The organism is Variovorax sp. P1_H2 (assembly GCF_056405295.1).
Genome location: NZ_JBFUCJ010000053.1, coordinates 1 through 43,554, shown reverse-complemented (window position 1 = coordinate 43,554; position 43,554 = coordinate 1). Strand labels below are relative to the sequence as shown.

General features: G+C 68.5%; 35 protein-coding genes and 1 pseudogene. 17 read left to right on the top strand and 19 right to left on the bottom strand.

Annotated features, from left to right (window positions below; translation table 11 throughout):
- Nucleotides 1-625 precede the first annotated feature (625 nt).
- Together AC1D2E_RS18860 and AC1D2E_RS18855 are read left to right on the top strand one after the other, a co-directional pair.
- Nucleotides 626-1,255, top strand: coding sequence for a response regulator (locus tag AC1D2E_RS18860; protein ID WP_478198803.1), 630 nt, complete (start codon nt 626-628; stop codon nt 1,253-1,255).
- A 9-nt stretch (nt 1,256-1,264) separates the two neighbouring features.
- Nucleotides 1,265-3,403 carry a PAS domain-containing hybrid sensor histidine kinase/response regulator gene (locus tag AC1D2E_RS18855; protein WP_478198802.1) on the top strand — a complete coding sequence of 713 codons (2,139 nt, stop codon included), beginning with the start codon at nt 1,265-1,267 and terminating at the stop codon, nt 3,401-3,403.
- Between the two features lie 3 nt (nt 3,404-3,406).
- Here AC1D2E_RS18855 and AC1D2E_RS18850 read toward each other — a convergent pair whose 3' ends face one another.
- The 5 genes from AC1D2E_RS18850 to AC1D2E_RS18830 all read right to left on the bottom strand — a co-directional run bounded on the left by AC1D2E_RS18850 (nt 3,407) and on the right by AC1D2E_RS18830 (nt 9,246).
- Nucleotides 3,407-3,808, bottom strand: a complete 402-nt coding sequence (locus tag AC1D2E_RS18850; RefSeq protein WP_478198801.1) for a GreA/GreB family elongation factor — start codon at nt 3,806-3,808, stop codon at nt 3,407-3,409.
- Nucleotides 3,809-4,272: 464 nt separating this feature from the next.
- Nucleotides 4,273-5,499 carry a M20 family metallopeptidase gene (locus AC1D2E_RS18845; protein ID WP_478198800.1) on the bottom strand — a complete coding sequence of 409 codons (1,227 nt, stop codon included), beginning with the start codon at nt 5,497-5,499 and terminating at the stop codon, nt 4,273-4,275.
- Between the two features lies 1 nt (nt 5,500).
- Entirely contained in the window at nt 5,501-7,279 is a 1,779-nt protein-coding gene (uraD, locus tag AC1D2E_RS18840; RefSeq protein ID WP_478198799.1) for a 2-oxo-4-hydroxy-4-carboxy-5-ureidoimidazoline decarboxylase, read from the bottom strand.
- Nucleotide 7,280: 1 nt separating this feature from the next.
- A complete protein-coding gene (gene puuE / locus AC1D2E_RS18835; RefSeq protein WP_478198798.1) occupies nt 7,281-8,228 on the bottom strand; it encodes an allantoinase PuuE in 948 nt (315 codons plus the stop codon).
- Nucleotides 8,229-8,571: 343 nt separating this feature from the next.
- Complete coding sequence (locus AC1D2E_RS18830; RefSeq protein ID WP_478174906.1) at nt 8,572-9,246, bottom strand: GntR family transcriptional regulator; 675 nt, start codon at nt 9,244-9,246, stop codon at nt 8,572-8,574.
- A gap of 74 nt (nt 9,247-9,320) precedes the next feature.
- Between AC1D2E_RS18830 and uraH the strand changes: the two genes are divergently transcribed.
- Nucleotides 9,321-9,683 carry a hydroxyisourate hydrolase gene (gene uraH, locus AC1D2E_RS18825; protein ID WP_478174907.1) on the top strand — a complete coding sequence of 121 codons (363 nt, stop codon included), beginning with the start codon at nt 9,321-9,323 and terminating at the stop codon, nt 9,681-9,683.
- A 263-nt stretch (nt 9,684-9,946) separates the two neighbouring features.
- Here the strand turns inward: uraH and AC1D2E_RS18820 are convergent, their stop codons facing one another.
- A complete protein-coding gene (locus tag AC1D2E_RS18820; RefSeq protein ID WP_478198797.1) occupies nt 9,947-10,447 on the bottom strand; it encodes a hypothetical protein in 501 nt (166 codons plus the stop codon).
- A gap of 53 nt (nt 10,448-10,500) precedes the next feature.
- On the opposite strand from AC1D2E_RS18820, the gene xdhC reads away from it, so the two are divergent.
- The 6 genes from xdhC (at nt 10,501) to AC1D2E_RS18790 (ending at nt 16,524) form a co-directional block, all read left to right on the top strand.
- Nucleotides 10,501-11,313: a xanthine dehydrogenase accessory protein XdhC gene (gene xdhC / locus AC1D2E_RS18815; protein WP_478198796.1), complete on the top strand. Its 813-nt coding sequence runs from the start codon at nt 10,501-10,503 to the stop codon at nt 11,311-11,313.
- A 272-nt stretch (nt 11,314-11,585) separates the two neighbouring features.
- Nucleotides 11,586-12,791: a urate hydroxylase PuuD gene (locus AC1D2E_RS18810; protein WP_478198795.1), complete on the top strand. Its 1,206-nt coding sequence runs from the start codon at nt 11,586-11,588 to the stop codon at nt 12,789-12,791.
- 66 nt (nt 12,792-12,857) lie between these two features.
- Complete coding sequence (locus AC1D2E_RS18805; protein ID WP_478198794.1) at nt 12,858-14,192, top strand: glycerate kinase type-2 family protein; 1,335 nt, start codon at nt 12,858-12,860, stop codon at nt 14,190-14,192.
- 56 nt (nt 14,193-14,248) lie between these two features.
- On the top strand, nt 14,249-15,010 hold the full coding sequence (locus AC1D2E_RS18800) for a phosphatase PAP2 family protein (protein WP_478198793.1): 762 nt from the start codon (nt 14,249-14,251) through the stop codon (nt 15,008-15,010).
- 72 nt (nt 15,011-15,082) lie between these two features.
- Nucleotides 15,083-15,325 (top strand): acyl carrier protein, encoded by a 243-nt coding sequence (locus AC1D2E_RS18795; RefSeq protein WP_478198792.1) that lies wholly within the window; start codon nt 15,083-15,085, stop codon nt 15,323-15,325.
- Nucleotides 15,322-16,524, top strand: coding sequence for a beta-ketoacyl-[acyl-carrier-protein] synthase family protein (locus AC1D2E_RS18790; protein ID WP_478198791.1), 1,203 nt, complete (start codon nt 15,322-15,324; stop codon nt 16,522-16,524). The genes AC1D2E_RS18795 and AC1D2E_RS18790 overlap by 4 nt, the downstream gene beginning before the upstream one ends.
- A gap of 321 nt (nt 16,525-16,845) precedes the next feature.
- Here AC1D2E_RS18790 and AC1D2E_RS18785 read toward each other — a convergent pair whose 3' ends face one another.
- Genes AC1D2E_RS18785 through AC1D2E_RS18775 form a run of 3 tightly spaced genes read right to left on the bottom strand, consistent with a single transcriptional unit; the run spans nt 16,846 to nt 20,503 of the window.
- A complete protein-coding gene (locus AC1D2E_RS18785; protein ID WP_478198790.1) occupies nt 16,846-18,675 on the bottom strand; it encodes an IlvD/Edd family dehydratase in 1,830 nt (609 codons plus the stop codon).
- A complete protein-coding gene (denD, locus tag AC1D2E_RS18780; RefSeq protein WP_478198789.1) occupies nt 18,675-19,691 on the bottom strand; it encodes a D-erythronate dehydrogenase in 1,017 nt (338 codons plus the stop codon). Before denD ends, AC1D2E_RS18785 begins: the two co-directional genes overlap by 1 nt.
- Before the next feature lie 11 nt (nt 19,692-19,702).
- Nucleotides 19,703-20,503, bottom strand: a complete 801-nt coding sequence (locus AC1D2E_RS18775; protein WP_478174917.1) for a FadR/GntR family transcriptional regulator — start codon at nt 20,501-20,503, stop codon at nt 19,703-19,705.
- 171 nt (nt 20,504-20,674) lie between these two features.
- On the opposite strand from AC1D2E_RS18775, the gene AC1D2E_RS18770 reads away from it, so the two are divergent.
- From AC1D2E_RS18770 to AC1D2E_RS18745, 6 genes are all read left to right on the top strand, one after another.
- Nucleotides 20,675-21,748, top strand: a complete 1,074-nt coding sequence (locus tag AC1D2E_RS18770; protein WP_478198788.1) for an ABC transporter ATP-binding protein — start codon at nt 20,675-20,677, stop codon at nt 21,746-21,748.
- Nucleotides 21,749-21,845: 97 nt separating this feature from the next.
- A complete protein-coding gene (locus AC1D2E_RS18765) occupies nt 21,846-23,174 on the top strand; it encodes an ABC transporter substrate-binding protein (protein WP_478198787.1) in 1,329 nt (442 codons plus the stop codon).
- An 11-nt stretch (nt 23,175-23,185) separates the two neighbouring features.
- Nucleotides 23,186-24,082 carry a carbohydrate ABC transporter permease gene (locus AC1D2E_RS18760; RefSeq protein WP_478198786.1) on the top strand — a complete coding sequence of 299 codons (897 nt, stop codon included), beginning with the start codon at nt 23,186-23,188 and terminating at the stop codon, nt 24,080-24,082.
- Nucleotides 24,079-24,954, top strand: coding sequence for a carbohydrate ABC transporter permease (locus AC1D2E_RS18755; RefSeq protein ID WP_478198785.1), 876 nt, complete (start codon nt 24,079-24,081; stop codon nt 24,952-24,954). The genes AC1D2E_RS18760 and AC1D2E_RS18755 overlap by 4 nt, the downstream gene beginning before the upstream one ends.
- A gap of 512 nt (nt 24,955-25,466) precedes the next feature.
- A complete protein-coding gene (locus AC1D2E_RS18750) occupies nt 25,467-25,982 on the top strand; it encodes a nucleoside deaminase (protein ID WP_478198784.1) in 516 nt (171 codons plus the stop codon).
- A 218-nt stretch (nt 25,983-26,200) separates the two neighbouring features.
- Nucleotides 26,201-26,563 carry an SPW repeat protein gene (locus AC1D2E_RS18745; RefSeq protein WP_478198783.1) on the top strand — a complete coding sequence of 121 codons (363 nt, stop codon included), beginning with the start codon at nt 26,201-26,203 and terminating at the stop codon, nt 26,561-26,563.
- Nucleotides 26,564-26,674: 111 nt separating this feature from the next.
- On the opposite strand, the gene AC1D2E_RS18740 is transcribed toward AC1D2E_RS18745, so the two are convergent.
- The 9 genes from AC1D2E_RS18740 to AC1D2E_RS18700 form a co-directional block, all read right to left on the bottom strand.
- Nucleotides 26,675-32,623: a CHAT domain-containing protein gene (locus tag AC1D2E_RS18740; protein WP_478198782.1), complete on the bottom strand. Its 5,949-nt coding sequence runs from the start codon at nt 32,621-32,623 to the stop codon at nt 26,675-26,677.
- A 9-nt stretch (nt 32,624-32,632) separates the two neighbouring features.
- Nucleotides 32,633-33,475, bottom strand: a complete 843-nt coding sequence (locus tag AC1D2E_RS18735) for a caspase family protein (RefSeq protein ID WP_478198781.1) — start codon at nt 33,473-33,475, stop codon at nt 32,633-32,635.
- 106 nt (nt 33,476-33,581) lie between these two features.
- Entirely contained in the window at nt 33,582-33,995 is a 414-nt protein-coding gene (locus AC1D2E_RS18730; RefSeq protein WP_478198780.1) for an acyl-CoA thioesterase, read from the bottom strand.
- A 32-nt stretch (nt 33,996-34,027) separates the two neighbouring features.
- Complete coding sequence (locus AC1D2E_RS18725) at nt 34,028-35,329, bottom strand: TRAP transporter large permease (protein ID WP_478198779.1); 1,302 nt, start codon at nt 35,327-35,329, stop codon at nt 34,028-34,030.
- A gap of 79 nt (nt 35,330-35,408) precedes the next feature.
- Nucleotides 35,409-35,912, bottom strand: a complete 504-nt coding sequence (locus AC1D2E_RS18720) for a TRAP transporter small permease (RefSeq protein ID WP_478198778.1) — start codon at nt 35,910-35,912, stop codon at nt 35,409-35,411.
- A gap of 148 nt (nt 35,913-36,060) precedes the next feature.
- Nucleotides 36,061-37,089: a TRAP transporter substrate-binding protein gene (locus AC1D2E_RS18715; RefSeq protein ID WP_478198777.1), complete on the bottom strand. Its 1,029-nt coding sequence runs from the start codon at nt 37,087-37,089 to the stop codon at nt 36,061-36,063.
- A gap of 103 nt (nt 37,090-37,192) precedes the next feature.
- Nucleotides 37,193-38,185, bottom strand: a complete 993-nt coding sequence (locus AC1D2E_RS18710) for a Bug family tripartite tricarboxylate transporter substrate binding protein (RefSeq protein ID WP_478198776.1) — start codon at nt 38,183-38,185, stop codon at nt 37,193-37,195.
- Between the two features lie 61 nt (nt 38,186-38,246).
- A complete protein-coding gene (locus AC1D2E_RS18705; protein WP_478198775.1) occupies nt 38,247-39,866 on the bottom strand; it encodes an indolepyruvate oxidoreductase subunit beta family protein in 1,620 nt (539 codons plus the stop codon).
- A gap of 7 nt (nt 39,867-39,873) precedes the next feature.
- On the bottom strand, nt 39,874-42,027 hold the full coding sequence (locus tag AC1D2E_RS18700) for a thiamine pyrophosphate-dependent enzyme (protein WP_478198774.1): 2,154 nt from the start codon (nt 42,025-42,027) through the stop codon (nt 39,874-39,876).
- Nucleotides 42,028-42,200: 173 nt separating this feature from the next.
- On the opposite strand from AC1D2E_RS18700, the gene AC1D2E_RS18695 reads away from it, so the two are divergent.
- Nucleotides 42,201-43,112, top strand: coding sequence for a LysR substrate-binding domain-containing protein (locus AC1D2E_RS18695; RefSeq protein ID WP_478174930.1), 912 nt, complete (start codon nt 42,201-42,203; stop codon nt 43,110-43,112).
- A gap of 83 nt (nt 43,113-43,195) precedes the next feature.
- Nucleotides 43,196-43,366 (top strand): annotated as a pseudogene (locus AC1D2E_RS18690) (ABC transporter ATP-binding protein); the annotation flags it as partial.
- A gap of 1 nt (nt 43,367) precedes the next feature.
- Here the strand turns inward: AC1D2E_RS18690 and AC1D2E_RS18685 are convergent.
- A partial coding sequence (locus AC1D2E_RS18685) for a hypothetical protein (protein WP_478198804.1) occupies nt 43,368-43,554 on the bottom strand: 187 nt, incomplete at its 5' end.

The window sequence follows — 43,554 nt, the reverse complement described above, 5'->3', positions numbered from 1 at the left end:
GTCAATGGTTTGGTGATCGGCATCTACCAGAACGGCTACCAGATCCAGAGCGGCCAGCGCGCCGCCTGATATCCCGGCGGGGCGCTGCGATCCGGGGCCCGCCGCCCGGCCGATTTGCCGCGTTGGCCGAGGGCTGCACGCGTGCCAGGCGGCCCGGCCCCAACTCCCGACCCCCCGGACGCGCGCGAGCGTTGCTCCGGCAATCCCTGCCGCCCGCGCGGGTGCGCCCGCGGCATTTTCCCGTTCTCGCCCGCCACAGAGTGACGGTCCCGCCATGACCGCGGTTTGGGCGCGGTCGCCACCTGCCTGTGCCAGAGTTTTCAATTGGAGACAATTGCAATTGATACGTTGGAATTATTGATTGAGAAATTTCTTATCGAATATCAGGAAATGGATAAAAATCAATAAGAAAATTCTGAAAATGAAATATAGCTTGATGACCTGATTGTGTGGAATTAGTCTCGAATTGGTTGAATGTGACAATATATCAATCCGGATTTATCCTCTATTGAGTTCGGAAGCGACTTAAAATCGATTCGAAATCGAGAGTTTGATGGCATTCGATCAAAAATGCCGCTTCTCATGCATGGCCTGCGCGTGGCCGAACTCAAAGTAAGGGAATTTCATGCACACCGTCATCGTCGTCGACGATCACCCGGCCATTCGACTGGCAGTCCGCGCGGCGCTCGAAGCAGCGGGCGGTTTCAAGGTCGTCGGAGAGGCGGGCGACGGGCCGACGGCGCTCGCCGCCTTCAGGGAGCACACCCCGGATCTGATCGTTCTCGACCTCGATCTGCCCCGGCTCAGCGGCCTCGACCTGATCGAGCGCGTACGCAGATCGCAGCCTTCGGCCAAATTGCTGGTGCTTTCTGCCCAGCAGGCATCCATTTTCGCCGCGCGCACGGTACAGGCGGGCGCCAATGGCTTCATGAGCAAAAGCGAAAACATGGCGGCGGTCGTTCAAGCGGCGCAAACGGTGCTGGCCGGCTACAGCCTGTTTCCCTCGTCGGCACTTTCCTCCCCGCATCCCAATTCGGTAGCGCCCGCGGACGCGCGCATCAAAACCTTGTCGGACCGGGAACTGACCGTGCTGCAATACCTTGCGCGCGGCATGAGCAACAAGGAAATTGCCGAGACGCTTCTGATCAGCAACAAGACGATCAGCAGCTACAAGACGCGCATCCTCGAAAAGCTCGGGATTTCCACGCTGGTCGAATTGGTCGACTTCACGCGCGCCCACCATCTCATCTCCTGAAGGGCCGCGATGTTCTTCGGTCTTTCCAGTCCCGACGCGATCCATTCCGCGTGGGACCAGGTGCTGGGGGGCGCGCTGGTCGCATCGCTGGCGTTGCTCGTGGTCTGGAACCGTCGTCTGTCCAGGAAATTGCAGCGCCGCAGGGCCGTGAAGGCCGAACTGCGCGACGAGCTCGCGTTCCAGCGCGCCCTGATCGACGGCATCCCGCACGCCATCTGCGTGCGCGATACCCAGGGACGCCTGATCTTCTGCAACCCGGCCTTCGAGAAACTCTTCGGCACCACCCGCGAGGCGGTGAAAGACAAGACGGTGGTGGAGAGCGGGCTGGACTACGTCGATGCGCGCCTCATGCGGCTGCTGCAGCAGCGCTACCTCGGCCTGCTGGCCCATGGCGGTTCGATCAGCGAGGACGTCGACATCTCCCTGCGCGGCGAGTCGCGCCGCATCTTCCATTGGGCGACGCCCATCACGCTGGCGGATGGCGCAGCGCCCCGCGGCCTGGTTGCCGGGGCGATCGACATCACCGAGCGTCACCACCTGATCGGCCAGATCGAGGCGGCGCTCGGCAAGGCCGAAGCGGCGAACCGCGCCAAGTCCAACTTCCTGGCCACCATGAGCCACGAGATCCGCACGCCCATGAACGCCGTGATGGGCATGCTCGAACTGCTGGCGCGCGAAGGGCGGCTGACCGCCCGCGACCGTGAATCGGTCGACCTGGCGCGGAATTCGGCCGTTTCCCTGCTCGGGCTGATCGACGACATCCTCGACATCTCGAAGATCGAGGCCGGCGGCCTCGAGATCGTGCTGGCGCCGGCGCGGCTGCGGCCGATCCTGGACGAGACCGCCCGGATGTTCGGGAGCCTGGCGCGCCAGCGCGGCCTGACGCTCGGACTGGAGATCGATCCAGCGGTCGGTGAATGGCACGTGGTCGACGCCGCGCGCTTCAAGCAGATCGCCAACAACCTGGTCAGCAACGCCATCAAGTACACGGATGCCGGGCGTGTCACCGTCCGGTTGCGCCACGTGCGCCGCGCTGGCGATATCGAGTCGATCGTGCTCGAGGTCGAGGACACGGGCATCGGCATCGCGCCGAAAGACGTCGCCAACCTCTTCCAGCCCTTCTTCCAGGCCGAAGCTGCCGGGCCGCGTGCGGTGGGCGGCACGGGCCTGGGCCTGCCGATCGTGCAGCGGCTGTGCAGCAGGATGGGCGGCACGATCGACGTCGGCAGCCAGCCCGGCGAGGGGACCTGCGTGCGGGTCGCGTTCGATCTCGGGGCGTCACCCGCGCCGGCCAGCGCGACGATCTCGGCATCTCGGGCCGACCATGGGCAGGCGCGGCATTGGCAGGGCAGCGGCAAGGTTCTGGTGGTCGACGATCATCCCGCCAACCGGTTGCTGCTGCAGCGGCAACTCGAATACATGGGGCTGGCGAGCGAACTGGCGGAAGACGGCGAAGCGGCGCTGGAACTCTGGCGCGACGGCAATTTCGACCTGGTCATCACCGACTGCTCGATGCCGGGCATGGACGGCTATGCGCTGGTCACGGCCATCCGCGAACTGGAGCGCGAGCGGCACTTGCCGCGCCGCCCGGTGCTTGGCTGCACGGCGCATGTCCAGGAGGAAGAGCGGCGCCATGCCATCGATGCCGGCATGGACGAGTGCCTGATGAAGCCATTCAGCCTCGATGCGCTGTCGGAGGCCCTCCACCGGCACCTGGGCCCAGCGACGGCGGCGTCCCTTGCGCTGCCGAAGCCGGCGCAGCCGCCCTTGAAGTACGCCTTCGATCCGCAGGCGTTGCGCGGGCTGTCCGACGGCGATGCGGATATCGAAAAGCGCTTCCTCGAGGCGCTGCTGCGAACCAATCTGAGCGATGCGCAGGAGATCACCGAGCGCATCGGCTCCGGCGCCTTCGCCGAGGCGGCGTCCATCGCGCACAAGATCAAGGGCGCGGCCCGGATGGTCGATGCGCGGCGCGTGGTCCAGGCGTGCGAGGCCCTCGAATTCGCGTGCGGCCACGGCCGTCCGGGCGCGCCGGATGCCGGCCTGGCCATGCTCGCGGAAGCCCTGGACGAATTCAATCGTGCCATCCGGGCCCAGTTGGCCGACCTGGCCTCGGCGGCCGGTGATTTTCGGGGCAGTCCTTCATAGCATCTAGAGCGCGTAGTCGCCGTGGGCTTCGGGCTGGAACAGGATGGCGACGATCTCGGCGCCGCCTTCCTTGCCGCCCGGCGTCTGCCAGCGCGCCACCGAGCCGCGCTGGAGGCCAAGCAAGCCGCTGCCGACCGGCGACAGCACCGAGATGAAGCCCGCGCTGGGTTCCGAATCGCCGGGATAGCAGACCGTCAGCGTCTGCCGGTGCCTCGTATGGATGTCGATCAGCGCCACCTGCGAGTACATCGTGACGATGTCCGCGGGCACCTCGCGCGAGCGAATCACTTCGGCCGAGGCGAGGATGTCGGCCAGCGCGGGCGGCAGGAGACCATTCAGCAGCTTGCTGAGTCGGGTGAAGTCGTGTTCGGTGAGCGTCCGCTCGCCGAGGATGGTTGCATGCATGGAACGCACTCCAGTCGAATGCGGCCTGCCCGAACCCACGGGCTGCGGCCGCTACTGCGCGAGGCTGGTGCCCGGCGGTCGATGGTTGCGCTACAAGGGGGAGAAGCGGATCGCCGGGCCTAGGAGTGTGCGGGCGTCAACTGCAAGCCCGCCGTGCGGGCCGAAAACAACGCCTGCGCCTGGTCCGCCACAGCGAACAGAACCGCGAGCAGGACCGCAGGCAGGACCGCGAGGGCAGCGTGGTTCTGGAGGCGGGCCGGGGCGTGCATGGGCCGAGTCTAGTGGCGAAGGGCCGCGGGCTCAATCAATGGCCTCACGGTCCTTGCCGATATGGAGCGCGTCTGATCAGTTGAGGACAGAGCAAAAACGGCTGCGCAGTTTGTGGGTCTGTCCCGCAAGGTTTCTGATTGGTTGAGGACAGAGCAAAAACTGCTACGCAGTTTCTTGATCTGTCCCGCAAGGTCTCAGGAGAGCAAATCGCTCAGCGTGCGCGCGATGACCTTCGTGGCGCGCCTCAGGTCTTCGAGCACCACGCGCTCGTCGTTGCGCTTGGCATGCGACTCGAGCACCGTGCGCGGGCCGGCGCCGTAGATCACGCCCGGGATGCCGGCCTCGCCGTACAGCCGCACGTCGGTGTAGAGGGGCGTGCCCATGGCCTTGATCGGCTCGCCGAAGATCGCCTGGCCGTGGGTCTGGATCGCATCGACCAGCGGCTTGTTGCCGGGCAGCGGCTTCATCGAATTGGCCAGCAGCATGCGCTTGATGTCGATCGTGATGCCGGGCATTTGCGCAGCGGCATCGGCGATGACCTTGCGGATGGTGGCCTCGACCTCGACCGGATTCTCTTCGGGGATCATGCGGCGGTCGAGCTTGAAGACCACCTTGCCAGGCACGACGTTGGTGTTGGTGCCGCCTTCGATGCGACCCACATTGAGATACGGATGCGTGATGCCCTCGACCTTCGAGCTGACCTGCTGATAGAGCGTGTTCTGCGCATAGAGCGCGTTCAGGATGCGGACCGCGCCCTGCAGCGCATCGACGCCGGTGGTCGGGATGGCCGCATGCGCCATCTTGCCGTGCACCGTGACTTCCATCTGCAGGCAGCCGTTGTGCGCCGTGACGACCTCGTAGCTGAAGCCGGCGGCGATCATCAGGTCGGGCTTGGTCAGGCCTTTCTTGAGCAGCCAGCCCGGGCCCAGGATGCCGCCGAATTCCTCGTCGTAGGTGAAGTGCAGCTCGATGCTGCCCTGCGCGGGTTTGGCGACGGCTTCGAGCGCGCGCACCGCGAAAGTGAAGCTCGCGAAGTCGCTCTTGCTGACCGCCGCGGCGCGGCCGTAGAGGCTGCCGCCGTCGATCTCGCCGCCGTAGGGGTCGTGGGTCCAGCCCTCGCCGGGCGGGACCACGTCGCCGTGCGCATTGAGCGCCACCGTGCGTCCGCCATGGCCGTACTTGCGGCGCACGATCAGGTTGGTGATCGATTCGAGGCCGTATTCCTTCACTTCCTGCGCGGACACGGCGTGCTTCTCGGCTTCGAAGCCGAAGGCCTGGATCAGCTCGGCCGTGCGTTCGGCGTGCGGCGCGTTGTTGCCGGGCGGGGTGTCGGTGGGCACGCGCACCAGTTCCTGCAGGAAGCGCACTTCCTCGTCGAAGTGGGCGTCGATCCAGGCGTCGAGTTGGGTGTAGTCGGTCATGTCAGTGGGCCGCTTCGGCGGCAAGGTTGTCGAGCAGCAGCTGGAAGGCCTGGACCGCCAGCTGCATGTCGTCGTTGGTGCTCGATTCGAGCGGGTTGTGGCTGATGCCGGAGTTGACGCCGCGCACGAAAAGCATGGCCTGCGGCATCACTTCGTGCAGTTTCATCGCGTCGTGGCCGGCGCCGCTGGGCATGCGGAACAGCGGCACGCCGAGCGTGTCGACCGCCTTCTCCCAGCGCTGCTGCCATTCGGGCGCGCTCGGCGCGGCGGCGGCGCGCATGGCTTCCTCGAGGGTGTAGCGCACACCGCGGCGTTCGGTGATTTCCTCCAGCGCGGCCAGCACGTCGCGCACCACGGCATCGCGCTGCGGGTCGTTGGGCGCACGGATGTCGAGGCTGAACTTGCAGCGCCCCGGGACCACGTTGATCGAGCCGGCGGGCACTTCCAGCATGCCGACGGTGGCGACCGAATCACCGTCCTTCGCGGCGCGCTGCTCGGCGAACAGGATCAGCTCGGCCACCGCGGCCGCGGCGTCGCGGCGCCGGTTCATCGGCGTGGTGCCGGCGTGGCTGGCCATGCCGATCACTTCGCCCACGTAGCGTACGCCGCCGTTGATGGAGGTGACGATGCCCAGGGGAAGGTCCAGCTCGTTGAGCACCGGTCCTTGCTCGATGTGGACTTCGACGAAGCCGAGGTAGCGCGCCGGATCGCGCTGGATCTTGGGGATGTCCTCGTCCTTCAGGCCGGCGTTCGCACGCGCCTCGCGCATGGTGATGCCGTGTGCGTCCTTCTGGTCGAGCCAGTTGCGGTCGAAATGGCCGATGAGCGCGCCCGAACCGAGGAAGGTCGCCTTGTAGCGCTGGCCTTCTTCTTCGGCGAAGCCGACGACTTCGAACGCGAAGGGCAGGCGGCGGTTCTGCCGCTTGAGTTCCTTCACGCAGGCCATGGGCACGAAGATGCCGAGCCGGCCGTCGTACTTTCCGCCGTTGCGGACCGTGTCGTAGTGCGAGCCCGTGAGCAGGGCCTTGGCGTCGGGCGTGGCGCCTTCGTAGCGGCCGACCACATTGCCGACGGCATCGATCTGCACGCTGTCGAAGCCGGCCTCGCGCATGTCGGCCGCGATCTGCGCAGCGCAGGCGCGGTGCGCATCGGTGAGGTAGGTGACCGTGAGCTGGCCCTTCTCGGCATAGCCCGGGTCGGTGTGGACCGACAGTTTTTCCTGCCAGTCCCAGACCCCGTTGCCGAGCGCCGGCGTGGCGTCGAACTTGTCGTCCAGCCGGATTTCGGCGATGCGATGGATGTTGCGCAGGGCCTCGCCGAGTTCGAAGTCCGGGTGGTGGTGCAGGCGGCGTTCGAAGGTGTCGATGATCTCGCGCTTGGCGAGGCCGGTGCCGCGCGGGCCACGCACCGCGAGGATGAACGGAAAGCCGAACTTGGCGTTGTAGTCGGCGTTGAGCTGCTGGATCTTCGCGAATTCCTCCGGCGTGCAGTCGGTCAGGCCGGCCTTGTTCTGCTCGTGGGTCGACTCGGCCGTGAGGCTCTTGCTGAGCATCGCCTTTCCCGCGAGCTCCGGGTGGGCGCGGATCAGGCCGAGCTGCTCTTCGCGCGAGGCATGGGTCACGGCCTGCACCAGCGCATGCTTGAGATGCGGCAGCGAGCGGAAAGGCCGCGACACGAGCGATCGCACCGCGATCCATGGCGAATGCTCGTAGACGCCGTCGAGCAGGGCGACGGCTTCGTCGGCCGATGCCGCGTTGAGTTGGTCGATGGTGAGCGCCATGTCAGTCTCCTTGCGAGGCGGCGTAGGGATGCGTCGCCTTCCAGTGCCGTGCGATGTCGAGCCGGGTGCAGACCCAGACCCGGTCGTGGCCGGCGATGTGGTCGAGAAAGCGTTGCAGGGCCACGATGCGGCCCGGACGTCCGAGCAGCCGGCAGTGCATGCCGATGCTCATCATCTTCGGCGCCTCGTCGCCTTCGGCATAGAGCGCGTCGAAGCTGTCCTTCATGTACTGGAAGAAGGGGTCGGCATGCGAATAGCCCTGCGGCAGCGCGAAGCGCATGTCGTTGCAGTCGAGGGTGTAGGGCACGATCAGCTGCGGCACGACCTGGCCGTCGGTCTTCTGCACCTTCATCCAGAAGGGCAGGTCGTCGCCGTAGTAGTCGCTGTCGTATTCGAAGCCGCCGTAGTCGGCCACCAGGCGCCGGGTGCGCGGGCTGTCGCGTCCGGTGTACCAGCCGAGCGCCCGCTCGCCCGTGAGCTTTTGGATGGCATCCATGCCGAGCCGCATGTGCTCGCGCTCGGTGGCCTCGTCGATGCCCTGGTAGTGGATCCAGCGCCAGCCGTGGCAGGCGATCTCGTGGCCCAGTTCCTTGAAGGCCGCGGTGAGCTCCGGGTAGCGCTCCAGCGCCATGCCGACGCCGAATACGGTCAGCGGCAGGCCGCGCTTCTCGAACTCGCGCAGGATGCGCCAGACACCGGCGCGCGAGCCGTACTCGTAGATCCCTTCCATGCTGATGTGGCGCTCGGGGAAGCTCGCGGGATTGAACATCTCGGAGAGGAACTGCTCGGAGCCGGCGTCGCCGTGCAGCACGCAGTTCTCGCCGCCTTCCTCGTAGTTGAGGACGAACTGGACCGCGATGCGGGCGCGGCCGGGCCATTGCGCATGCGGCGGATTGCGGCCGTAGCCGACCAGGTCGCGCGGGTAGGGCAGGGTCGTGTCGTAGATCATTGCTCGCCCCCAGGTTGCCCGCACTTCGTGTCGGGCGCCCACCCCCTACCGGGGGCGCAGCCAGCGGCCCGGCGAAGCCGGTTCCGCGGCTGCCCACGAACAGGCGCGCTACGCGCAGCCGTATTACAGATCAGCCTGGTTCTCGAATCGGCCGGCGCAGTCAGGCCCGTTGGTGAAACACCGCGGAACCGGCTTCGCCGGGCCGCTGGTGTTGCCCCTTTGAGGGGGCTGAGGGCCGCGGCTCCAAGCCTGCCTGTGCAGGCTTGGACGGACTCGAAGAGCCGCTGCCTCGGGCAGCGACTCCGGGCGGCTACACGAAGTGAGCAAGCAACGGGGGTGGGTGTCATGCCAGTGCGAGGGAGATGTCGTGGGTGGGGACCTTGCGGTCGAAGGTGAGGTTGGCCTCGACGTGGTCCAGGTGCTCGGTCATGAGGCGCACGGCGCGTTCCTCGTCCTTGGCGGCGAGGGCCTTGACGATGTCGGCATGCTCGTCGTTCGAATGCTCCGCCGCGGTGGCGCTCTGGTACATCAGCGTGATGAGGGCGCAGCGCGAGATCAGTTCGCCGAGGATCTGCGCCAGCACCGTGTTGCCCATGAGTTCGGCCATGCGCACGTGGAAATCGCCCAGCAGCTCGGTGCGGCCCGAGATGTCCTCGCCCGACACCGCGGCCTTTTCGAGCGCCACATGCTCCCTGAGCGCCTTGATCTTGGCCGGCGTGACGCTGCGCACGAAGGCGCGCGTCATCTCGGCCTCGAGCATGCGGCGCACGGCGAACACCTGCCGGGCCTCGTCGACCGCGGGTGCCGCGACGAAGGCGCCGCGCGCGGGCTCGAGCCGGATCAGCTTGTTCTGCGACAGCTGGAACAGCGCCTGCCGCACCAGGGTGCGGGAGACGCCGAAGTGGTCGGCGAGCTTCTGCTCGGCCAGCTTGCTGCCGGGCTGCAGCCGGTGTTCCACAATGGCCTTGGTGAGTGCGTCGACGATGGAGCGGGTGGTGGTCGAGTCCATGCTTTTCATGATAGACCCAAAGCCGATAACTGTATACACTTTTGTCGACCGTAATTTCCCGAATGCACCGAAGGAGAACATTCATGGGCCTGAGCACTCACGTACTGGACACGATGCACGGCTGTCCGGCCGCCGGCATGGAGGTCGCGCTGTTCACCACCGACGGCACGGCCGAGGACGCGCGCGCCACGCTGGTGCGGCGCTTCACGCTGAACGCCGACGGCCGCAGCGACGGCCCGCTGTACGACAACAGCACGCTGAAGGCCGGCACCTACCGGCTGGTGTTCGATGTGGCGGGCTACTTCAAGGCCCGCGGCGTGACGCTGCCCGAGCCGAATTTCCTCAATCGCGTGGCGCTGGACTTCGGTGTCGCGCACACCGACCAGCACTACCACGTGCCGCTGCTGGTGAGCCCATGGAGCTACTCGACCTACCGCGGGTCATGATGCTCGCCCCCAGGTCGGGCTCACTTCGTGTAGCCCTCCCACCCCCTACCGGGGGCGCAGTCAGCGGCCCGGCGAAGCCGGTTCCGCGACTGCCCACGAACAGGCGCGCTGCGCGCAGCCGTAGAACTACCACAGCCCGATTGCTCTGGCCGGCGCAGCCAGGCCCGTTGGTGAAACACCGCGGAACCGGCTTCGCCGGGCCGCTGGTGTTGCCCCCGGTAGGGGGTGGGCGGCTACACGCAGTGAGCCAACCTGGGGGCGAGCTACATCTGCCCTTCGCTGAGCGTGTCGAGCTGGAAATGACCGCCTTCGTCCCACAGCCAGGTGTCGGTCCAGGTGACCTTGCCGAGGCGCGTGGCGGCCGGGTAGGGCGCGGCCACGAGCACGGTGCGCTCGATCTCGGCGATCACCTCGGGCGCGTGCGTCGGCGCCCGCATCCAGTGCATCGACAGGACCTTGCCGTCGGCATCGAGGTTGACTTGCAGCGTGCCGACCGCATAGAGCAGCGGCGGCAGCTTGCCGCCGTAGATGCGGTCCTTGTTGATCTCGTAGACATGGCGGGCAGCGTCCTTGCGATAGTCGCGCGCCGTGGCGGCGCTCGACGCGCGCGGCCTGCCGCGGCTGTTGTCGCCCGGCTCGGGCTTGGCGCTGCTGAGCTGGCCCGGAACCGCGCCGGTCGGCGTGGTGCTGCAGCCGGCCAGCCACAGGCTGGCGAGGAGTGCGGCCGCCAGGGCGAGGCGGCGCGAGGTGGACTGAAAATGCATCGGCGGGTTTATACCGTGCCCGGCCAAGGGCCGCGCAACCGGAGGTTTCCAAGATGACCGGCGCAGTCGACGAATTGCTGGGGCGGTTGGCGCACGAACGCGGCGTGCTGGTGCGCGTCGAGTCGACCCAGGGCTCGGCGCCGCGCGAGGCCGGCACCTGGRTGGCGGTCTGGGCCGAGGGGCTCACCGCCACCATCGGCGGCGGCCAGCTCGAGTTCCAGGCCACCGATGAAGCCCGCGTCTGGCTCGCAGGCGGCCCGCCGATAGAGGGCGTGCGGCGCTACCCGCTGGGCCCGAGCCTGGGCCAGTGCTGCGGCGGCGTGGTCTTCCTGTCCTATCGGCTGATCGATGCCGGGGATGCGAAGGCACTGCAAGCCGAACTGCTGGCGCACCTGGAGCCGGTGGCGCTGTTCGGCGGCGGCCACGTGGGCGCCGCCCTGGCGCGACTGCTCGCTACGCTGCCGTTCGCGGTGCGCTGGATCGACAGCCGCGACGGCGTCTTTCCGCCCGAGCTGCCGGCGCAGATCGAGACCGAGCATTCCGACCCGGTGCAGCAGGCCGTGGTGCAGCTCGCACCGGGCTCGCGCGTGCTGATCATGAGCTTCAGCCATGCGGAAGACCTCGACATCGTCATCGCCTGCCTGAAGCGCCTGCGCAAGCGCGACGACCTGCCCTATATCGGCCTGATCGGCAGCAAGACGAAGTGGGCGACCTTTCGTCACCGGCTGGAGGCACGGGGTTTCACGGCGCCGGAAATGGACCGGGTGACCTGTCCGATCGGCATTCCCGGCATCACCGGCAAGGAACCCGAGGTGATTGCCGTGGCGGTCGCGGCACAGTTGTTGCAATCGCTTCCGCCTGCATGAGGCGCCCGGCCGCTCCGAAGGCGAATACCGAAGCGCTGCTGCGCGAAGGTGCCCCTGTCAATGGCGCTCAGGGTTTTCCAGCACGCCGAGTGATGCAAAAACCCAGGAGCCAGCCCTCAAAAGTGTATACACTTCAGTCCACAACAAGCCGCAGCGGAGCGAGTCCCCAGCCCGGGTCTGCGTTCGCGGCACTTTCTCTGCTTACAGCGCCCGCAGTGGTGAGCAGGCCGGTACACCGCGGCGCCCCCACGCGCCGACAAGGTTGAGAGCACATGGAAAGCTACTACCTCGACTGGGCCAACCTGCTGTTGCGCTGGGTCCACGTCATCACCGCCGTCGCCTGGATCGGCGCCTCCTTCTACTTCGTGATGCTGGACAACAGCCTCGAGAAGCCGCAAGACCAGGAATCCCTCGACAAGGGCGTCGGCGGCGAACAGTGGGCGGTGCATGGCGGCGGCTTCTACAACATGCAGAAGTACGCGCTGGCGCCCAAGCGGCTGCCGGACCACCTGCACTGGTCGTACTGGGAGAGCTACTCGACCTGGCTCACGGGCTTCGCGCTGTTCACGATGTCCTATCTGTGGAACGCCAGCACCTACCTGATCGACAAGTCCAGGATGGACTGGCAGCCCGGCGCCGCGATCGGCGTCGCGCTGGCTTTCTTCGTGGTCTTCTGGATGGTCTACGACGGCATCTGCCAGTTGTTCGGCCGGCGCAAGAACGGCGACACCATCGTCGGCGTGCTGGTTGCCATCTTCATCGCGTTCGCGGCCTGGCTGGCCTGCGAGTGGTTTGCCGGCCGTGCGGCCTTCCTGCTGGTCGGCGCGATGATGGCCACGACCATGAGCGGCAACGTGTTCTTCTGGATCATCCCGGGCCAGCGCAAGAACGTGCAGGCGCTGCGCGAGGGCTTGGCCGTAGATCCGGTGCATGGCCAGCGCGGCAAGCAGCGCAGCGTGCACAACACCTACTTCACCTTGCCGGTGCTGTTCGCGATGCTGAGCAACCACTACAGCTTTACCTACGCCCACAAGTACAACTGGATCGTGCTGCTGCTGATCATGCTCGGCGGCGCGGCCATCCGGCAGTTCTTCGTGGTGCGCCATCGATTCAAGCTCGGCAATGCGCGCAATCCGATTCCCTACGCGCTGTTCGGCATCGCGGTGCTGGGCCTCACCATCGTCTGGATGAAGCCCGAGCCGGCGGCGGAACCGGCGCCCGGCGCGGCGGTCAAGAAGGTGTCCTATGGCGACGTGCAGAAGGTGCTCGAGCAGCGCTGCTACATGTGCCATGGCGCCCAGGTGCAGATGAAGAACGTGCGCCTCGACACGCCCGACCAGGTCGCCGCGCATGCGCAGGCGGTGTACCAGCAGGCGGTGGTGACCAAGATCATGCCGATGAACAATTCGACCGGTATCACCGACGCCGAGCGGGCCTTGATCGGCAAGTGGTTCGAAGGCGGAGCCAGTACGAAGTAGCTCGGGCCCAACTCGCCTCGCGGCGAGGCGGGCGAAGATGGAGACAATGTCGAGACAAGGCGATCTATGACCACATCGAAACTGCAACCATCCCCCGACGCGCACTCGGCGCCGCGCGAATTCCTTGAGCATCTGTACCGCGTCGCGGTCGAGCGGGCGCTGCCGCTGGCCAGCATGGGCGCCTACCTGCCCCCACCGCCGAAGGGCCGCACGCTGGTGCTCGGCGCCGGCAAGGCCGGCGGCTCGATGGTGCAGGCGCTGGAGGCGCTGTGGCCGGCGGAGGCACCGCTGTCGGGCCTGGTGGTCACGCGCTATGGCCACATCCCGCCGCGCCCCGAGGGGCTGTCCTCGCGCATCGAACTGGTCGAGGCGGCGCATCCGGTGCCCGACCAGGCCGGACTCGACGCCGCGCAGCGAATCCTCGCGCTCACCCAAGGCCTGACGGCCGACGACCTCGTCCTGTGCCTGATCTCGGGCGGCGGCTCCTCGCTGCTGACGCTGCCGGCCGACGGGCTCACGCTGGCCGACAAGCAGCGCATCAACACCGAGCTGCTCGAATCGGGCGCCCACATCGGCGAGATGAACTGCGTGCGCAAGCACCTGTCGCGGATCAAGGGCGGCCGGCTGGCGGCCGCCTGTGCACCGGCCAAGGTCGTGACGCTGACCATCAGCGACGTGCCGGGGGACGACCCGGCCGTGATCGCCAGCGGCCCCACCGTGCCCGATGCGAGCAGCTGCGCCGACGCGCTGGCGATCCTCGACCGCTACCGGATCGAGGTGCCCGCGCCGGTGCGGGCGCGCCTCGAAAGCGGGGCGCTCGAGACCCCGAAGCCGGGTGATGCCGTGTTCGAGGGCCACGTGACGCACGTGATCGCGGCGCCCCAGCAGTCGCTCGAGGCGGCTGCGGCCGCGGCCCATGCCGCCGGGATTCCGGCCCACATCCTGAGCGACGAGATCGAAGGCGAATCGCGCGAAGTGGGCAAGGTGCACGGCGCCCTGGCGCGCGCCGTGGCGCTGCGCGGCGCGCCGTTCGCCAAGCCTTGCGTGATCCTGTCGGGCGGCGAGACCACGGTCACCATCCGCCCGCGGCGGCCCGGCCAGGCCAAGGGCCGCGGCGGCCGGGCGGGCGAGTTCTGCATGGGGCTCGCCGGCGCGCTGGCCGGCCGCGACGGTGTCTGGGCGTTGGCGGCCGACACCGACGGCATCGACGGCGTCGAGGACAATGCCGGCGCCATCGTCACGCCCGACACGCTGCGCCGCGCCGAGGCGGCCGGTGTCAAGCTCGCCGACCATCTCGACCGCAACGACGCCTACGGCTACTTCGATGCCATCGGCGATCTGCTGGTGACCGGACCGACCCATACCAACGTCAATGACTTCAGGGCGCTGCTGATTCTCTAGCGTCGACGCGCCCGGCGTTGTTGCTGATGCGAGAATCCGCGACAACGCCGAGCCCCATGAATCCCCCCCCCGACCCGCGCCCGGCGCCCCGTCCCCCCGAGAGCTGGAAGGTCGAGATCTGGTTGCGGATCCGTAGGCATTTCGCCTTGAAGGTGATCGGCACCACCGCCTTCACCTGGCTGTTCTTCATCGGCTACTTCCACTTGTTGCGGCAGCCGACGAGCCCGGTCGCGGTGATGCGGCTGACCGCGCTCGACCACCTGGTCCCGTTCCAGCCCCAGGCGCTGGTCGCCTATTTCTCGCTCTGGCTGTATGTGGGCTTTGCGCCCGGACTCCAGCTCAGCTTTCGCGAACTGGTGGTGTATGGGCTGTGGGTCGGCGGCCTGTGCCTGACGGGCCTGTCCCTGTTCTACTTCTGGCCGACCCAGATCCCGCCGATCCCGCTGCCGCCGACGGATTTTCCGGGCTTCGCGATCCTGCAGGGCGTCGACGCCGCCGGCAATGCCTGTCCGTCGATGCATGTCGCGATCGCAATCTTCACGGCCCTCTGGGTCGAGCACATCCTGCGCCACGCGGGGGCGCCGATTCCGCTGCGCCTGGCCAATGCGCTGTGGTTCGCGGCCATCGCCTGGTCGACGCTGGCGATCAAGCAGCACGTGGTACTGGACGTGCTCGCCGGGGCTTTGCTGGGCGTCCTGTTCGCGCTGCCGTCGCTGCGCTGGCGGCCCCGCCCCAGCGCGAATCCGACGGGCTGGAGCGGATATCATGAGACGTCACTGCCCGCGGGCCGCGTCGGCGGCCGCGCCAGGAGGAGCTGATTCTCGCGGGCCGACATCCACAACATTGCCGTCCTCAGGGAGACGGCCAGAAATGACGACGGACACCGCACGATGAGTTCGCTGAAGGAATTGCAGGACCTGATCCACGAGAAGTACGGCATCGAGGCATCGGCACTCGACCCCCATGCTTCGATGCGCGAGAAAGGCTTCGATTCGCTGGCGTTGGTCGAGTTCGTGTTCGCCATCGAAGACCGTTTCTCGATCGCGATGCCCGACGACGATCCGAACATCGACACCCTGGCCGAACTCGCGGCCGTGGTCGACAGGATCAGGGTGGCGCAGACCACCACGTGAACCCGGTTGCGGTCACCGGCCTGGGCCTTATGGCCCCCCACGGCGACGATCACGCCGGCGCGTTCGAGGCCTTGCTGCGCGGCCGTTCGGCGCTGGAGCCGGTCTTTCCCGAATTGCCCAGGGCGGCCGCCGCGGCGCGCGTGGCCTTCGATGAATCGCGCTGGTTCACCAAGCTGCAGCTTGCCGGCGTCGACCGTGTGAGTCAGCTCGCCGTGGCCGCGGCCGACCTCGCGATGCGGGATGCCGGCGCGCTCGGAGACATCGATCCCGAGCGCATCGGCGTCTTCTCCGGCTGCGGCATGGGCGGCGCCGCGGCGCTCGAGGCGGCCTACCGCGGCGGCGGACGGGTGCCGCCGCTGACCATCCCGGCCTTCATGCCGAATGCCCCGGCGTCGCAGGTGGCGATGCGCCAGGGCGCGCAGGGTCCGGTGCTGACCTATTCGGTGGCCTGCGCCTCCTCGTCGGTGGCCATTGCCGAAGCGGCCAAGGCGGTGCAGCGTGGCGATGTCGATCTGGCGATCGCCGGCGGCAGCGAGGCGCTCATCGTRCCGGGCGTGGTGCTCGCCTGGCAGGCGATGCAGACGCTGGCGAACGTCAAGCCCGGCGAAGAGGCCACTGCGATCCGGCCTTTCGCGAGCGACCGCAGCGGCTTCGCGCTCGGCGAGGGGGCCGCCTTCCTGGTGCTCGAATCGGCCGAGCGCGCACGCCGCCGCGGCGCCCGGGCCTACGCCGAACTGGCCGGCTGGGGACTCAGCTGCGACGCCACCCACCTGACCAAGCCGGACGCGCGGGGCCAGGCGCGCGCGCTGCGCCAGGCGCTGCGCCAGGCCGGGCTGCAGCCGCGCGACGTCGGTTACTGCAATGCGCACGGCACGGCCACCCGCATCGGCGACGTGGTCGAGCGCGATGCGCTGGCCGCTGTCTGGGGCGAGGACCTCGACCGCCTGCGCGTGAGCTCGACCAAGGCGCTGCACGGGCACCTGCTCGGCGCCGCGGGCGCGCTCGAGGCCGTGGTCACGGTGCTGGCACTGCATCTTCGTGCGTTGCCGCCGAACATGCACTGCGCCGCGCCCGATCCGGCCTGCGGGCTGAACCTGGTGCTGCCCGGTGACAGCGACGCGCCGGATTTGCATGCCGCGATCAGCAACTCCTTCGCTTTCGGCGGCACGAATTCGGTGCTGCTCTTCAGCCGGTCCTGAGCGCTGGACTCCCTCTTCTCGTCGGATGGAACTCCACATGAACCGGCGTTTCGCTGCGCTGGCCGCATTGGCCGTTCCGCTGCTGCTCCCGGCCGCTCGGCCTGGCGCGGTACCGCGAGCGGCACGGTGCAGGACGACCCCGCGAAGATGAGCGCGCTCCTGCAGGCCGCGCTCGACAAGATGTTCGCCGCATTCCCACCCGGCTCGAAGTAAGCGGGTTCCCTTCCAGAAATACCGCGGAACCGGCTTTGCCGGGCCGCTGGTATTGCCCCCGGCGTGGGGGTGGGCGCCCGACACGAAGTGCGGACAACCTGGGGGAGGTCAATGATTGTCTCGGGGAATGCCGAAGGTCGCGTGGATCTTCTGGTATTTGACCGCCGGCTTGAGCACCATGCCCTCTGACAACTCGTCGACGATGCCGCGCTGGATTTCCTGCCACGGCGTCTGGCTCGGGGGGTACGGGTAGCCGCCGGCGGCGGCCAGCTCGGCGCGCCGCTTCTCGAGCTCTTCGTCGGACACCAGCATGTTGGCGGTGCGCTTCTTCAGGTCGATGCGCACGCGGTCGCCGGTGCGCACCAGCGCCAGTCCGCCGCCGGTCGCCGCCTCGGGCGAGGCGTTGAGGATCGAGGGCGAGCCCGAGGTGCCGGACTGCCGGCCGTCGCCGATGCAGGGCAGGGCGGTGATGCCCTTCTTGATCAGGTAGGACGGCGCGCGCATGTTGACCACCTCGGCCGCGCCCGGATAGCCGACCGGGCCCACGCCGCGCATGAAGAGCACGCTGTGGGGGCCGATCTTCATCTTCGGGTCGTCGATGCGATGGTGGTAGTCCTCGGGGCCGTCGAAGACGATGGCCGTGCCTTCGAAGGCCATCGGGTCCTTCGGGTCCTCGAGGTAGCGGGTATGGAATTCGGGCGTGATCACGCTGGTCTTCATGATCGCGGAGTCGAACAGGTTGCCCTTGAGGTTGAGGAAGCCGGCGTTCTTCTTCATCGGCTTGGCATAGGGCCAGATCACCTTGCGGTCGCTGGTGAACTGGCCTTCGCAGTTCTCGATCAGGGTCTTGCCGTTGGCCGTGAGGGCCGGCAAGATCTTGCCCTTGGCGATCAGCTCGGCCACCACGGCAGGCACGCCGCCGGCGCGGTAGTAGTCCTCGCCGAGGTACTCGCCGGCCGGCTGCAGGTTGACGATCAGCGGGATCTTGTAGCCGTGCTTCTCCCAGTCGTCGGTGGTCAAATCGACACCGATGTGGCGGGCGATCGCGTTCAGGTGCACCGGCGCGTTGGTCGAGCCGCCGAGCGCGGAGTTGACGACGATCGCGTTCTCGAAGGCCTCGCGTGTGAGGATGTCGGAGGGCTTCAAGTCTTCGCGCACCATCTCGACGATGCGCTTGCCGGTCATGTAGGCCATCTCCTGGCGGTCGCGGTAGGGCGCGGGAATCGCGGCGCTGCCGGGCAGCGTCATGCCGAGCGCCTCGGTCAGCGAGTTCATCGTCGACGCGGTGCCCATGGTGTTGCAGTGGCCGGTCGAGGGGGCCGAAGACGCGACCAGCTTCAGGAACTCCTGGTAGCCGATCTGGCCGGCGGCCATCATCTCGCGCGCGCGCCAGACGATGGTGCCCGAGCCGGTGCGCTCGCCCTGGTACCAGCCGTTGAGCATCGGCCCCGAGTTGAGCGCGATCGCCGGGATGTCGACCGTGGCGGCGGCCATCAGCTGTGCCGGGGTGGTCTTGTCGCAGCCGGTGGTCAGCACCACGCCGTCGATCGGATAGCCGTAGAGCACCTCGACCAGCGAGAGGTACTGGAGGTTGCGGTCGAGCGCCGCGGTCGGCCGCTTGCAGGTTTCCTGGATCGGGTGGATCGGGAATTCGAAGGCGATGCCGCCGGCGTCGCGGATGCCTTCGCGCACCCGCTCCGCCAGCACCAGGTGGTGGCGGTTGCAGGGCGCGATGTCGGAGCCGGTCTGGGCGATGCCGATGATCGGCCGGCCCGACTGCAGTTCGTCGAAGCCGAGGCCGAAGTTCATGGTGCGCTCGAGGTAGAGCGCGGTCATGTCGGCATTGGCCGGGTTGTCGAACCAGGCCTGCGAGCGCAGCGCCGGCGTTCGCGGCTTTTGGGCGGTGGACTTGGCTTTCTTCTTCGTGTGGGTTTTCATCAGGACATTCCCTTCAAGGTCTGGTCTGCATTCGGCAGCGCCGCGCAGTCGTCGATGTACTGCCGGACGATATCGGCAAAATTCTCGTGCGGCAGCAGGCCCAGGCGCGCCGCTCGCGCGGCCGTTGCGCCCCCCGGCCAGTTGGCCACGATGCCGGCGATGCGCTCGTCGCGCTCGAAGCGCACCCGGGCGCGCACCTTCGGACCGGCCACCGCTTCGAGGGCGTCGAGCATGTCTGCCACGCGCACGTTGAGCGCCGGCAGGTTGAGCGCCGTGCGGCCGCAGAAGGCCTCGCGCGTGGCCTCGTAGACCGCGATCAGCCCGTCGACGGTGCGCGACGGCGAGGACACCGGGTGCGACACCTCGGGCGAGACCGGGCAGATCGATTCGACGCCGGCCAGCGGCTCGCGGATGATGCCGCTGAAGAAAGAGGAGGCGGCGCCGTTGGGCCGGCCCGGCCGCACGGTGACGGTCATGAGCCGCGCGGCACGGCCGTCGACGTAGCCCTTGCGCGTGTAGTCGGCCACCAGGTGCTCGCAGATCAGCTTCTGGGTGCCGTAGGAGGTCTGCGGCGCCGGCAGCGTGTCGTCGGCCACCTGCTTGGGCAGGGGCACCGCCGGGTCGGGCCCGAACACCGCCACCGAGCTCGAGAACACCAGCCGCGCGAGCTTGCCGCCGCCGTTCACGTGGGCCCGCAGCGCATCGAGCAGCGCCCGCGTGCTGTCGAGGTTGGAGCGCAGGCCGAGGTCGAAGTCGAGCTCGCATTCGCCCGACACGGCCGACGCCAGGTGGAAGATGCCGTCGAAGGGCTCTTCGCGCAGCGCCTCGGTCTGCGCCAGCAGCGGGCCGGTGCGGGCCTCGACCCGCGCGTCGGCCAGCAGGTCGGCTGGGGGCGGCGCGATGTCGGTCAGCACCATGCGCTCGATGCGCTGGCCGGCCAGCGTGCCGCGAGCGAGCAGGGTGCGTGCGAGGCGGGCGCCGACGAAGCCCCCGCCGCCGGTGATCATGAGTTTCATTGCGTTCTCCTTCAGTGCTTTGCTTTGCGGATGGGTGCGGAGGCCCCGGCGCGAGCGACCCGGGCAGCGGCCTGGCGACGGCGGCCGTCGATGACGCCGCCCTCGACCAGCCGCTGTTCCCCGCGGATGAGGTGTTCGTTGGCGTGCAGGCGGGCCGCGACCGGGTCGTGGGCCGCGATGGCCTCGAAGATGGCGCGGTGCTCGCGCTGCACTGCCGTCATGAAGTCGGCCCGCCGGGCCTCGTTGCCGCGCGTGATGCGCATGCCTTCGCGCAGGTACTGCTCGAGAAAGCCGAGCAGCAGGCGGAATTGCGGGTTGCCGGTCGACTCGCCGATCACGCGGTGGAAGGCCAGGTCCTCGGCGACGCCGTCGCGGCCCTCGGCCACCGCGGTGTCGATGGCCATGAGGGCGCGCCGCAGCGACGCGATCTGGCTGCGCGTGGCGCGCTCGGCGGCCAGTGCGGCGATCTCGCCTTCGAGGACCCGCCGCACTTCGACCACGTGGACCACCGCCTGCACCGAGGTCAGCACGGCCGGGTCGAAGGCCAGCGGCTGGTTGAGAGGCGGCGGCGCGACGAAGACGCCGGAACCCTGGCGCGACTGCACCAGGGCCCTCGACTTGAGCTGGTGCACCGCCTCGCGCACCACGGTGCGCGAGACGCCGTGGGCCGAGGCCAGCTGCTGCTCGGTGGGGAGGCGGTCGCCGGCCTGCAGGGCGCCGCTTTCGATCTGCGCGCCCAGCAGCGCCGCCAACCGGTCCGACAGCCGGTCGACGACCAGCGGCTGGGGTTGGGGGGAGGCGGAATCCCGCACGGCGGAGGAAGAGAAAAAGGCGGTTATCAGGTCATCATACAAATTTTTTGCGGGTTAATGCCTAACGGTTTGCCCTGATGCGCCGCCGGGTCGCGATGCCAATACTCCGCGCTTGCGGCATGGAGCCTCCATGGCCCGACGTCGATTCGCGACCTTTGAGGATTCCAGTGCATGGCCAGTGTCACGATCCAGTCAGTCAAGAAGAACTTCGGTGAAGTCGCCATCCTGCACGGGGTGGACATCGACATCCGGGACGGCTCGTTCACGGTGCTGGTGGGGCCCTCGGGCTGCGGCAAGTCGACCCTGCTGCGCATGATCGCCGGCCTCGAGGAGATCAACGGCGGCGAGATCCGCATCGGCGAAAAGCGGGTCAACGACCTGCCGCCGAAGGAGCGCGACATCGCGATGGTGTTTCAGAACTACGCGCTCTACCCGCACATGACGGTGCGCCAGAACATGGCCTTCGCGCTGGCGCTGGCGAAGATGGACAAGCCGACGATCGAGGCCAAGGTCCAGCGCGCGGCCGAGATCCTGGCGTTGGCGCCGCTGCTCGACCGCTATCCGCGCCAGCTCTCGGGCGGCCAGCGGCAGCGGGTCGCGATGGGGCGCGCCATCGTGCGCGATCCGCAGGTGTTCCTGTTCGACGAGCCGCTGTCCAACCTCGACGCCAAGCTGCGGGTGGCGATGCGCAGCGAGATCAAGGAACTGCACCAGCGCCTGAAGACCACCTCGATCTACGTCACGCACGACCAGATCGAGGCCATGACCATGGGCGACAAGATCGTCGTCATGCGCGACGGCCGGATCGAGCAGACCGGCAGCCCGCTCGAGCTCTACGACCATCCGGCCAACCAGTTCGTGGCCGGCTTCATCGGCTCGCCGGCGATGAACTTCCTGCCCGGCATCCTGCGCCGCAGCGGCGGCGTGGCCCGGGTCGAGCTGGCCGACGGCACGCAGCTCGATGCGCCGGTCGCGGCCGGCGGGGCCGATGGCCAGCGGGTTGTCTACGGCACCCGGCCCGAGCACCTGGCGCTGGCCGACCAGGGCGGCATTGCCGCCCAAGTGGCGGTGATGGAGCCGACCGGCATGGACACCTTCGTCGCCTGCCGCCACGAAGGGGTCGAACTCTCGGCGGTGTTCCGCGAGCGCCACGACTTCGCGCCCGGCACCACGATCCACCTGCAGCCCGACCTTCAGCGCGCGCATCTCTTCGACGCCGGCACCGGCCAACGGCTGGTGGCTTGAGACCTCGCGGGACAGACCAAGAAACTGCGAAGCAGTTTTTGCTCTGTCCTCGACTGACTGAACCGACATTTCGGCCGTTCAACAACAGGAGACATGAATGAGTGATTTCAATCGCCGCAAGATTCTGAAAAGCTCGGCCGGCATCGCGGCCGCCGCCTCGCTGGGCGTCGGCACCGCGATCTTCTCGCCGCTGGCGAACGCGCAGTCGATCACCTTCAAGCCCGAGAAGGGCGCCAAGCTGCGGGTGCTGCGCTGGAGCCGCTTCGTGCAGGGTGACATCGACGCCTTCACGGCCAACGTCAAGCGCTTCAGCGAGGCCACCGGCATCGAGGTGCGGGTCGACAACGAGGGCTGGGAGGACGTGCGGCCCAAGGCGGCGGTGGCGGCCAACACCGGCGCCGGCCCGGACATCATCCTGTCGACCAACGACGACGCCAACCTGTACCCCGAAAAGCTGCTCGACGTCACCGACCTGGCGGAATACCTGGGCAAGAAGTACGGCGGCTGGTACAGCGCCGGCGAGCTCTTCATGCGGCCCGACGGCAAGAAGTGGATCGGGCTGCCGCTGGGCGCCTCGGGCTCGCTGATCGTCTACCGCGAGAGCATGGTCAAGGCGGCCGGCTTCGACACCTTCCCGAAGAACAACGAGGACTTCCTCAAGCTCTACAAGGCACTGAAGGAAAAGGGCACGCCCGGCGGCATGGCGCTCGGCAACGCGACCGGCGACAGCACCTGGACCAACTGGCTGATCTGGTCCTTCGGCGGCAAGCTGGTCGACAAGAACAACAAGGTGGTGCTCGACAGCCCCGAGACCCTGAAGGCGCTGGAGTACGCCAAGGAGCTCTATGCCAACTTCATCCCGGGCACGCTGTCGTGGCTCGATCCGAACAACAACAAGGCCTTCCTCGACGGCCAGATCAGCATCACCAACAACGGCATCTCGATCTACTACGCGGCCAGGAACTCGCCCGATCCCAAGGTCAAGGAGATGGCCGCCGACATCAACCACGCGGTGTTCCCGGTCGGTCCGGTGGGGGTGCCGACCGAGTCGCACCTGTTCTTCAACCAGATGATCATGAAGTACACCAAGTACCCGCAGGCCTCCAAGGAGTTCCTGCGCTTCATGATGGAGCGGCCGCAGTTCGACGACTGGCTCAAGGGCTGCGGCGGCTATGTCGCGCAGCCGCTGCGGGCTTACGAGGCCAATCCGATCTGGACCTCCGATCCGAAGAACACGCCGTACCGCGATTCGGTCAAGAACCTGCGCCCGGCCGGCTACGACGGCAAGCTGGGCTATGCCTCGGCCGGCGTGGCGGCGGACTTCATCATCCCGAACATGGTGGCCGAGGCGGCCAGCGGGTCGAAGTCGCCGAAGGAAGCGGCGGAACGCGCGCAGAAGCGTGCCGAGCGCTACTACAAGGTCTGAAGACGCTGCCCATGACCACGCGACTGGCCCGGCTGCAGAACAGCCGCAACGCCCTTGGCTTCATGTTCATGTTGCCGGCGGCGGTGCTGCTGCTGCTGTTCCTGACCTATCCGCTCGGGCTCGGCACCTGGCTCGGCTTCACCGATGCCAAGGTGGGCCGTCCGGGCCAGTGGATCGGGCTCGAGAACTACGAGTTTCTCTGGAACGACGCGGTCACGCGGCTGGCGCTGTTCAACACGCTCTTCTACACGGTGGTGGCGAGCGTCTTCAAGTTCCTGCTGGGCCTCTGGCTGGCGGTGCTGCTCAACAAGAACATCCGCCTCAAGACCTTCTTCCGGGCGGTGATCCTGCTGCCCTACATCGTGCCGACCGCGCTGTCGGCGATCGCCTTCTGGTGGATCTACGACTCGCAGTTCTCGATCATCAGCTGGGGGCTCATGAAGCTGGGGCTGATCGACCACTACATCGACTTCCTCGGCGACCCGTGGAATGCCCGCTTCGCGGTGATCGCGGCCAACGTGTGGCGCGGCGTGCCTTTCGTCGCGATCACGCTGCTGGCCGGCCTGCAGACCATCTCGCCCTCGTACTACGAGGCTTCGGCGATCGACGGCGCGACACCGTGGCAGCAGTTCCGCCACGTGACCCTGCCGCTGCTGACGCCGATCATCGCGGTGGTGATGACCTTCTCGGTGCTGTTCACCTTCACCGACTTCCAGCTGATCTACGTGATCACGCGCGGCGGGCCGCTCAATGCGACCCACCTGATGGCGACGCTGTCGTTCCAGCGCGCGATCTCGGGCGGCGCGCTGGGCGAGGGTGCGGCCATCGCGATCGCGATGGTGCCCTTCCTGCTGGGCTGCATCATGTTCAGCTACTTCGGACTTCAACGCAGGGCCTGGCAAAAATGAGCAATTCCGGCCAGATCGACGTCGTCGGCATGAGCTACCTCGACACCGTGCCGCGCAAGGCGGTCACGGTGTACCTGCCGCTCGTGGTGTTCCTGATCGTGCTGCTGTTCCCGTTCTACTGGATGGCGATCACGGCGGTGAAGCCCGAGGCCGAGCTGCTGTCGCGCGAGGGCAATCCGTTCTGGGTCATCGCGCCGACGCTGGCGCACTTCCACAAGCTGCTGTTCGACACCGCCTATCCGCAATGGCTCTGGAACACGGTGCTGGTGTCGGTGGTGTCCACCTTCGGCTCGCTGGTGGTGTCGGTGCTGGCGGCCTATGCCATCGAGCGGCTGCGCTTCAAGGGCTCGCGCCAGACCGGGCTGGCGATCTTCCTGGCCTACCTGGTGCCGCCGTCGATCCTGTTCATTCCGCTCGCCAACGTGGTCTTCAACCTCGGGCTGTTCGACACCCGCTGGGCCCTGGTTCTGACCTATCCGACCTTCCTGATCCCGTTCTGCACCTGGCTCTTGATGGGCTACTTCCGATCGATCCCGGCCGAGCTCGAGGAGTGCGCGCTGATCGACGGCGCGAGCCGATGGCAGATCCTGGTCAAGATCGTGCTGCCGCTGGCGGTGCCGGGCCTGATCTCGGCCGGCATCTTCGCCTTCACGCTGTCGTGGAACGAGTTCATCTACGCGCTGACCTTCGTCTCCTCGTCGGAGATCAAGACGCTGCCGGTCGGCGTGGTGACCGAGCTGGTGCAGGGCGATGTCTACCAGTGGGGACCGCTGATGGCCGGTGCGCTGCTGGGGTCGCTGCCGGTGGCCTTCATCTATTCCTTCTTCGTCGAGTACTACGTCTCGGGGCTGACCGGGTCGGTCAAGGAGTGAGTCCGGCCGCGGTGGCGGCTTCGGCAGGGGTGGCGACAGGGGCGGCGACAGGGGCGGCGACAGGGGCGGCGGCGGCGGGCGGTATGCCCTGGGCCGGCCGACGTCACCGGCCGCTTCGCGGCTGCCCTGCGCTGCTCGCGGTACGCGGGGTCTCGCTCAAACTCGCTCCGCTTCGCTCCACTCAAACAGTCGCGAGCCCTGATCCGCGCACCGCTGCGCTGCTCGGCGGTGCCTCAACGGCCAGCCCAGGGCATACCGCCCACCACCGCTGACAGGTCGGGGTTGCATCGGCGTTGGAGACGCAGTCGGCCTTTGAACACCGCTGAGCCCGGCATGCGGTGCGGGACGGGCGATCCCCTCTGCACCGCAAGGGGAGCCCGAAGGGCCGGCGCAGTGGGGTCGTTCGGCCCGTACCGCGTGCCGGGCGCCCTTCCATCGGTAGCGAACAGGATCCTTGCCCTGCGGAAAAGTAATAGCCTTGGGCTGTCGCCCGATCGAGGAATATCCAGACCATGTCCCAGACCCCATCTCTTCCGGCCCAGGGCTTGCGCCCCACGCACGACCAGATGCTGCGCCACCTGCGCCGCTCCAACGCGGTGGCCCAGCGCGCCGTCGCGCTCGGCCATCACCCCTTCGGCGCGGTGCTGGTCGGTCCCGACCAGGAGACCGTGCTGCTGGAGCAATGCAACATCGACACCGTCAACCACGCCGAGTCGACGCTGGCACGCGTCGCCGCGACCAACTTCACGCCCGAGTTCCTGTGGGGCTGCACGCTCTACACGGCAGTCGAGCCCTGCTGCATGTGCGCCGGCACCGCCTACTGGGCCAACATCGGCCGCGTGGTGTTCGGCATGACCGAGGCACAACTGCTCGCCGAGACCGGCAGCCATGCCGAGAACCCGACGATGAGCGTGCCGTCGCGCTACGTCTTCGACCATTGCCAGAAACCGGTGGAGCTGATCGGTCCGGTGGCCGAGATCGCGCAGGAGACGATCGCGATGCAGCGCGCCTTCTGGGCTGCGCGCTGAGTGTTCGCGGGTTGCCGATGTCGATGCTGTCGGGCCGGAAGTCCGGCGGCAGCTTCCTGATCGAGCGGGGCCGGCTGGTCGAGCAGGGCCGGCTGGTTGCCGGAAATAACGAAATGACGCCCGGCCCGCATCGGCGCGGAACATGGCGGGCGTTGCGTGATCCAACAACATGCCGCTTGGGGCGCTGGTACGCGCTCGCCGGCGGCAGGAGGTGTGTCATGAAGCAACTGAAACATTGGCAGGATGTGGTCAATGCCCTGCTGGGCGTCTGGGTCGTTCTTTCGCCATGGGTCTTGGGCTTCCAGGACACGCGGACAGCCATGGTCAACGCCGTGGTCGTGGGCGTGGCGCTGGTTGCGGCCGCGCTCGGCGCAATGCTGGTGCCGCGCGCATGGGAAGAGTGGACCGAGTGCGCGCTGGGCGCATGGCTGGTGATCTCCCCCTGGGTGCTGGGCTTCGACGCGCAGCGCGATCCGATGCTCGCCGCGGTGTGCAGCGGCCTGGTGATCGCGGTGCTGGCGCTCTGGACGCTCTGGACCGACAAGGACTACAGCGGCTGGCTGCACGGCGCGGCGCATTGAGCGAGACGCCGGGAGCGTGGGGGCTCAGGCCGGCGCCGGGCCGCCCCAAGGCGGCCTGCGGCCCCCTCGGGGGGCAGCGACCACACGAAGTGAGGGAGCGTGGGGACCCTCTCACCCCGGCAATGCCGCTTTCGGCCGGTCGCCGCGCCCGTCGCGCCCCGGCCGCAACTGGATGACCAGCGCGACCAGGCCATCGGCCATGCGCTGGTAGGCAGCGCCGCTGCCCATCAGGAAACGGGCGTCGAGGAGGGTCGACAGCATCTCCAGGTGCTCGACCGTCCTGTCGACATGCCGCACCTTCGGGCCCAGGTTCTCCAGCGCCGCGCGATAGGCCTGGAGCACGTCGTTCAGCGCCGCCTCGCCGGCGGCGCCCGGTGCCGCGAGGCTGCCGTCGCGCAGCCGTTCGACCAGCACCGCCTCCGGGCTCATGACCACGTCCCAGGGATCGCCGCCGGCAGCATAGAGGCGCGACACGGCCTGGCCGCATTGCCGGGCCAGGGCCACGCCGGCCGACATCTCGTCGGCCTCGTCCCAGCCGTCGAGCGCGACCCGCAGCGCCAGGCCGTGCAAGGCGTAGTAGGGCCTGAAGCCGTCGTCCCCCGGCACCCCCTCCGCCCGCGAATAGGCCTGCAGGCCGGCGGCGGCCGCCTCGGCCATCGCATCCCGCCAAGTGGCCCGCTGGGTCGCGCTGGCGTCGAGGCGGAGCAGCCGCTGCGCGAAGACCACGGCCCGGCGCTTGTGGGCGCTGGCCAGCAAGGCGAAGCGGTCGGCGTTGAGGATCGCCGCCGGGCCGGAATGGAGGAGGCCCGCGTTGGACACCAGCTTGTCCAGCGACAGCAGCCGTTCGATGCCGTTTTCGATCAGCGACAGGCCCTCGGGGCCGGGCCGCGGGTTGCGCGCCTTGCCGCCTTGCTGATCGGCGCGGATGCGGTTGACGTCCTGCTCGGCGCGCGCGGCACCGAGTTCGATCTCGACCGCCGCCAGCTGCTCGATGTCGCGGATCGGCACCCGGCCCTGCTGGTCGACCGACTGGATCGCCGACAGCAGCGCCTGGTGTGCCTGCTCGATGCAGCCGAGATCACGCCAGGTGGCGCCGAGCGCCGACTGCAGCGCCGGCAGCCGCAGCCAGGCCGGCGGGCAGCGCTTGTCGCACGCCACCTCGATGGCCCTGATACGCGCCTGCCGGTCGCTCTCGAGCTGGCGGTCGGGCCGGCGCGAGGCCTCCACCCGTGCGCGGGCCAGCTCGTCGAGCATCTCGTCGAGCGAGACGAAGGTGCTGTTGCCCTTCGACGCGCCGGCAACGCCGTCGGCATCGGTCTCGGCCAGCCAGAGCGGGTCGCCATAGGCCTGGAAGGCACCCCAGGTCACGTTGTCGGGCCGGGCGGCCCAGAGCGCCTGCCGCGCTTCGAAGACCGCATTGCCGAAGGGCCGCCGGTCCTGCAGCAGCGCCTGGTAGAAGACCTCGCCGAACTGCTGCGCCAGCTTGTCGTCGACCGCCCAGCCGGCCACCACCACGCAGCGCACGCCGATGTCCATCAGCTCGCGCGCCACGCTGGAGGCCAGCTTGTTGCCGTCGCGCACCGTGGGTCCGGCCGGCGCGCCGGCGTCGATCTGCCCGAGGTGGCAGCAGTTGAGGAACACCAGCTCCGGCACCGATTCCATCGCCGCGATCTCGGCCGCGGTGATCAGCAGGCCGCCCGAGAGCACCACGCCGCTGCGCCGAAGGCCATCGGCGTGCAGCTGGTCGAAGACCCCGTGGGCCGACACGTGCAGGATCCGGTAGGGCTTGCGGTAGAGCTTGGCCAGCACGTCGGAGGCCAGGTTGTGGTCCCCGATCGCGCGGCTCACGTCGTAGCCCATGTTGGCGAAGAGCGCGGCGATCGCGGTCGCCTCGACCTCGGCGCCGGCGAGCGCGTCCGGGTCCTTGTGCTCGGGATTGGCCGGGTCGGGAAAGGCGGCGCCGAAGCCCTGCACCGAGGGATTGCCGACCACGTAGGCGTTGCGGGCCAGGCTCTGCCGCACGTCGCGGCGGAAGGAGGTGGAGGAGAGCTGCCGCACCACCGGCGTGCACAGCGCCAGCGGCAGCAGCGGGCCGTCGCCCTGCGCCTCGGGCGTGAACAGCGGGTCGGTCAGCATCAGCTCCCAGGGCAGATTGGCGGTGGCACCGTCGACCACCAGCACGATCCGCTGCAACTGCCGCGCGGCGTCCTTGAAGTCCGGCGGCACGATCAGCTGGAACAGCATGCGGCCGAAATCGGAGTTCCAGGTCGTCTGGCTGATCTGCTGGCGCACCAGGGTCTCGATCAGGCTCGGCTGGCGCTGCTGGACCACGGCCTCGGCGCGCGCGCGCTGGCCGACATACAGGAAGCGCAGCCGGTTGGCGAGCCGGGTCGCGCCCTCGGGCCGCGCGCCGCCGGGCGGGTCGTCGGCGTCGGTCACGATCAGCCGCGGCCAGTAGCTGGCACCGCGGGTATCGAACAGGCGCTGGCGCAGGCCGATGCCCTGCATCAGCTCGCCGCTGCAGGCGAGCATCTGATCCTTGGCGGCCGCCATGTCGGCCAGCCGCGGCGTCAGCTGCCGCAGCTCGTAGACCGCGGTGATCGCGGTGTCGAGGTAGAGCTCGACGATGTCGAGCTGCGACACGCGTACCGAGAGTCCGGTGGTGCGCTTGAACTTCTCGTTGGCCTCGACCACGCCGCGCACCAGCGCCTCGACCGAGGCCGCGATCGTGAGATTGGCCGACGAGTTGTAGCCCAGCAGCAGCGTGGCCAGCGGAACCTCGCGGTTCTCGCGGCCCATCACGTCGACCACCTGCAGCAGGTAGCGCAGCACGCCGGCGCGCACCGCGAGCATCAGCGAATCCTGGCTCAGGCTGCCCTCGTAGCGGCCGAGGCCGGTGACGACCGCGCCGGTCAGCACCCCGCGCCGGCGGTCGATCGCGCTGGGTGCGCGCAGCACCACGGCCGCCGTGCCCAGCGGACCGGCGTAGAGGTCGAGCGCCTTGCGCTGCGCCAGCTGGCCGTCCATCAGTTCGGTGTCGATCAGGGCCTCGGTGCCGGCCATCGAGTCGTTCTCGTAGTGGCCGACCAGGATCGGGCAGGCCAGGAAGCGCAGGTCCATCGCCTTCATGCGCACCTCGAGCCCGAGGCGGCCGCGCGGCGCCATGCGGCTGCCCGGGGTGCCGCCCATCACCGTCGCCGCCAGGTTGATGTCGTCGATCGCGTTCGGCGGACCCGGGTCGTAGCTGCGCGGCCGCTCGGGGGCTGCCGCGCGGGCCGCGGGCGGATGGCGATCGAGCCGGGCGGTGCTGCCGCTGACCAGCAGTTCGCCCAGGGCGGCGAAGCTGCCGGCGGTCGACAGCAGGTCGCCATGCACCGCCGGCAGGTAGTAGAAGCTGCCGATGTTGCCGATGCGCCCCGAGTCCCAGGTCACGGTGCCGTCGCCGCGCGTGGTCGACACCATGCGCAGGCGCTTGCTGCCGCCGCGCGCTTCCAGGCGCAGGCCGCAGGGCGTGTTGGGCGCGATGCCGAAGACGTAGATGGCCTTCTCCTGGTAGTCGGCGGGCAGGCTCGGCGCGGCCCCGGCCTTGGCGTCTTCGGTCCACAGCCAGCCGGCTGCGGCCAGCGTGCCGGCGTCGGGCTGGCCGCAGCGCTGGTCGCCGAACCAGAGGTCGGTGTTCAGGGCCTTGAGCGCCTTCCAGGTTTCGGCTTCCCAGTACGCATGGGTGTCGCCGCCCTCGGGCTGGCCCTGGAAGGTGTCGACGAAGCCCGGCGCCGGCAGCAATTGCAGCGCGCCGCGGAAGCCGGCCACGATGTCCAGCACGTCCTGCAGGTCGTGGCGCAGGTCGAGCCGGGCCAGCGCACGCAGCGCGTTGCCCTTGCCGAGCAGGTTCTCGACCATCGAATGCGAGCCCTGGTGCGGCGTGCCGGCCATCACGAGCCGGGCGCCGTCGCGCCGCATCAGGGCGTCCATGACATCGCGGCGGCGATGGATGCAGGCCCGCACCACCAGGCCGCCCATGCTGTGCGCGAGCAGGCGCACCGGCTGCGCGGTCTGCTTCAGCAGCAGCTCGAGAAAGGTCCCGAGCCGTTCGCCCAGCACGTCCAGCGGCTGGCGCCAGTCGTAGGGGAAGGGCAGCACCCGGTGGCTGTCCGCGAGCTGCTCGCAGATGTCGCCGTAGGTCTTGCCGAACAGTTCGCCGGCCGTGACCCGCTCGGCGTCGAAGGCGATCTTCCGGAGCCCGCCGGCGGCCAGCGAGACCGGATCGAGCCAGACCCTCTGGCCGTCGGCGTCGAGGCAGGTGCCCATGACGCCCGGCAGCAGCACCACCACCGGCCGGTCGGCGCCGGCGACGCCGCGCGACTTGCCGATGCCGGCCGCATCGAGGCTGGTGAAGCCGGCCGGGAAGGCCCGGAAGGCGTCGAGCGCGTCGGGCTGCTCCTCCACCAGCCAGTCCCGCAGCGCGCTGCGGGTCTCCAGGTTGCTGAAGTAGTTGAAGTGCGAGACATCCGCGGCGCGGTCGAACAGCACCCGTGCCTGGCTCTTCGCGGCCACGCCGGCGAGCATCGCGGCGGTGTCGACCACCAGGTCGTTGTCGGTGTTGTCGAACAGCAGGAAGTCGGTCAGCAGCACGCCCATGCGCATCAGCAGGTTGCCGCCCTGGATGTCGCCCGCGACCAGCGCCATGCGCAGGCCGGGCTGGACCGCGCCGTCGCGCAGCAGGGCCGCCATCGGCGAGTCGGGCAGCATCGCCTCGAGGCCCGGCATCAGGTGCGGATTGGTGCGGTTCTTCGCGATCTCGATCACCACCCGCTTGAAGGCCGAATAAAGCGGATTGCCGAAGAAGTAGGGCACCCGGCCGATCAGCGTCAGCAGGCCCGACAGGAAGACGTCGAAGTTGCCGCTCGCGAGCCGCGTGCCCTGCGCCGGCGCGGCCACCCGGACGTAGCGATCGATCACCAGCGCCTTGTCGCGCAGCAGGGTGAACAGCGCGCGCAGCTGATCGCGGTGCTCGGCGTGCGCGCGGTCGAGTTCCTTGCGCACTTCGGCCTCGCGGCCCTGGGCGTCGCCGACGCCGGGGAAGGCATAGCTGTAGCTGTCGATGTGCTGGTCGATGTCCTGCAGGCACAGCAGATCGCCGACCAGGCCGCCGCGCGAGTGCGTCACCAGGCTGATGCGGGCGCCGCGCGGCAGCGCGGTGGCGAGCTGCAGCGCGTTCTCGATCGGACTCTCCGACAGCGTGCGGTGCTCGAAGCCGTAGATGCCGCCGGGAAAGCGGCTCTCGAGCCGGGCCCAGAGCCCGCGATCGCTGCGCTGCAGGTCGCCGAAGCTGCCCAGCGTGCTGGAGCCGGTGCCGTGGATGAAGACCAGCGCCGGCCGCGGCGTGCCGTCGGCACCGGTCATGCGGGCGGTGTCGTCGGCCTGCCCGCCTTCGAGCGCGCCGCCGCCGTCCTGCCAGCGGTAGAGATGCCCGGCAGGGCGCGCGAGCCGCTCCTCGACGGCCCACATCAGGGCCTTGGTGCCGAGCCAGCTGACGCCCAGGCCGGCGATGTCCGCGGGCTTGCCCTTGCGCTGCATCAGCTCGGCCAGGCGGGCCTGTGCCGCATCGATCAGCGGGTCCCGGCCCACCGCGAGCGAGATCACGCGGCTGACCAGGCCGCCGGCGGCACTGGTGAGGATGCCGCGTTGCATGACCGCGCCCTCGGCGTTCATGCGGTCGAAAAGGATCCGGCCATCGGTGGCCACCAGGTCCGGCCGGTTGCGCAGCAACGCCGCCTGCAGCCCTGCGGGGCTGGTGATCAGGGTGCCGCCGTCGGCCAGCTCCAGCACCAGCACCTGGCCGGCTTCGGCTTCCAGGTCCGCGCTGCCGCCCTCGGGCAGGCCGCGCGCCCCACCGGCGAGGTCGATGCTGGCCTTGGCTTCCAGCAGGCCCGGCGGCAGGAATTCATCGGGCGTGCGGTCGGCGCCGACGCCGCGGCTCGCGGTCGATCGCAGCAAGGAAGGGACCTCGGGCGTGTCGCTCCTGCGTCCGGTGATCTGCAGAACGATCGCTTCGGCCATGGCGCACCCTCAGCTGAAGATCGCGCGTCCCGTGGATTCGCTGCTGCCCTGGATCTGCGGCTTCTGCGGATAGCGCGTGGAAGGCAGGTCGTCCGCCAGCGCCTGGTGCCACTGCGCGTAGGTGGCGCCTGCCGGCAGCGTGCGCAGCGCCTTCAGGGCGTAGAAGGTGAAGGCGCCGTTCGGGCGGTTCTGGAAGTCGGCGTCGTAGCTGAAGTGGCCTTCGCCTTCCTCGCAGCCGGCCAGCAGCACGTCGCCGGCGTCGTCTTCCGGTTCCGTCGCGAAGGCCGAGGAGGCGCTGTGCTTGCCCTTCTTCGGCACCGCTGCGCCCTGCGGCCCCGCGGTGGCCAGGCGCGCCTCGGGCATCCAGGCGCGCATCGGCATGAAGCGCGGCATCCGGCCGGCCTCCTTGTCGCTGTTGTCGGGCGGCGCCCGGTTCACGGTGCCCGAGTGGCAGCTGTCGGAGATCAGCACCAGGTGCACGCCGTCGCGGCGGGTCTTGAAGATGGCATGGATCTCGTCGTCGATCAGCGCGGCGCCGAGGGCCCGGATGTCATGCGGACACAGGGCCTCGTCGAGGCCGTCGGCCTCTTCGCCGTCGGTGTCGTACTGGTAGGTGCCGTGGCCCGAGTAGGTGATCACCACCACGTCGCCGGGGGCGGCCTGGCCGATCACGCGCCGGAAGCCCGCGATCATTCCGGCCTTGGTGGCCTGCTCGTCGAGCAGCTTGCTGACACTGAAGCCGCGTGCCGACAGTTCGGCGGCCCAGTCGTTGGCGTCGTTGACGCAGCCCGCCAGGTCCATGTCGGTCCCGGGGTAGTTGTTGATGCCGATGCACAGGGCGAGCTTGTTCATGCGGAGCCTCCGGTCGTCTCCAGGCATTGGACACGCCGCGGCGGTGCAAATCGTCCGCCAAACGAGGTATGGCGCACGCTAGGGTGCGGGAGGGCCCGAACCGTGCCTACTCGCAGAGCCGCCGGATCTCGGGCGGGATCGGCACCGCACGGATGCCTGCGCCTTCGCGCTTCGCCGCGAAGATGCGTACCTCTTCGCATTCGAGGATCAGGTCCTCGCCGCGCTGGACGCGGTAGGTCTGCACGAAGCTCTTTTCGCGCCATTCGGGGATCGCCACCGCGATCTGCAGCGTGTCGCCGTAGCTTGCGCTCTTGACGAAGCGCGTGTGGGTGTCGACCAGCGGCGTGCCGATGACGCCCAGCGTCCTGGCGGTCTCTTCCCAGCGCGGCACGCCGCGCTCGGCGAAGAAGTGGCGCGAGGCGGCGTCGATCCAGCGGAAGAAGTTGGGAAACCAGACGATGCCGGCAGGATCGCAGTCGCCGAATTCGACGCGGACTGAATAGGTGACTTCAAGGCTCATATCAAGGTATCCAAGGGCTGGGGCGAGCTCAGTCACCCCATTTTCGTTGGGAGCCACAAGGCAATGATCGGGAACGCGATCAGGATCACCAGGCGCAGGATGTCGGTCAGGATGAAGGGCAGAACGCCCTTGAAGATCGTGGTGAAGCTGACATCCTTGACCACGCTCTTGATGACGAAGACGTTCATGCCCACCGGCGGATGGATCAGGCCGAGCTCGACCGTCATCACGATGATCACGCCGAACCATATCGGGTCGAATCCGAGGTGCACGATCACCGGGAAGATGATCGGCACCGTGAGGATGATCATCGCCATCGCGTCCATCAGGCAGCCCAGCACCAGGTACATCAGCATGATCAGCGCCAGCACGCCGTAGCGCCCGATGCCCAGGCTGGTGAGGAACTCGGTGAGCTTCTGCGGGCTCTGCGTGATGGTCAGGAAGTAGCCGAACAGCAGCGCGCCGATCAGCACCGTGAACACCGCCGCCGCGGTGCGGGTGGCCGACAGCAGCGCCTCGCGGATCTTCGGGCCGTCGAGCTTGCGGCGCAGCAGGCCGAGGATGAAGGCGCCGCTGGCGCCGACACCGCCGGCCTCGGTGGGCGTGAAGAAGCCGCCGTAGAGGCCGCCGATCACGAAGACGAAGAGCACCAGCGGCGCCCAGACGTTCTTGAGGTCGGCCACGCGCTCTTTCCAGGGCTTGAGCTCGCCACCCGGCAGCCAGTCGGGCCGCGCCTTGACGATCAGCACGATGGTCAGGACGTACATGGTCATCGCCAGGATGCCCGGCACGATGCCCGCCATGAAGAGCTTGCCGATGTCCTGCTGCGTCAGGATGGCGTAGACCGCGAGCACGGTCGACGGCGGCAGGATGGCGCCCAGCGTGCCGCCGGCCGCGATCACGCCGGTCGAGAAGGATTGCGGGTAGTTGAAGCGCCGCATCTCCGGATAGGCCACGGCCGAGAAGGTGGCGGCCRTCGCGACCGACGAGCCGCAGATGGCCGCGAAGCCGCCGCAGGCCAGCACGGTGGCCACGCCGAGCCCGCCGCGCAGGTGGCCGATCATCGAGTTGGCGGCCTTGAAGAGCTCGCGGCTGACGCCCGACACAGAGACCAGCGCGCCCATCAGCATGAACATCGGGATCACGCCGAAGGTGTAGTCGGTCACGGTGCGCATCGAGGTCTGGCCGACCAGTTTGAGCGCCGGGCCGGGGCCGACGATCCAGGCGTACCCCGTGACGCCGACCAGGCCCATCGCCATGCCGACCGGTACGCGCAGGAGCATCAAGGCGAAAAGAAACACGAATCCCAGTACCGCTATCGCATCAGTGCTCATGTGGCCCCCACGTTCGGCACTGGCGTGTCTTCACTGCCCCCCGAGGGGGCCCTCGCATCTTGGAGCGGTCCTGCAATGCTCATTCATCGGCTTTCATTTCAGGTTTCGTCTCTTCGAGCAGTTCGGGATGGAAGATCAGCCGGTAGGTGCGGATCGCGATCAGCACCACCGCCGACACGTCGCCGAGCCAGGCCACCGCATAGAAAGGCCAGGTCGGGATGTTCATGTCGTAGGTCAGCACGTTGTCGACGTAGGTGCCGCGCACCTTGTCGAACAGCGTGGCGGTCTGCACCGCGACCACGAACAGGAGCACCAGCGTGGCGAAGACGTCGATCCAGCGTTTCGTGCGCGGGCCGGCGGCGGTCCACACCAGGTCGACCGTGATGTGGCCGCCGCGGTAGCTGGTGGCCGCGATGCCCCAGAAGATCAGGATGCCCAGCAGCATCCGGCCGAAATCGTACGAATCGGGAATCGAGGTGTTGAAGAATTTGCGCAGCACCACCGCGAGGAAGATGTTGAGCGCGACGATGCCGACGAACATGGCGGCCAGCCACTCGATCGAGTTGATCATCTTGTTGCTCATTGCGCCCCCCCAGGTTGGCTCACTTCGTGTAGCCGCCCACCCCCTGCCGGGGGCAACACCAGCGGCCCGGCGAAGCCGGTTCCGCGGTGTTCCACCAACAGGCCGGGCTTCGCCGGCCATCGGGCATCGGTTGTCCGATGCTGAAGCATCACAGTGCCGACTTGTTCTTCGCCAAACTGGCCTTCAGGGCGTCCATCACCGCCTTCGGATCCTGGCCCACCTTCTTCACGCCCTCGGCCCATTGCGCCTCGCCGGGTGCGGTGGCCTTGCGCCAGGCGTCGAGCTGCTCGGGCGTCAGCTTGTAGATCTCGTGGCCGGCCTGGCCGGCGATCTTGGCGCGGCCGGCGAACTCGAACTCGGCCCAGGGCGTGGCGACCTTCTCGGCCCATTCGCTGGTGCAGTGGTCGTCGATGACCTTCTTCTGCGTCGCCGACATGCTGTCGTACTTGCTCTGGTTCATGGCCCAGACGAAGGGCGTGACGTAGAGCGGAACATCCATGTGGTAGCTCACCACCTTGTCGATGCCGAACAGCCCGATCGAGCCCCACGGGAAGGTGATGGCGTCGGCCACGCCGCGCTCCAGCATGTCGCGCGACTCGGGCGCCGAGGCCTGCACGTTGGTGCCGCCCAGCGAAGTGACCATCTGTCCGATGGTGCTGGTCGCCGGACGGATCTTCATGCCCTTGATGTCGGTCGGAAGCAGGATCTTCTTGCGCGCATGGAAGGTGCCCGGGTCGTGCACGAAGGCGAAGCAGAACTTCACGTCCTTCATTTCCTTGGCGGCGTAGGGGCGGTACCAGGCGTCGATGGAGGCCGAGCCGCCCTTGCCGTCGGCGAACAGAAAGGGCAGGGACGCGCCCGCCATGATCGGGAAGCGGCCCGGCTGGTAGCCGGGGTTGACGTAGGCGAAGTCGGCGATGCCGTCGCGCGCCATGTCGTAGTGGTCGAAGGCCTTGCCGAGCTGCTCGGAGGGAAACAGCGTCGCCGTGATCGTGCCGTTCGACGCCTTCTTGATGTCGTCGGTCCAGGCCTGCAGCGAGGGGTTCAGCGGATGCTGCGCCGGCACCCAGCTCGACATCTTGAGATTGACCGGCTTGTCCTGCGCGACGGCGGACACGGACGAGAGGGCCAGCAGCGCGGCGAGCGCGGCGAGGGTCTGGATGCGCGATGGCTTCATTGAATGTCTCCTTGCATGATCGATGGCGAGAAGCCGTCGGAACCGGTTATGTTCTATAAGAATCGTCCGGGCCCGGCTATTCGCGTTTACCTTGGGGAGCGGCTCAGTCCGCCTGGATGTTGCGGTCCTTGATGAGCTGGCTGAACACCACGGTCTCCTTGCGCGCCACGGACTTGAAGGCCTCGGCCGTCATCGGCGTCGCTTCGCCGCCGACGTCGCGCAAGCGGTTGCGCACGGCCTCGTTGGTCAGCGCCTTGTTCACCGCGGCGTTGAGCCGCAGCCGCACCTCGGGCGGCGTGGCGGCCGGCGCGAACAGGCCGAACCAGGTGTCGTAGTCCATGTTCTTGTAGCCGCGCTCGGCCAAGGTGGGCACCTCGGGAAACAGCGTTGAACGCTGGCCGCTCGCGACCGCCAGCATCTTCAGCTTGCCGGCGCGCACGTTCGCGAACGAGATACCCGGGTCGAAGAAGAAGTCGATCTGGCTCGCCAGCAGGTCCTGCAGCGCCGGCGCGGCGCCGCGATAGGGCACGTGCACGGCATAGATCCCGGCGCTCTGCTTGAACAGTTCGCCGACCAGGTGCGGCGTGCTGCCGGACCCGGCGGAGCCGAAGGACAGCTTGCCCGGATTGGCCCTGGCGTAGCGAACGAAAGCGTCGACGTCGTTGGCGGCCAGCCCCGGGCGGGTCGTGAGGAAGAGCTGGATGCGGCCGGTGGCGGCCACCGGCACCAGGTCCTTGTCGGGATCGAAGGGCATCTTGCCGAACAGGAAGGGATTGACCGACTCGATGCCCGTGCTGGTCAGCGCCAGCGTGTAGCCGTCGGCCGGGGCCTTGGCCACCGCATCGGCGGCCACGTTGCCGTTGGCGCCGGCACGGCTCTCGACCACCACCGGCTGGCCGAGCGTCTCGGACATCAGCGGCGCGATCGAGCGCGCCATGATGTCGGCCACGCCGCCGGGCGGAAAGCCGACCAGGATCTTCACCGGCTTGCTCGGCCAGGATTGCGCCAGCGCGGCGCCGGATGCCGCGAGCGCCAGGGCAAGGGCGGTGCAGGCGGACAGGGTGCGTCGGCGGAAGCGGGTTTCTCGTTCGTCCATGGGGAGTCTCCTCTTTCTTGATTTCAGGCCCGACGCCGGCAGCGCCGGCGTCCGCGGGCGTTCAGTGGCGATGGCCCGCCGCCGACTGCGGCGGCCGCTTCATCCAGCGGATCGGCTGCGCCTTTACCGGCCGCGGCGGTGCGCCATGGCGCACCAGCGCGGCATCGAGCGCGTTGCCGGCGTCGTCGGCCAGCGCGGCCTCGCGGGCGGCGGCGATCGCCGTGGCGCGCGCGGACGGCGAGCCATCGGCCAGCGGGGCCGTTGCCAGGTGGCCGATCACGTGCAGCAGGTTGTTCTTGCCGCGCTCGTTGGTGCTGCCGTAACCTTTGATGAGGCGGCCGCAGAGCGCGATCTCGTGGCCCAGCCGCCAGTCGCTGCGGGTGCCGGCGACGACGGTGTCGAGCCAGCGATCGATCAGGACCTGTTCTTCGGCGAAGCGGCTGCCGCGCTTGCGCAGCCAGCGCAGCGAAGCCAGCAGGCGCAGCGCCGCCATGCCGGCCACCGAATGGCTGCCGATCTTGAGCGGCATCGCCCAGGGTGTCGCGCGGCGCCGGTCCCAGGCCGTCACGCGGTGGGCCAGCGCGGCCGGCAGCAGCGCCGCGAACTCCGGCGCGCCGGGCTTGAAGTGGTCGTAGACCTTGAGGATGTCGTCCTCGCCGGCCTTCACCTCGCTGCGCACCCGCTGGGCCCGGCTGGCCCGGCTCTTGAGTTCGGCCACCCGCACGATGTCGTCGAAGGCCATCCACAGCGCGAGCCAGCGCGCCATCTCGCGGGTGGTCGCGAAGCCGTGGGCTGCCGCGGGGTCGGCCGCCCGTTCGGCCGCCAGCACCCGGGCCAGCCGTTCCACATAGAGCGTGGCGTAGCCGGCGTCCTGGTAGTCGAGCACGCGGGCATGGCCGAGCGCGAGCAGGTCGTGCACCGGCGTCGGAAACCGGGCGGCCACCGCCGACGGCAACGTCTGCGCAAGCGCGCCCTCGCCACGCGGGGTGTCCAGCAGGCGGCTGACCATCGCGGCCTGCTCGCGCGGCGTGTTCACGGCGTCGAAGGCCGCCGCGAAGCCGCGCAGGCTGGCAGCGGCCATCTTGCCGAGCTTCTCCGGTGCGCGGCTGTCGCCGCCGCGCACCACGCGCTCGTACGCTTCACGCGGAAACGGGAACAGCGCGCTGCCGGCGATCGCGCCGAGCATCACGGCGCTGACCACGGTGCCGGCCTCGCGCGCCGCCGCACCCATGTCGAACACGTGGTGCTCGCGGCTGAAGGCCTTGACCACCTCGAGCAGGCGCCCGGCATCGGCGCGGCCGTCGCCGGGCTGCATGCGTTCGGCGGTGGTCAGCGTGCGGGCCGACGAGCTGATGACGACGGTGCGTTCCGGCGCGCTCATGCCGTTGCCGATCTGGCGGGTGGTCTCGAGCAGTTCGGACGAGACGATGGCGTCGAGCGCGCCCGGCACAGGGCTCAGGCTGAACACCGGCCGCCGACCGCCGAGCTCGGCCAGCGGCACCGGGAAGACCTCGACGTAGTAGGTGGTGGCGCCGGTGCGCTGCGCCACGCCGGGGATCGAGGTGCTCTGCGCGGCGTAGCCGGCGTGGCGCGCGGTGTCGACCAGCCATTCGGTCAGCACCCCGCCGCCTTCGCCGCCGAGGGCGCAGATCAGGAGGGTGATCGGTTGGGTTCGGTTCATGGGGTCGTCATGCGGGTTGGAGGGCGCGCACCACGGCACCGCGCAGCCTGTGCAGAAGTCTTTCGTGCCACTTGGGGTTCTGCACCACCTCGGCCCTGTAGAAGCTCGGGCACAGCGTGGCCGCATGCGCATTGGCGCCGCACAGGCCGCAGCCGACGCAGCCGTCGATCACGACCGCCACCGGGTCGACCTTGAGCGGATCGGGGTTGTCCTTGATCGTCAGCGTGGGGCAGCCCGACAGCCGGATGCAGGCGTGGTCGCCGTTGCAGACGTCCTCGTCGACGCCGTACTTCACGTGCACCACGCGCTCGCCGCGCTGAAGCAGGCTGGCGATCCACGGCTTGATGCGGCGTTGGCGCTCGAGCTGGCATTCGCCCTCGGCGATGATCACCTTGAGGCCGTTGAAGTCGCTCGTGAAGGCGTCGTTGAGCGTCTTGCGCATCTTGTCGACGTCGTAGGTGTGGACCGTGCGCAGCCATTGCACGCCCAGCCCCTTCAGCGTCGCCTCGATGGTCTGGTTCTTGTCGACCAGGCTCTGCTGCTTGTCGACCGCGCGCGCCTTCATCTCGTCGTCGGGCGTCGAGATGATGTCCTGCGTGCCGGTGGCCGAGGTGTAGCCGTTCTTGAAGATCAGAAGCACCGCGTCGTCGCCGTTGAAGAGCGCGCTCTGCACGCCGGTGAGCAGGCCGTTGTGCCAGAAGCCGCCGTCGCCCATGATCGACAACGCGCGCCGCTGCATCATCGGCGACACGCCGGCGCGGCTCGCCAGGCTCATGCCGTAGCCGAGGATCGAATGCCCCATCGAGAAGGGCTCGAAGGTGCCGAAGGCGTGGCAGCCGATGTCGGCCGCGATGTGCACCGGGCCGCTGTCCTGCTGCGCCAGCTTGAGCGCGGCGAACACCGGCCGTTCGGGGCAGCCGATGCAGAAGCTCGGCGGCCGGTTGGGCAGCGGCGCATCGAGCTTCGCCGCCACCGCGGCGCGGCGGTCGTTGTTGCCGGCCAGCCATGACCTGGCCGAGTCGTGCGAATGGTCGGGCAGGTAGCGTTGCGCGAAGCGGCCGAGGCCGGTCGCCAGCACCTCGACGCCGTATTCGCCCGCGGCCGGCAGCATGTCGCAGCCGTGCAGCGGCGTCTGGATGTCGCGCCTGCGCAGCAGCGTCGCGATCTCCTGCTCGATGTACTCGGGTTGCCCTTCTTCCACCACCAGCACCGCGCGTTTGCCGACGCAGAAATCCGCGACTTCCTCGGGCACCAGCGGGTAGGCGACGTTGAGCACGAGCAGCGGAATGTCGGTGGCGCCGAAGGCATCCGCCAGGCCGAGCTGCTGCAGGCTGCGGATCAGCGCGTTGTACAGCCCGCCCTGCACCACGATGCCGAGGTCGGCATGGGTACCCGGGATCAGCTCGTTGAGCTTGTGTTCCGCGATGTAGCGGCGGGCGGCCGGCAGCCGCTCCTCGCCCTTGAGCTTCTCGTGCCGGAAGGTGACCGGCGGGTGCGCGAGCCGCATGTAGTCGAAGCCGGCCGGCTCTTCCATGCGTGCGCGGGTCGAGATCGCCGGCGGCAGGTTGTCCTTGCATTCGAAGCTGCCGCGCACATGGCAGGTGCGGATGCGCAGCTCCATCATGCAGGGCATGTTGGAGGACTCGGACAGGCGGAAGCCGTGCTCGACCATGTTCACCATCACGCCGAGATCGGGCCGCGGGTCGAGCAGGCACATGCTGGACTTCAGCGCGTAGGCATGGGTGCGCTCCTGGATCACCGAGGCGCCTTCGCCGTAGTCTTCGCCGACCACGATCAGCACGCCGCCCTTGACGCCGGGCGACGACAGGTTGGACAGTGCGTCGGCCGCCACGTTGGTGCCGACTATCGATTTCCAGGTGACGGCGCCGCGCAGCGGGTAGTGGATCGACGCGCCCAGCATCGCCGCCGCCGACGCCTCGTTCGAGCAGGCCTCGACGTGGACGCCGAGCTCGTCCATGTAGGGCTTGGCCTGCACCATGACGTCGAGCAGGTGCGAGACCGGCGCGCCCTGGTAGCCGCCGACGTAGGCCACGCCGGACTGCAGCAGCCCCTTGGTGATCGCGAGGATGCCCTCGCCGTGAAAGGTGTCGCCGGCACCGAGGCGAAGCGCCTCGATTTCCTTGCTGAATGAGACTTCCAAGAGAGGGGCTCCTATTTGCCGGATGGTGCGGGGCAAGACGGAACGGCGAATGCCGTTCGTTGACGGATCGTGCTCATGGTGTGTCTCCTTCTCTTTGTGGGTCGGCTGCGAGGCCGGCCGCCAGTGTCGCGGGGAGGCGACCTGCGATCAATAAAATATTCGGACTAAGCAACATGAACGCCATGCATATCGATTCGATCGACCTGAACCTGCTGCGGCTGTTCGACGCCGTCTACCGGGCGCGCAGCGTGAGCCGGGCCGCCGAGTCGCTGGGCCTGACCCAGCCGGCCGCCAGCCATGGGCTGGGCCGGCTGCGGCTGCTGCTCAAGGACGCGCTCTTCGTGCGGGCGCCGGGCGGCGTGGCGCCGACGCCGCGCGCCGACCGGCTGGCGGTGGCGGTGCAGGCGGCGCTCGGCACGCTGGAGGAGGCGCTCAACGAGCCCGACCGCTTCGAGCCCTCGGCCTCGCACAAGACCTTCCGCATCCACATGAGCGACATCGGCGAGGGCCGCTTCCTGCCGGTGCTGATGGCCAGGCTGGGCGAGTTGGCGCCGGGGGTGCGGCTGGAGACGCTGCCCCTGCAGCCTGCCGACATCGCACCGGCGCTCGACAACGGCCGCGTCGACTTCGCCTTCGGCTTCCTGCCGAAGGTGCGCGACACCCAGCGCGCCCTGCTGCTCAAGGACCGCTACATCGTGCTGCTGCGGGAGGGGCATCCGTTCACGCGCCGGCGACGCGGCGGCCGAGCGCTGCTCGATGCGCTGCAGACCCTCGAGTACGTCGCCGTGCGCACCCATGCTGAAACGCTGCGGATCCTGCAACTGCTCAACCTCGAGGACCGGGTCCGGCTGACGACCGAGCATTTCATGGTGCTGCCGGCGATCGTCCGGGCCACCGACCTGGCGGTGGTGATGCCGCGCAACATCGCCCGCGGCTTTGCGGCAGAGGGCGGCTACGCGATCGTCGAGCCGGCCTTTCCGCTGCGCGACTTCAGTGTGTCGCTGCACTGGAGCAAGCGCTTCGAGGCCGATGCGGCGAACCGCTGGCTGCGGCAGGTGATCCGGGAGCTGTTCACGGAGCGGTGAGGGGGCGGGCTCACGCCGACGGTGTGCTCCGCTGCGCGAATGTCCCCCGGCCTGCGGGTCATAGAGGGCGCGTCTGTGCCTCGGGCCGCGTCATCCGCATGCTGGCCGACCGTGGCGACATGGCCATCCTGCTGGTGGAGCAGTACGATGACTTTGCGCAGGGACTGGCCGACGATGACCTGGTCATGGAGCGCCGCGAGCTCATCGCACGCGGCCGGGGCAAGGACATGGAGGCCAACGGTGTTCGGCAGCTTGCTATTTGGGGGTGGGTACGGGAACCGCCGCGGTGGTGGGCGCGTATTCAGGCCAGTGGAGCGCGACTTCCTGATCCGACAAATAGCGGCACTTCTCTTTCGCGGATTCCAGAAAGAGCCGTTGTGCAGTGCCGAGTTTGGGCGATCGGCTGTTGTAGCAATGCTCCGCATCGCACATGATTCCATTC

Bases quoted from the DNA above. Each gene is read 5' to 3' on its own strand.
- AC1D2E_RS18860 (WP_478198803.1), top strand. From the start codon at position 626: ATGCACACCGTCATCGTCGTCGACGATCACCCGGCCATTCGACTGGCA.
- AC1D2E_RS18855 (WP_478198802.1), top strand. From the start codon at position 1,265: ATGTTCTTCGGTCTTTCCAGTCCCGACGCGATCCATTCCGCGTGGGAC.
- AC1D2E_RS18850 (WP_478198801.1), bottom strand. From the start codon at position 3,808: ATGCATGCAACCATCCTCGGCGAGCGGACGCTCACCGAACACGACTTC.
- AC1D2E_RS18845 (WP_478198800.1), bottom strand. From the start codon at position 5,499: ATGACCGACTACACCCAACTCGACGCCTGGATCGACGCCCACTTCGAC.
- uraD (WP_478198799.1), bottom strand. From the start codon at position 7,279: ATGGCGCTCACCATCGACCAACTCAACGCGGCATCGGCCGACGAAGCC.
- puuE (WP_478198798.1), bottom strand. From the start codon at position 8,228: ATGATCTACGACACGACCCTGCCCTACCCGCGCGACCTGGTCGGCTAC.
- AC1D2E_RS18830 (WP_478174906.1), bottom strand. From the start codon at position 9,246: ATGAAAAGCATGGACTCGACCACCACCCGCTCCATCGTCGACGCACTC.
- uraH (WP_478174907.1), top strand. From the start codon at position 9,321: ATGGGCCTGAGCACTCACGTACTGGACACGATGCACGGCTGTCCGGCC.
- AC1D2E_RS18820 (WP_478198797.1), bottom strand. From the start codon at position 10,447: ATGCATTTTCAGTCCACCTCGCGCCGCCTCGCCCTGGCGGCCGCACTC.
- AC1D2E_RS18810 (WP_478198795.1), top strand. From the start codon at position 11,586: ATGGAAAGCTACTACCTCGACTGGGCCAACCTGCTGTTGCGCTGGGTC.
- AC1D2E_RS18805 (WP_478198794.1), top strand. From the start codon at position 12,858: ATGACCACATCGAAACTGCAACCATCCCCCGACGCGCACTCGGCGCCG.
- AC1D2E_RS18800 (WP_478198793.1), top strand. From the start codon at position 14,249: ATGAATCCCCCCCCCGACCCGCGCCCGGCGCCCCGTCCCCCCGAGAGC.
- AC1D2E_RS18795 (WP_478198792.1), top strand. From the start codon at position 15,083: ATGAGTTCGCTGAAGGAATTGCAGGACCTGATCCACGAGAAGTACGGC.
- AC1D2E_RS18785 (WP_478198790.1), bottom strand. From the start codon at position 18,675: ATGAAAACCCACACGAAGAAGAAAGCCAAGTCCACCGCCCAAAAGCCG.
- denD (WP_478198789.1), bottom strand. From the start codon at position 19,691: ATGAAACTCATGATCACCGGCGGCGGGGGCTTCGTCGGCGCCCGCCTC.
- AC1D2E_RS18770 (WP_478198788.1), top strand. From the start codon at position 20,675: ATGGCCAGTGTCACGATCCAGTCAGTCAAGAAGAACTTCGGTGAAGTC.
- AC1D2E_RS18765 (WP_478198787.1), top strand. From the start codon at position 21,846: ATGAGTGATTTCAATCGCCGCAAGATTCTGAAAAGCTCGGCCGGCATC.
- AC1D2E_RS18760 (WP_478198786.1), top strand. From the start codon at position 23,186: ATGACCACGCGACTGGCCCGGCTGCAGAACAGCCGCAACGCCCTTGGC.
- AC1D2E_RS18755 (WP_478198785.1), top strand. From the start codon at position 24,079: ATGAGCAATTCCGGCCAGATCGACGTCGTCGGCATGAGCTACCTCGAC.
- AC1D2E_RS18750 (WP_478198784.1), top strand. From the start codon at position 25,467: ATGTCCCAGACCCCATCTCTTCCGGCCCAGGGCTTGCGCCCCACGCAC.
- AC1D2E_RS18745 (WP_478198783.1), top strand. From the start codon at position 26,201: ATGAAGCAACTGAAACATTGGCAGGATGTGGTCAATGCCCTGCTGGGC.
- AC1D2E_RS18740 (WP_478198782.1), bottom strand. From the start codon at position 32,623: ATGGCCGAAGCGATCGTTCTGCAGATCACCGGACGCAGGAGCGACACG.
- AC1D2E_RS18735 (WP_478198781.1), bottom strand. From the start codon at position 33,475: ATGAACAAGCTCGCCCTGTGCATCGGCATCAACAACTACCCCGGGACC.
- AC1D2E_RS18730 (WP_478198780.1), bottom strand. From the start codon at position 33,995: ATGAGCCTTGAAGTCACCTATTCAGTCCGCGTCGAATTCGGCGACTGC.
- AC1D2E_RS18720 (WP_478198778.1), bottom strand. From the start codon at position 35,912: ATGAGCAACAAGATGATCAACTCGATCGAGTGGCTGGCCGCCATGTTC.
- AC1D2E_RS18715 (WP_478198777.1), bottom strand. From the start codon at position 37,089: ATGAAGCCATCGCGCATCCAGACCCTCGCCGCGCTCGCCGCGCTGCTG.
- AC1D2E_RS18710 (WP_478198776.1), bottom strand. From the start codon at position 38,185: ATGGACGAACGAGAAACCCGCTTCCGCCGACGCACCCTGTCCGCCTGC.
- AC1D2E_RS18705 (WP_478198775.1), bottom strand. From the start codon at position 39,866: ATGAACCGAACCCAACCGATCACCCTCCTGATCTGCGCCCTCGGCGGC.
- AC1D2E_RS18695 (WP_478174930.1), top strand. From the start codon at position 42,201: ATGAACGCCATGCATATCGATTCGATCGACCTGAACCTGCTGCGGCTG.